At 74.2% G+C, this 56,314-nt stretch carries 53 protein-coding genes (2 of these 53 running past the window's edge); 25 read left to right on the top strand and 28 right to left on the bottom strand.

The window, feature by feature from the left end; all coding sequences use genetic code 11:
- A protein-coding gene (locus tag ACFY0X_RS25195) for an ATP-binding protein (RefSeq protein WP_387757727.1) crosses the window boundary here: on the bottom strand, positions 1-579 show its 5' end (the start). 1,506 nt of this gene lie to the left of the window's left edge; only the first 579 of its 2,085 coding nucleotides appear in the window; its start codon is at positions 577-579; the stop codon falls past the left edge of the window.
- Between the two features lie 198 nt (positions 580-777).
- Here ACFY0X_RS25195 and ACFY0X_RS25190 point away from each other — a divergent pair, with 198 nt between their 5' ends.
- On the top strand, positions 778-2,202 hold the full coding sequence (locus ACFY0X_RS25190; RefSeq protein ID WP_387757725.1) for a cation:dicarboxylate symporter family transporter: 1,425 nt from the start codon (positions 778-780) through the stop codon (positions 2,200-2,202).
- Between the two features lie 183 nt (positions 2,203-2,385).
- Here the strand turns inward: ACFY0X_RS25190 and ACFY0X_RS25185 are convergent, their stop codons facing one another.
- Both ACFY0X_RS25185 and ACFY0X_RS25180 read right to left on the bottom strand, forming a co-directional pair.
- Entirely contained in the window at positions 2,386-3,378 is a 993-nt protein-coding gene (locus ACFY0X_RS25185) for a hypothetical protein (protein WP_387757723.1), read from the bottom strand.
- Between the two features lie 45 nt (positions 3,379-3,423).
- On the bottom strand, positions 3,424-4,050 hold the full coding sequence (locus tag ACFY0X_RS25180; RefSeq protein WP_387757721.1) for an RNA polymerase sigma factor: 627 nt from the start codon (positions 4,048-4,050) through the stop codon (positions 3,424-3,426).
- A 330-nt stretch (positions 4,051-4,380) separates the two neighbouring features.
- On the opposite strand from ACFY0X_RS25180, the gene ACFY0X_RS25175 reads away from it, so the two are divergent.
- The gene (locus ACFY0X_RS25175; protein ID WP_387757720.1) at positions 4,381-4,752 is read left to right on the top strand and encodes a hypothetical protein; all 372 of its coding nucleotides are present in this window, start codon (positions 4,381-4,383) and stop codon (positions 4,750-4,752) included.
- Positions 4,753-4,912: 160 nt separating this feature from the next.
- On the opposite strand, the gene ACFY0X_RS25170 is transcribed toward ACFY0X_RS25175, so the two are convergent.
- The 7 genes from ACFY0X_RS25170 to ACFY0X_RS25140 all read right to left on the bottom strand — a co-directional run bounded on the left by ACFY0X_RS25170 (position 4,913) and on the right by ACFY0X_RS25140 (position 13,578).
- Complete coding sequence (locus tag ACFY0X_RS25170) at positions 4,913-5,485, bottom strand: ATP/GTP-binding protein (RefSeq protein ID WP_387757787.1); 573 nt, start codon at positions 5,483-5,485, stop codon at positions 4,913-4,915.
- Positions 5,486-5,627: 142 nt separating this feature from the next.
- The gene (locus tag ACFY0X_RS25165) at positions 5,628-6,023 is read right to left on the bottom strand and encodes a DUF742 domain-containing protein (protein ID WP_387757785.1); all 396 of its coding nucleotides are present in this window, start codon (positions 6,021-6,023) and stop codon (positions 5,628-5,630) included.
- 77 nt (positions 6,024-6,100) lie between these two features.
- Positions 6,101-6,511: a roadblock/LC7 domain-containing protein gene (locus ACFY0X_RS25160; protein WP_387757718.1), complete on the bottom strand. Its 411-nt coding sequence runs from the start codon at positions 6,509-6,511 to the stop codon at positions 6,101-6,103.
- The gene (locus ACFY0X_RS25155) at positions 6,508-9,549 is read right to left on the bottom strand and encodes a nitrate- and nitrite sensing domain-containing protein (protein WP_387757717.1); all 3,042 of its coding nucleotides are present in this window, start codon (positions 9,547-9,549) and stop codon (positions 6,508-6,510) included. Before ACFY0X_RS25155 ends, ACFY0X_RS25160 begins: the two co-directional genes overlap by 4 nt.
- Positions 9,550-9,697: 148 nt before the next feature.
- On the bottom strand, positions 9,698-10,561 hold the full coding sequence (locus ACFY0X_RS25150; RefSeq protein ID WP_387757716.1) for an MHYT domain-containing protein: 864 nt from the start codon (positions 10,559-10,561) through the stop codon (positions 9,698-9,700).
- A gap of 425 nt (positions 10,562-10,986) precedes the next feature.
- The gene (locus ACFY0X_RS25145; protein ID WP_387757714.1) at positions 10,987-12,390 is read right to left on the bottom strand and encodes a cytochrome P450; all 1,404 of its coding nucleotides are present in this window, start codon (positions 12,388-12,390) and stop codon (positions 10,987-10,989) included.
- Positions 12,391-12,510: 120 nt separating this feature from the next.
- Positions 12,511-13,578 (bottom strand): RNA ligase (ATP), encoded by a 1,068-nt coding sequence (locus ACFY0X_RS25140; RefSeq protein WP_387757712.1) that lies wholly within the window; start codon positions 13,576-13,578, stop codon positions 12,511-12,513.
- 334 nt (positions 13,579-13,912) lie between these two features.
- Here ACFY0X_RS25140 and modA point away from each other — a divergent pair, with 334 nt between their 5' ends.
- The 3 genes from modA to ACFY0X_RS25125 all read left to right on the top strand — a co-directional run bounded on the left by modA (position 13,913) and on the right by ACFY0X_RS25125 (position 16,921).
- On the top strand, positions 13,913-14,755 hold the full coding sequence (gene modA, locus ACFY0X_RS25135; protein WP_387757710.1) for a molybdate ABC transporter substrate-binding protein: 843 nt from the start codon (positions 13,913-13,915) through the stop codon (positions 14,753-14,755).
- A gap of 122 nt (positions 14,756-14,877) precedes the next feature.
- Positions 14,878-15,687, top strand: a complete 810-nt coding sequence (locus tag ACFY0X_RS25130) for an ABC transporter permease (RefSeq protein ID WP_387757784.1) — start codon at positions 14,878-14,880, stop codon at positions 15,685-15,687.
- 157 nt (positions 15,688-15,844) lie between these two features.
- Positions 15,845-16,921 carry an ABC transporter ATP-binding protein gene (locus tag ACFY0X_RS25125; RefSeq protein WP_387757708.1) on the top strand — a complete coding sequence of 359 codons (1,077 nt, stop codon included), beginning with the start codon at positions 15,845-15,847 and terminating at the stop codon, positions 16,919-16,921.
- A 132-nt stretch (positions 16,922-17,053) separates the two neighbouring features.
- Here the strand turns inward: ACFY0X_RS25125 and ACFY0X_RS25120 are convergent, their stop codons facing one another.
- Entirely contained in the window at positions 17,054-17,713 is a 660-nt protein-coding gene (locus tag ACFY0X_RS25120) for a response regulator (protein ID WP_387757707.1), read from the bottom strand.
- Between the two features lie 44 nt (positions 17,714-17,757).
- On the bottom strand, positions 17,758-19,173 hold the full coding sequence (locus ACFY0X_RS25115; RefSeq protein WP_387757705.1) for a histidine kinase: 1,416 nt from the start codon (positions 19,171-19,173) through the stop codon (positions 17,758-17,760).
- Positions 19,174-19,373: 200 nt separating this feature from the next.
- On the opposite strand from ACFY0X_RS25115, the gene ACFY0X_RS25110 reads away from it, so the two are divergent.
- From ACFY0X_RS25110 to ACFY0X_RS25100, 3 genes are all read left to right on the top strand, one after another.
- Complete coding sequence (locus ACFY0X_RS25110) at positions 19,374-20,291, top strand: ABC transporter ATP-binding protein (protein WP_387757704.1); 918 nt, start codon at positions 19,374-19,376, stop codon at positions 20,289-20,291.
- Positions 20,288-21,094, top strand: a complete 807-nt coding sequence (locus tag ACFY0X_RS25105; RefSeq protein ID WP_387757703.1) for a hypothetical protein — start codon at positions 20,288-20,290, stop codon at positions 21,092-21,094. Before ACFY0X_RS25110 ends, ACFY0X_RS25105 begins: the two co-directional genes overlap by 4 nt.
- A gap of 89 nt (positions 21,095-21,183) precedes the next feature.
- Positions 21,184-21,927 carry a hypothetical protein gene (locus tag ACFY0X_RS25100; RefSeq protein WP_387757701.1) on the top strand — a complete coding sequence of 248 codons (744 nt, stop codon included), beginning with the start codon at positions 21,184-21,186 and terminating at the stop codon, positions 21,925-21,927.
- 128 nt (positions 21,928-22,055) lie between these two features.
- Here ACFY0X_RS25100 and ACFY0X_RS25095 read toward each other — a convergent pair whose 3' ends face one another.
- On the bottom strand, positions 22,056-22,805 hold the full coding sequence (locus tag ACFY0X_RS25095) for a peptidyl-tRNA hydrolase (protein WP_387757699.1): 750 nt from the start codon (positions 22,803-22,805) through the stop codon (positions 22,056-22,058).
- Positions 22,806-22,906: 101 nt separating this feature from the next.
- Entirely contained in the window at positions 22,907-23,836 is a 930-nt protein-coding gene (locus ACFY0X_RS25090; protein WP_387757698.1) for a hypothetical protein, read from the bottom strand.
- A 125-nt stretch (positions 23,837-23,961) separates the two neighbouring features.
- On the opposite strand from ACFY0X_RS25090, the gene ACFY0X_RS25085 reads away from it, so the two are divergent.
- Positions 23,962-24,333: a YbjQ family protein gene (locus ACFY0X_RS25085; RefSeq protein ID WP_387757697.1), complete on the top strand. Its 372-nt coding sequence runs from the start codon at positions 23,962-23,964 to the stop codon at positions 24,331-24,333.
- Between the two features lie 146 nt (positions 24,334-24,479).
- On the top strand, positions 24,480-25,664 hold the full coding sequence (locus ACFY0X_RS25080) for an NAD(P)-binding domain-containing protein (protein ID WP_387757696.1): 1,185 nt from the start codon (positions 24,480-24,482) through the stop codon (positions 25,662-25,664).
- 3 nt (positions 25,665-25,667) lie between these two features.
- On the opposite strand, the gene paaE is transcribed toward ACFY0X_RS25080, so the two are convergent.
- From paaE to ACFY0X_RS25040, 8 genes are all read right to left on the bottom strand, one after another.
- A complete protein-coding gene (paaE, locus tag ACFY0X_RS25075) occupies positions 25,668-26,867 on the bottom strand; it encodes a 1,2-phenylacetyl-CoA epoxidase subunit PaaE (protein ID WP_387757695.1) in 1,200 nt (399 codons plus the stop codon).
- The gene (gene paaD, locus ACFY0X_RS25070; RefSeq protein ID WP_387757782.1) at positions 26,868-27,386 is read right to left on the bottom strand and encodes a 1,2-phenylacetyl-CoA epoxidase subunit PaaD; all 519 of its coding nucleotides are present in this window, start codon (positions 27,384-27,386) and stop codon (positions 26,868-26,870) included.
- Between the two features lie 107 nt (positions 27,387-27,493).
- A complete protein-coding gene (gene paaC / locus ACFY0X_RS25065; RefSeq protein ID WP_387757693.1) occupies positions 27,494-28,420 on the bottom strand; it encodes a 1,2-phenylacetyl-CoA epoxidase subunit PaaC in 927 nt (308 codons plus the stop codon).
- Positions 28,421-28,433: 13 nt separating this feature from the next.
- Complete coding sequence (gene paaB, locus ACFY0X_RS25060) at positions 28,434-28,751, bottom strand: 1,2-phenylacetyl-CoA epoxidase subunit PaaB (RefSeq protein WP_387757691.1); 318 nt, start codon at positions 28,749-28,751, stop codon at positions 28,434-28,436.
- Positions 28,748-29,878 (bottom strand): 1,2-phenylacetyl-CoA epoxidase subunit PaaA, encoded by a 1,131-nt coding sequence (gene paaA / locus ACFY0X_RS25055; RefSeq protein ID WP_387757689.1) that lies wholly within the window; start codon positions 29,876-29,878, stop codon positions 28,748-28,750. Before paaA ends, paaB begins: the two co-directional genes overlap by 4 nt.
- A 282-nt stretch (positions 29,879-30,160) precedes the next feature.
- Positions 30,161-31,585 carry a M20 family metallopeptidase gene (locus ACFY0X_RS25050; protein WP_387757688.1) on the bottom strand — a complete coding sequence of 475 codons (1,425 nt, stop codon included), beginning with the start codon at positions 31,583-31,585 and terminating at the stop codon, positions 30,161-30,163.
- 1,075 nt (positions 31,586-32,660) lie between these two features.
- A complete protein-coding gene (locus tag ACFY0X_RS25045) occupies positions 32,661-33,320 on the bottom strand; it encodes a response regulator (protein WP_387757687.1) in 660 nt (219 codons plus the stop codon).
- The gene (locus ACFY0X_RS25040) at positions 33,317-34,759 is read right to left on the bottom strand and encodes a histidine kinase (protein WP_387757685.1); all 1,443 of its coding nucleotides are present in this window, start codon (positions 34,757-34,759) and stop codon (positions 33,317-33,319) included. The genes ACFY0X_RS25045 and ACFY0X_RS25040 overlap by 4 nt, the downstream gene beginning before the upstream one ends.
- 197 nt (positions 34,760-34,956) lie before the next feature.
- Between ACFY0X_RS25040 and ACFY0X_RS25035 the strand changes: the two genes are divergently transcribed.
- From ACFY0X_RS25035 to ACFY0X_RS25020, 4 genes are all read left to right on the top strand, one after another.
- Positions 34,957-35,781: a class I SAM-dependent methyltransferase gene (locus ACFY0X_RS25035; RefSeq protein WP_387757683.1), complete on the top strand. Its 825-nt coding sequence runs from the start codon at positions 34,957-34,959 to the stop codon at positions 35,779-35,781.
- Positions 35,782-36,001: 220 nt separating this feature from the next.
- A complete protein-coding gene (locus ACFY0X_RS25030) occupies positions 36,002-36,937 on the top strand; it encodes an aldo/keto reductase (RefSeq protein ID WP_387757780.1) in 936 nt (311 codons plus the stop codon).
- Positions 36,938-36,998: 61 nt separating this feature from the next.
- A complete protein-coding gene (locus ACFY0X_RS25025; protein WP_387757681.1) occupies positions 36,999-37,586 on the top strand; it encodes a TetR family transcriptional regulator in 588 nt (195 codons plus the stop codon).
- 131 nt (positions 37,587-37,717) lie between these two features.
- Positions 37,718-38,578, top strand: a complete 861-nt coding sequence (locus ACFY0X_RS25020; protein WP_387757679.1) for an ADP-ribosylglycohydrolase family protein — start codon at positions 37,718-37,720, stop codon at positions 38,576-38,578.
- Positions 38,579-38,718: 140 nt separating this feature from the next.
- On the opposite strand, the gene ACFY0X_RS25015 is transcribed toward ACFY0X_RS25020, so the two are convergent.
- Together ACFY0X_RS25015 and ACFY0X_RS25010 are read right to left on the bottom strand one after the other, a co-directional pair.
- Positions 38,719-38,982: a GlsB/YeaQ/YmgE family stress response membrane protein gene (locus tag ACFY0X_RS25015; RefSeq protein ID WP_387757678.1), complete on the bottom strand. Its 264-nt coding sequence runs from the start codon at positions 38,980-38,982 to the stop codon at positions 38,719-38,721.
- Between the two features lie 184 nt (positions 38,983-39,166).
- Positions 39,167-39,433: a GlsB/YeaQ/YmgE family stress response membrane protein gene (locus ACFY0X_RS25010; protein ID WP_355254305.1), complete on the bottom strand. Its 267-nt coding sequence runs from the start codon at positions 39,431-39,433 to the stop codon at positions 39,167-39,169.
- A gap of 195 nt (positions 39,434-39,628) precedes the next feature.
- On the opposite strand from ACFY0X_RS25010, the gene ACFY0X_RS25005 reads away from it, so the two are divergent.
- Positions 39,629-40,876, top strand: coding sequence for a glycosyltransferase (locus ACFY0X_RS25005; RefSeq protein ID WP_387757677.1), 1,248 nt, complete (start codon positions 39,629-39,631; stop codon positions 40,874-40,876).
- A gap of 101 nt (positions 40,877-40,977) precedes the next feature.
- Here the strand turns inward: ACFY0X_RS25005 and ACFY0X_RS25000 are convergent, their stop codons facing one another.
- The 4 genes from ACFY0X_RS25000 to ACFY0X_RS24985 form a co-directional block, all read right to left on the bottom strand.
- Entirely contained in the window at positions 40,978-42,543 is a 1,566-nt protein-coding gene (locus ACFY0X_RS25000) for an NCS1 family nucleobase:cation symporter-1 (protein ID WP_387757675.1), read from the bottom strand.
- Positions 42,544-42,701: 158 nt separating this feature from the next.
- Complete coding sequence (locus ACFY0X_RS24995; RefSeq protein WP_387757674.1) at positions 42,702-43,715, bottom strand: TIGR03842 family LLM class F420-dependent oxidoreductase; 1,014 nt, start codon at positions 43,713-43,715, stop codon at positions 42,702-42,704.
- A gap of 151 nt (positions 43,716-43,866) precedes the next feature.
- Positions 43,867-45,297, bottom strand: coding sequence for a dihydropyrimidinase (gene hydA / locus ACFY0X_RS24990; RefSeq protein WP_387757672.1), 1,431 nt, complete (start codon positions 45,295-45,297; stop codon positions 43,867-43,869).
- 13 nt (positions 45,298-45,310) lie between these two features.
- Positions 45,311-46,153: a nitrilase-related carbon-nitrogen hydrolase gene (locus ACFY0X_RS24985; RefSeq protein ID WP_387757671.1), complete on the bottom strand. Its 843-nt coding sequence runs from the start codon at positions 46,151-46,153 to the stop codon at positions 45,311-45,313.
- Between the two features lie 432 nt (positions 46,154-46,585).
- Between ACFY0X_RS24985 and ACFY0X_RS24980 the strand changes: the two genes are divergently transcribed.
- The 10 genes from ACFY0X_RS24980 to ACFY0X_RS24935 all read left to right on the top strand — a co-directional run.
- Positions 46,586-49,753 (top strand): hypothetical protein, encoded by a 3,168-nt coding sequence (locus tag ACFY0X_RS24980; protein WP_387757669.1) that lies wholly within the window; start codon positions 46,586-46,588, stop codon positions 49,751-49,753.
- 101 nt (positions 49,754-49,854) lie between these two features.
- The gene (locus ACFY0X_RS24975; RefSeq protein ID WP_107086570.1) at positions 49,855-49,932 is read left to right on the top strand and encodes a putative leader peptide; all 78 of its coding nucleotides are present in this window, start codon (positions 49,855-49,857) and stop codon (positions 49,930-49,932) included.
- 194 nt (positions 49,933-50,126) lie between these two features.
- Positions 50,127-50,774, top strand: coding sequence for a cysteine dioxygenase (locus ACFY0X_RS24970; protein ID WP_387757667.1), 648 nt, complete (start codon positions 50,127-50,129; stop codon positions 50,772-50,774).
- Complete coding sequence (locus tag ACFY0X_RS24965; protein ID WP_363384225.1) at positions 50,768-51,154, top strand: rhodanese-like domain-containing protein; 387 nt, start codon at positions 50,768-50,770, stop codon at positions 51,152-51,154. Before ACFY0X_RS24970 ends, ACFY0X_RS24965 begins: the two co-directional genes overlap by 7 nt.
- Positions 51,155-51,367: 213 nt before the next feature.
- Positions 51,368-52,585, top strand: coding sequence for an ABC transporter ATP-binding protein (locus ACFY0X_RS24960; RefSeq protein ID WP_387757665.1), 1,218 nt, complete (start codon positions 51,368-51,370; stop codon positions 52,583-52,585).
- The gene (locus ACFY0X_RS24955) at positions 52,575-53,243 is read left to right on the top strand and encodes an ABC transporter permease (RefSeq protein WP_387757663.1); all 669 of its coding nucleotides are present in this window, start codon (positions 52,575-52,577) and stop codon (positions 53,241-53,243) included. The genes ACFY0X_RS24960 and ACFY0X_RS24955 overlap by 11 nt, the downstream gene beginning before the upstream one ends.
- Positions 53,240-53,917 carry an ABC transporter permease gene (locus ACFY0X_RS24950; protein ID WP_387757661.1) on the top strand — a complete coding sequence of 226 codons (678 nt, stop codon included), beginning with the start codon at positions 53,240-53,242 and terminating at the stop codon, positions 53,915-53,917. The genes ACFY0X_RS24955 and ACFY0X_RS24950 overlap by 4 nt, the downstream gene beginning before the upstream one ends.
- 44 nt (positions 53,918-53,961) lie before the next feature.
- On the top strand, positions 53,962-54,909 hold the full coding sequence (locus ACFY0X_RS24945) for an ABC transporter substrate-binding protein (protein ID WP_387757659.1): 948 nt from the start codon (positions 53,962-53,964) through the stop codon (positions 54,907-54,909).
- A 212-nt stretch (positions 54,910-55,121) separates the two neighbouring features.
- Positions 55,122-55,721 (top strand): hypothetical protein, encoded by a 600-nt coding sequence (locus ACFY0X_RS24940; RefSeq protein WP_387757657.1) that lies wholly within the window; start codon positions 55,122-55,124, stop codon positions 55,719-55,721.
- A gap of 561 nt (positions 55,722-56,282) precedes the next feature.
- A protein-coding gene (locus tag ACFY0X_RS24935; protein ID WP_387757655.1) for a glycosyl hydrolase family 18 protein crosses the window boundary here: on the top strand, positions 56,283-56,314 show its start. It continues 2,023 nt past the right edge of the window; 32 of the gene's 2,055 nt are visible here — the first part of the coding sequence; its start codon is at positions 56,283-56,285; its stop codon lies off the right edge, out of view.

The raw sequence follows: 56,314 nt of genomic DNA, 5'->3' as shown, positions 1-56,314 counted from the left end.
CGGGCCGAGCGTGCCGGTGTACGTCTCGCTGCGGATCTGCCCGGCGAGCGCCCAGTCGATGTGCCCGAGGTAGGTCCGGCCGATCTGTTCGGGCAGCGGGTGGGTCCAGCGCACACCGTCGGTGTCCATGACGGTGATGAAGGAGACGCCGGTGTCGGCCCGCACCTGCTCCACGTACGGCTGGAGCACCGCGGTCGGGTCCGGCCCGCCGACGGCGGCCCGGACGGACGGCGAGTCGGCGACGGCGTGCGCGACCGAGGTGACCTGGCGACGGGCGGCGTCCTCGGTGCGCTCGGCGGTGAAGAGGTACGCGAGCACCGCGCCCCCGGCGACCACGGCGGCGACGATCACCACCTGGACGACGAACAGCTGCCCGGCCAGGCTCCGGACCAGCCGCCGGGGCAGGCATCGGACCAGGCGCCGCGGAACGCGGCTGGACAGGCACCGGGCCAGGCACCAGGCCAGTGGCCCGGCCAGACGCCGGCAGAGGCCGAGGCGCTGAGGCAGCCGCCGCGGCCCGCGACCCGTCGGCCGGTGCGAGCGGCGGCGCGGGGCGGCGGAGGCGGGGCTCTCGGACATGCCTGCCAGTGTGCACCACGCCCGCCGACGGTCCCAGGGCCCGGCCGGTGCCCACCCGGGGCACTGACCGGGCATCCCGGCGCCCCGCACCATTCGTGAACTCTATGAACGCAAACGTGACCTCCGTCACTCCGGGGCCCCATAGTCGGATCGGCCCACCCCCCGGGGCTACCAGGACGCACGGCAAGGGAGCCGCAGATGTCGATCGATGAAGCCGCCGTGGCGGCGCGCCCCAGACGCAAGGACCGGACGCACTACCTCTACATCGCCGTGATCGCCGCGGTGGTCGCCGGTGTGGTGGTCGGTCTGGCCGCCCCCGGTGTCGCCGTGGAGCTGAAGCCGGTCGGCACGGGCTTCGTCAACCTGATCAAGATGATGATCAGCCCGGTGATCTTCTGCACCATCGTCCTGGGCATCGGCTCGGTGACCAAGGCCGCGAAGGTCGGCAAGGTCGGCGGCCTCGCCATCGGCTACTTCCTCACCATGTCGACCGTCGCCCTGGCCATCGGCATGGTCGTCGGCAACCTGCTGGAGCCCGGTGGCGGTCTGCACCTGACCGCCGCGCTCGCCAAGTCCGGTCACGCCCAGGCGGCCGCCGGCGGCGCCCAGTCGACCGCCGACTTCCTGCTCGGGATGATCCCCGAGACCCTGTTCTCCGCCCTCACCCAGGGCAAGGTGCTCCAGACCCTGCTGGTCGCCCTGCTCGCCGGCTTCGCGCTCCAGGCGATGGGCCCGGCCGGCGCGCCCGTGCTGCGCGGGATCGAGCACGTGCAGCGGCTGGTGTTCCGGATCATGTCGATGATCATGTGGGTCGCGCCGATCGGCGCCTTCGGGGCGATGGCCGCCGTGGTCGGGGCCACCGGCACCGCCGCGCTGAAGAGCCTGGCCGTCATCATGATCGGCTTCTACGTCACCTGCGTGCTGTTCGTGGTCGTGGTGCTGGGCGCGCTGCTGCGCCTGGTCGCCGGCGTCAACGTGTTCACGCTGCTGAAGTACCTCGGCCGCGAGTTCCTGCTGATCCTCTCCACCTCCTCCTCCGAGAGCGCGCTGCCCCGCCTGATCGCCAAGATGGAGCACCTGGGCGTCAGCCGCCCGGTCGTCGGCATCACCGTGCCGACCGGCTACAGCTTCAACCTCGACGGCACCGCCATCTACCTGACCATGGCCTCGATCTTCATCTCCGAGGCGATGGACAAGCCGATGTCGCTCGGCGAGCAGATCTCGCTGCTGGTCTTCATGGTGATCGCGAGCAAGGGCGCGGCCGGGGTCACCGGCGCCGGGCTGGCCACCCTCGCGGGCGGACTCCAGTCACACAAGCCCGCGCTGGTGGACGGCGTCGGCCTGATCGTCGGCATCGACCGCTTCATGTCGGAGGCCCGCGCGCTCACCAACTTCGCGGGCAACGCCGTCGCGACCGTGCTGATCGGGCACTGGACCGGTGAGCTCGACAGCGAGCGTGCCCGGCGGGTGCTGGCCGGCGAGCTGCCGTTCGACGAGCTGACGCTGGTCGACGCCCACGGTGCCCACGGTGCGCCCGCCGATCCCGCCACCGCGCCGGACGGCTCCCGGGCTGCCGCCCCCGAGGCCTCCCCCGCCCAGGGCACCGCCCCCGTCGGCGCCTGAGCCCGACAGCGGTCCCCGCACTCCCCCGGCCCGGCGCCTCCACCAACCCCGGAAACGGCGCCGGACCGGGGGTCTTCGCTGTCCGGCCGACCGGATCTCCCGGCTCCAGCCGTCTGCCCGCCCACTGCGCCAACGGACCTCCCGGCTTCCGCCCGACTGGCACGCCCGGCCCGGGCGGGCCCGTCACAGCTCCTGCGAGCCGCTGACCACCCAGGCCACCCCGCTGGCCGGGTCCTCCAGCGCGACGTGCAGATGGTGCAGTCCGGCCGACGGCTCCTGCCAGGTGAAGCAGCGCATCCGGGCCACCAGCGCGTTCACCTCGCCCCGGTCCACCCCTTCCGCCCCCTCCGGACCGTCCGCCCCGGCCATCGCGGCCAGTGCCCGCCACAGGCCCAGCCTCCCGTGCGCGCAGCCCTGTGCCCGGCCCACGGCGGCGGCCCGTACCAGCGCCGGGTAGGCCAGCGCGAACGGCAGGTACCCGCCGACCACCCACCGGTCACGGGCCACCAGGGCGGCGGCGGCCGGGGCTTGGCCGCGGACGCAGGCCGTCTCCGCCCACGGCGCGAGCGCCCCCAGCCCGGTCAGCGCCCGGGTAACCCGCGGCCCGCCCGGCCGACCGTCCGACCGCGCCGCCGGGGGCAGTTCCACCTCGCCCAGGCCTTCGCGACTGGCCGGCAGGGTCAGCAGCGCGCTGCGCGCACCCCCGCCCGGCAGGTACTCGCGCACCCGCACCCCCTCGTCCCAGCCCGCCGCCTCCCACGGCTCCAGGCGCAGCGGCACGCCCTCCGGATCGGGCTCGGCCCCGTACGAGAGGTCCTCACCGAGCAGCGCCCGGGTGTGCGCGACCAGCCGTCGCACGGAGGACGGGCCGAGCAGCGGGGCCAGCCGCAGCCAGGAGTGCCGGGTCGCCAGCACCTCCCAGAGCGGTCCGGCGTCGTGGTCGGCCACCCCGGCGGCCGTCCCCGCGCCGCCGTCGCCGTCGAACAGCCGCACGGCCAGCTCGGGCGGCGCCGCGTACGCGATCAGGTGACCGAGCGGCGCCGTCAGCGCCGCCGCGGCCTCCTCGCCCGCCTCCACCACGGCGGCCGCCCGGCCCTGCCGGTAGGCGGCGAGCAGTTCGGGCCAGCGGCCGTCCTCGGCCAGTGCGCGCAGGCGGCCGTCCTCGTGCGTGATCACGATTCGCAGGGTACGGGCCGGGGCGGTGCATCGGCTGACTTGCCGTCAGTTCGGTGCGTCGGGGCGGCGGCCGGGAACCCGAACCCGGCGCCCTCGGCTCCGCTCGCGCTCCCGCTCGCGCGCCCGACCCCGTCCGCATTCCCGTTCGCGCTCCCGTTCGCGTTCGCGCTCCTGTTCGCGTTCACGTTCCCCCTGGACGACGGCGCGCAGCCGCCCGTGGGCACGTCGGCGGGTGACGGCCAGCGTGCTGCGGTGCAGCCCGAGCAGTTCGGCGGCCTCGTCGATGCTGTAGCCGTCGAGGTCCACCAGCACCACCGCGCGGGCCTGCTTGTCGGTCAGGAAGCCCAGCAGTCGCAGCACCTCCCAGCGCGCCTGCAGCTCGGCCATCCCGCCGAGCCGGGGATCGGAAAACCCCGGATCCCGCTCGCCGGCGTCACCCGCCTCCGGCACCTCGGGCATCGACACCCGCCGGCGCTCCCGTCGCCACTGGTCGCGCAGGATGTTGACCATCGTGGTGAACGCGTAGGCGTACGGCTGCGGATGACCGAGGAAGCGTTCGGGCCTACGGGCAATCCGGAGGTACGCGTCGTGGACGACGTCCCCGGCACCGGCCGGACCGCCGGCGAGGGAGGCCGCCGCCTGCTGGAGTCTGGGCAGTAGGTCCGTGAACACCCGGTTGAATTCGGCCGATTGACCACCGCTCCCGCTCGGATCGAGGTCCGTCTCCCGCCCGCCGCCCGCCGTTCGACCAGTGCGATTCACCATGCCGCTCTCCCCGGAAATCGGCACCCCGAGCACCCGGCCCGCCCTGGCCGCGGGGGCCGTGGACCAACCGAATGACTTGTGACACAGGTCACATCATAGTTCGTCGTCTCACTGTGCGCAGTCATTCGTGTGCAACACGTCACCAGCCGCGCGAGGAGCGGGACTTCACGTCTCCGCGCGGACATTCCGGCGGTCGGGACACTCCGCCCGACGGGAACCCTGAGCAAGGAGAACGACATGCGAGGTCGCATCGCCAGGAAGATCGCCACGTTCGGGCTGGCCGCCACGGCCGCCCTCGGCGTGCTCGGGACCAGCACCCTGCCGGCCGCCGCGGCGACGGCCCCGAGCCGGACCGTCGACCCCGGGGCCGCCGAGGACTGGAACACCATCGCGGCCGACGCGTACCGCTGCGTCATCACCGCCAACTACGGCTGGCGCTGGGAGGGCCGCTGCAACGTCTACTCCGGGTGGCTGCGCACCATCACCTACTGCGCCGACGGTTCGCACAGCACCGGCCTGTGGATCGGCGCACGCCCGGAGGCCTGGGCGGTCTGGGGCAACTGCCCCGGATCGCGCTGGACCCGGGTCGTCTTCCAGTGGCACAGCTGAGCCGTTGACGGCTGGCGAATGACAGATGACAGCTGACAGATTTCGAAATCTGTCAGCTGTCATCTGTTAGCTGTCATCTGTTCGTCGCACGTTGTTCGCCCGCCGCCCCTCTGCCGCCGCTCCAGCCGTCCGGCTTCGGGCCACCGACTCACGCTCAGGTTCAGCCCACCGGCGAGGCGTCTTCGAGCAGCCGGGTGGCATGCACTCGGCCCGCATGTTCGACCAGGTGGATCAGCACCTCCTTGCCCGAGGCCCGGCGGCGCGCGTCGCACATCAGCACGGGCGTACCGGCATCCAGGTCCAGCGCGCGGGCGACCTCCTCCGGGCCGAACTCCCGCGTCCCGGCGAAACGGTTCACCGCGACCACGAACGGGATTCCCCGGTGCTCGAAGAAGTCGACGGCCGGGAAGCAGTCGGTCAGCCGACGGGTGTCGGCGAGCACCACCGCACCGAGCGCCCCCTGGGCGAGCTCGTCCCAGAGGAACCAGAACCGGTCCTGCCCGGGGGTGCCGAACAGGTAGACCGCCAGTCCCTCGCGGATGGTGATCCGGCCGAAGTCCATGGCCACCGTGGTGGTGCTCTTCCGCTCCACGCCGTCCAGGTCGTCCACGTCGCGCCCGGCCTCGGTCAGCCGCTCCTCGGTGCGCAGCGGGCGGATCTCGCTGACCGCGCCGACCAGCGTCGTCTTTCCGACCCCGAAGCCGCCCGCCACCAGGATCTTGAGCGCGAGCACGGTGCCGTCGGGGTCCTCGTCCTCGAACGGATCAGGCCCGCCGTAGGGATCGGACCGGCCGAAGGGACCGGACGGACCGGACAGCCCGGCCGGTTCGAGCGGTTCGGGCGAAACGGACGGTGCGGCCGGTGCGGACGGGTGGTCAGAGTGCACGGAGTCCACGGATGACCTCCTGGAGGATGCGCTCGTCGGGGAGCAGGGCGGGCGGGACGGGACGGCGGACCCGGATGAGGCCGGCCGCCAGCAGGTCACCGAGCAGCACCCGCACGACGCCCACCGGCAGGTCGAGGTCGGCGGCCAACTCGGCCACGGACAGCGGGGTGCCCCGGCACAGCGCGAGGATGCGCGCCTGTTCCGGGCCGACCGGCGGCTCGGGCGCGTCCGGCACGAGCGCCGGGTCGGGCAGCTCCGTGACCACCACGGCGATCAGGTCGAACTGCTGCTCCCCGGCCCCGGTGCGCCCCCGGGTCATCGCGTACGGGCGGACCAGCGGCCCCGCCTCGTCGTCGTACCAGCGGGCACGGTGGGCAGCGGCCAGCGGATTGCGGGGGCTCCCGTCGGGTTCGGTCCTCGGGTGCTCCGGATGTCGCCCCCGGTACGGGCGGGGCACCGGACTCACCGTCCGCCCACCGCCCTTGGCGCGGCGCCCAGGTGCTCCCCGACCCGGCGGACCAGCCTGGCCATCTCGTAGGCGATCAGGCCGAGGTCGGCCCGGGCGGTGGCGAACACGGCGAGGCAGGTGCCCTCCCCGGCCGCTGCGACCAGCAGGTAGCCGCCCTCCAGCTCGACCATGGTCTGGCGGACTTCACCCGCTCCGAAGTGGCGGCCGGCGCCCTTGGCCAGGCTGTGGAAGCCGGAGGCGACGGCCGCCAGATGCTCGCCGTCCTCGCGCGGCAGACCGGCCGAGGTGCCCATGGCCAGGCCGTCGGCGGAGAGCATCACGGCGAAGCGGAGCTCGGGGGCGCGCTGGACCAGCTCGTCGAGGAGCCAGTTCAGCTCCCCCGCGCGGTGGGTGGTGGCGATCACGGACGCTCTCCTTCGGATCGGGACGGGGGTTGGTGGTGGCGCGCCTGCGGCGGCTGCGGAAGGTCGGCGGGCTGCCCGTCCCGCCGGCCCTCGGGGTCCAGACCGCGCGCCCAGCCGTTCTGGAAGGCGGACATCGCGGCCCGCGCCTCCTCGGGGCTGCGGCCCGCGGCGCCGTAGCCGTCACCCGCGCCGGATTCGGCGAAGGCACCGGTGGAGGCCGGGGCGGAGGCAGCGGCGGAGAAGGCGGCAGCCGTACGACGGCCGTGCGCGGTCGGACGGGCCGGGGCCTCGCGCAGCTGCGGCACGAGGCTCGCCTGACGGGTCCGGCGCGGCAACTCCTCGGGGCCCGGATCGGCCCGGTGACCGGTCGCCCGGTCTGCCCGGTGACCGTCGCCCCGTTGACCGTCGCCCCGTTGACCGTCGCCCCGTTGACCGTCTGCTCGCCGGCCGTCCGAGCCGACCCCGGGCACCGGCTCCGGACCGCGTTCCGTACGGTACGGCTCCGCCCCGTACGGCTGCGGCGGCCCGGCCTGCGGACGGGCGGCCGCACCCGCGCCACCGTCCGCGGCCGGACCGGCCACCCGGGCGCCGGAGGCCCGGAAGGGAGTGCGGCGCACCGGCCCGGAGTCACTGCCCCGGGCGCCGAACGGCAGCAGCGCCCCACCCTCCGGCAGCGGCCCACCCACCGCCGGAAGCCCGTCGTTCACCCTGCCCCGCGGGTGCTCCCGATGCCTCGGGTCGCCGGCCAAATCACCGACCAGGTCGCCGGCCGCGCCGCCACTCGGATCCCTGCTGGGATCCCTGCTCGGATCACCGGCCGGTGCGCCGCCACCCGGACCGCCCGCCGGACCTTCCATGCGACGGTGCACCGGCTCGAACTCCCGCTCCGGCCCGACTGGTTGAGACAGCCCGGAGAACGGCGCGTCCGCCGCCGCGGGAGACAGCGGCGCCACCGGCCCGAAGCCGTACCGCACGTCCTCCGTCCCCGACGCGTCCGTCATATCCGCCGTCTCCGCCGCCACCGACTCGTCGGCCAGCAGCGTGGTCGGCAGCAGCACCACCGCCGTGGTGCCGCCGTACGCGGAGGTGACCAGCGAGACCTTGACGTCCTGCCGCCGGGCGAGCCGGCTCACCACGAACAGGCCGAGCCGGTCGCTGTCGAAGAGGTCTCCCTGCTCGGCGGCGGCGATCCGGCGGTTGGCCGAGGCCAGCACCTCCGGGCCCATGCCGAGGCCGCGGTCCTCGATCTCCAGCGCGAAGCCGTTGCCGACCCGTTCGCCCCGGATGTGCACCCGGGTGTGCGGCGGGGAGAACCCGGTGGCGTTCTCGACCAGTTCGGCCACCAGGTGGGTGAGGTCGGCGACGGCGTGACCGACCACCGCGGCGCGCGGCAGCGGGTGCACCTCGACCCGGGCGTACTCCTCGACCTCCGAGACGGCCGCGCGCACCACGTCCACCAGCGGGACGGGCCGGCGCCAGCCCCGGCCGGGGGCGGCGCCGGAGAGGATGATCAGGCCCTCGGCGTGGCGGCGCATCCGGGTGGTGAGGTGGTCCAGCCGGAACAGGTCGGCCAGCTCGGACGGGTCGTCGGTGCGGCGCTCCATCGCGTCCAGAAGGGTGAGTTGGCGGTGCACCAGGACCTGGCTGCGCCGCGCGAGGTTGACGAACACCCCGGAGACCCCGGAGAGCACCTCGGCCCGTTCGACCGCCGCCGTGACGGCCGCCCGCTGGACGGTGCCCAGCGCCCGGTGCACCTGGCCGATCTCGTCGCCCCGCTCCACCGGCCGGGGCGCCTCGGCCTCGACGTCCACCTCCTCCCCCGCCCGCAACTTCCGCATGGTGGCGGGCAGTTTGCGTTCGGCCAGCTCAAGTGCCGAGTTGCGCAGGCCGATCAGCTCGGTGACCAGCCCGCGCCCGATCTGCACCGAGATCACCAGCGAGGCCACCACACCGACCAGACCGAGCAGCACGGCCATCCCGGCCGGGGTGAACAGCCCCAGGGCGTACGGGTCCTGGCGCTCGGCCGCGAGCCGCCCCGCCTGGTCCTCGACCGTCCGCAGCCCCCCGGCCAGATTGCCCGCGACCATCGCCCAGCGGTCGGCCGGCACCGCCTCGACAGCGGCCCGTCCGTCGACGGCCGTCCGCACCCGGTCCTCGTACCCGGTCAGCTCGCGGTGGTCCTGACCGCCGGAGACGGCGAGCAGCGCCTCCCGGTCGGCGGGGCGCAGGTCGGCGGCGGCGACCCGCTCGAACTCGCGCCGGGCGAAGACCGCGCCGGTGAACTCCCGCAGCTGGTCGTCGCCGAGCCCGCCGGAGAGCTGGGCGGCACGCAGCAGCGCGTCCTCTCGGGCGAGCAGTTCCCGGGACCGGGCCAGCTCCAGCAGTACCCGCGCGTCCGCGGCCGGCTGACCGTCCTGGAGCGGCGTGACGGCTCCGGCGGCGGCGAGCGCCCGGTCCACCGCCTCGCCGTACGCGGCGTACGCCTCGGGCCAGCCGACGCTCCTGGCCAACACCCGGTCGCGCAGGGCGGGCAAGGCGGCGAGCGAGCTGCCGAGGGCGTCCAGCCGGGCGGCCGCGTCACCGCCCAGTCCCTGGGCGTCGGCGCGGTTGTAGCCCTGGTCGGGACGGCGGGCGTCCGGGAAGAGCGGGATGAGCGCCCGGTCGGTGGCCGCCACCGCCTGGCGCACGGCGCTTTCCCGGGCGGCGGTGGGGGCGCTCGCGGGGGCGGCCAGCAGCTGGCCGACGGCGGTCCGTTCGGCCTGCAGCCCGGCAACCGTCTCGGCAACGGGGGTGAGCAGCGTGCGCTGGGCGTCGCGCTGGCGCAGCAGGTCCCAGACGCCCTGGGCGGTGGTGACGGTGGCGAACCCCCACAGGGCGATGACGGAGACGACCGGGACCATCAGCAGGGCGATGATCCGGGCGCGGACGGTCCGGGGGCGCAGGCCGCGCAACCACGGGCCGGGGCGCGGCGGTCGGGCGGGCGGCCCGGCGTGGGCACCCCGACGGGCGCCGGGGGCGACACCGCGGTCTTCTCGCATGGGTGAGCGGCCTTTCGGGCGGGGAGAGCGGGAGGGTAGGACGGCGGGACAGCAGGCGGAGGCGGCGCTGGCTGAGGCGGCGCGGACGGCGCGGGGCGGACGGCGTGGAGGCGGCGCGGCTCAGGCGGCGCGGCTCAGGCGGCGCGGCTCAGGCGGCGCGGTCGTGCCGCCCGGTGTCGCGCTGCCCGGCCTCGGCCCGGGCGGGCTCGCGCCAGGCAGGCTCGGGGTGTTGGGCCGCGGCGGGTGGCTCCTCGGCGCCCAGCCCGCCCAACTGCCGGTAGCCGGCCCGCTCCTGGGCGGTCGGCGAGAGCGCCACGAAGGCGGAGGCGAGGAAGAGGAACGAGCCGAGGCCGACGGCGAGCGGAAAGACGAACTCCATCGGGCTGACCCCGCCGAGCCCGGTCCGGGTCGGCTCCAGCCGGACGTGGACGGCGGCCATGCCGATGTAGTGCATGCAGCTGACGGCCAGACCCATGGCCATCGCGGCGGCCGCCGCCGCGTACACGTTGCGGATGGTGACGGCGGCCCAGAGCGCGGCGGTGGCGGCGCCGACCGCGACCAGCACGGACAGTGCGACCGTCCCGGCGTCGTAGTGCAGGCCGCCGTGCATCCGGAGGGCGGCCATGCCCAGGTAGTGCATCGCGGCGACGCCGAGGCCGGTGGTGACGCCGCCGGACAGCAGGGCGAGGCCGCGGTGTCGGCCGTAGCAGACCACGGTCAGGCCGAGGCCGGTGACCAGCACCGCGACCACCAGGCTGAGGACGGTCAGCGGGACGTTGTCGCGCAGCTCGGTGCCGTCGACGGTGAAGCCGAACATGGCGACGAAGTGCATGGTCCAGATGCCGGAGCCGATCGCGGCGGCGGCCGTGATCAGCCAGTTCCGGCGGGCCGGGCCGCTCGCGGCCAGGCCGCGCAGTGTGCAGCGCAGCCCGAGGGCGGCGCCGGCGCAGGCCATCAGGTACGAGAGGACGGGAGTCAGCCAGCCGAGGCTGAGATGGTTGAGGGCGCCCATGGGACCTCCGGTCGACCGGTCGGGCCCGGGGCGGTACACGGTGCGCCCGGGCTCCCCGGGCCGGGCGGACTGCATACGAATGGCATATGCCACTCGCATGTGCGCTTCCGGTCTGGGGTGCGTGGGACGCTACCGAGGGGCCGGAATCGGTCAGACAAAGATCTGAAAAGCTGCCCGCGGAGCGAGGGCGGTGTGTTCGAATGGCCCGGTCGTGTGCCCAGCGGGCAGTGCGCCCCGCGGACCAGTCGGCTCACCGGCCGGACCGGTGACGGCCACCCCGGGAAGGGACAACTGACAGCCGACAGCCGACAAAAAACAACGGACAGGTGACAGAGTTTGAAATCTGTCATCTGTCCGCTGAACTCTGTCAGCTGTCACCCTGCCGATGTCACCCTGCCGACCGTCGTCCGCCCCCCGGCCGACCGTCAGTCCCCCGCCGTCACCCGGATCCGCATCGGGCTCGCCGCCCGCAGCGTGATTCCCTGGGCGAGCGCCACCCTCCGGTCCACCGCCTCCACGTCGAAGTCCCGCAGCAGCACCCCCAGCGCCAGCACCGCCTCCAGCATCGAGAAGTGCTGCCCGATGCAGGCCCGCGGCCCGCCGCCGAACGGGAACCAGGCGTAACGGTGCCGGGCCCGCTCCGCCTCGGGCAGGAAGCGGTCCGGGTCGAAGCGCTCCGGGTCCACCCAGTGGTCCGGGTGCCGGTGGGTGACCAGCGGCGCGACGACGACCTGCGCCCCCGCCGGGATCACGTACCCGTCGATCACGGTCTCCGCGACCGCCCGCCGCCCGCCCAGCGCCGCCGACGGGTAGAGCCGCATCGCCTCCTTCAGCACCCGGGTGATGTACGGCAGCGCGTCCAGGTCCGCCGCCGTCGGCGCCCGCCCGGCCAGGACGGTCCGCGCCTCCTCCCGGGCGAGCCGTCGCTGCTCCGGGTGGAGCGCCAGCAGGTGCAGTGCGAAGGCCAGCGCGGTGGCCGTGGTCTCGTGCCCGGCGAGCAGGAACACCAGGACCTGGTCGCGGAGTTCGGCCGGGTCCAGCCGCTCGCCGTCGTCGTCGCGGGCCCGTCCGAGCAGGGTGAGCAGGTCGTCCGCGTCCTCGTCGCCGCCGCGCGCGGCCCGTTCGGCGATGATCCGGTCGCAGACCCCGTACAGCGCCCGCTGGGCCCGCGCGCCGCGCCGGTTGGACGGGGTCGGCCAGGTGCGCGGGAGGCGGACCGGCGCGTAGCCGCGTTCCTTCACGTACTCGCCGAGCACCGGGAAGCTGTGGTGCACCACCGCCACCGCCTGCTCCACGTCGGCGCCGAACAGGATGCGCGCGACCGCCCGCAGCGCGAACCGGGACGTCTCCTCCGCCGCGTCCACCACCCCGCCGGGCACCGCCCGCCAGCGCTCGGCGAGCGACTGCGCCTCCTGCGCGAGCGCGTCCGCGTAGCCGTCCACCCGGCGCCGGGTGAACAGCGGCTGGACCATCCGGCGTTGGCGCTGGTAGACGGCGTCCTGGCTGGTCAGCAGCCCGTTGCCGACGCTGGTCCGGAGCTCGTCGTAGAAGGAGTTCTCCTTGCGGAAGTTGGCCGCCTCGCCGGCCAGCACCTGGCGGACGCCGTCGGGCGAGAACACTCCGTAGAAGTCGGCCCGCAGCCCGGGCGGCCCGGCCTGGAAGCGCACCACGTCGCCGTGGTCGCGGCGGGCCGCGAGGTAGCTGCGCAGCGGACGGCGGGTGAGGTCGAACAGCGATCCGACGAGGGGGTTCCCGGCCGGGACGGGTATCGCGGAGGTGGGGGCGGGCACGGGGCCGGGAACGGGAACGGGGATGACGTCGGTGGTCATCGGCACTCCTTCTGCACAGGGATGTGCCCGCCGGTCCCACCGACGGGCAGTCAGCACCGAAAGGAGCCGCGCCCGGACCCGCCGACGGGCCGACCTTGCCCGGCCGGATCCGGACCCGCCTCACTCGTATTCGGTGCCCCCCTTGCGGGTCAGGTAAGCGTCACCGACCACCTTGGCGATCGCCCGCCCGCCGAGCACCGGGCTCCACCGCTCGGCCACCGGCCGCACCACCACGCCCTCGCGAAGGTGCAGTTCACGCCCGGATACGGTCTCCTTGCCCCGGGCGAACCCCAGCACGGTCTCCGGGTCGAACGGTCCGCGCCACAGCTCGGGCACCAACGGCAGTTGACCGTCCAGCAGTTCGGCCGCCGACAGCCAGTTCAGCTGTCCGTCCACCAGCGCCGACACGTCGAAGGCCGCGTAGCCGGGCCGCTCGGTGCGCGCCGAGGCACCGTAGCCCAGGTCCTGCACGCCCTCGCCGAAGACCTCGCCGAAGATGCCGACCCGCTCGGCCCCGAGGCGCTCCGCCAGCCGGGCCGCCACCGCCGGGATGTCGTACGCGCGCACCGCCCGCCAGTACAGGTTGCGCGGGTCCTCGGCCAGCGCCAGCCCCTGCGCGCCGATGCCCTTGGACGACACCCGCACCTCACCGGTGGCGGCGACGTACGTGACCAGGCAGCAACTGCCGTGCAGCTTCTCGGTCAGCACCACCGGCTCGCCCGGCTCGAAGGCGTCGGGGTAGCGCTTGAGGTTCTCGATGTCCACCCAGGGCAGCAGGTCCGGCGCGCTGACCACGTCGCCGCTCATCGAGGTCGGCACCGGCGGCTGCCACTTGACGACCCCGAGCAGCTCGGCGAAGTCCTCACCCTGCTCGGCCGCGGCGGCCAGGTCGGTGCCGGCGAGCGCCGCAGGCTTGCAGACGATGCCCTGGGACAGTTCGCCGCGCAGCCGTACCGCCTTCACCCGGTTCGCCCCGGCACCCGCCAGCTTGCCGGTCAGCCCCAGCTCCTCTATCAACCCATCGGGGAGGACTGACTGTTCGGGAATGTAGACGGCGTGGTCGCCGGTCCGGTACACGCCCTTGGCGACCACCGCCCGGTAGAGGCCGACCTGGGCGAGCTCCAGGGCATCGGCGTTCGGGTGCTCCAGGATGATCAGCTTCTCGGCGGTGACGCGCAGCGTGGACATGGACGGACTCCTCCCCTTGGTTCGGCCGCGGCGGTGGCTCGGCCGACCCGGCCGCGTGTACGGACGGCGACCACTCTCGCCGTTCGACCACCGACGGCGCGACGCAATTTCCGCGCGCCCCTCACCACCACCGTCGCCCGTTCCTTCCCGCCTCGCTCTCCACGGGCCCGCTCGCGCCATCCCACAGCCGCCGAGGGGTTCGCACCGCCCCCGCCTGTGCGAACCCACATGGGCTTCATCGCTCGCATGTGCGGCACTATGATCGCCGTCATGGCCGCAGCTGCGGCCGGTCCCTCGCGCCCCATCCGGCGCGCGCCCTGGAGGGGAAGCACCGATGAGCACTCGTACGCCCACCAGCCGCAGGCTCGCCGTCGCCGTCGCCGCGGCCCTCGTTCTCGGCCTCGGCGCCACCGCCTGCGGCAGCGACGGCGGCACGTCCTCCGGCTCCTCGGCCTCCTCGAACTCCTCCCCGGGCGGTGCCGGCAGCGGTGCCCCCAAGGCCTCCGGCACCGTCACCGTCTTCGCCGCCGCGTCGCTCAAGGAGACCTTCACCGACCTCGGCGGGAAGTTCGAGGCCGCCAACCCGGGCACCAAGGTCACCTTCAACTTCGGCGGCAGCTCCAGCCTCGCCACCAGCATCAACTCCGGCGCCCCGGCCGACGTGTTCGCCGCCGCCAGCCCCGTCACCATGAAGACCGTGACGGACGCGGGCGGTGCCGCCGGACAGCCGGCGACCTTCGTCCGGAACACGCTCACCATCGCCGTGCCCAAGGGCAACCCCAAGCACATCGCGGGCCTCAAGGACCTCACCGCCTCCGGCGTGAAGGTCGCCCTGTGCGCGAAGGAGGTGCCGTGCGGCGCCGCCGCCCAGAGCGCGCTCAAGGCCGCCGGCGTCAGCCTCACGCCGGTCACCCTGGAGCAGGACGTCAAGGGCGCGCTCACCAAGGTCGAACTCGGCGAGGTCGACGCCTCGCTGGTGTACCGGACCGACGTGCACGCCGATGCTGCGAAGATCGACGGCGTGGACTTCCCCGAGGCCGAGAAGGCCGTGAACGACTACCCGATCGCCGCGCTCGCCAAGGCGCCGAACAAGGGCGGCGCCGCCGCGTTCGTCGCGTACGTCCAGTCGCCCGAGGCCAGGCAGGTGCTGACCGCGGCGGGCTTCCAGACGCCGTGAACGACCGCACCACCGGCTCCGGGGCGAACCACTCGGACCGGGACCACCAGGCCCGCACCACCGCCGACGGCCCGGCGGGAGCGGCGCCGGCAGGACCCGCCCAGGCAGGGCGGGCGCCGGCCCTGCCGCGCCGCCGCCCACGAAGCCGCCGCCCGCACCGCGTCCCCGTCACCCTGCTGCTCCCGGCGCTGCTCGGGCTCGTCTTCCTGATCCTGCCGCTGGTCGGTCTGCTGATCCGGGCGCCCTGGAGCGGTCTGTCCGAGCAGCTCACCAGCACCGCCGTCTGGGAGGCGCTGCGCCTGTCGTTGATCAGCGCGACCGCCGCCACCGCGGTGTCGCTGGTCCTCGGCGTCCCGCTGGCCTGGCTGCTCGCCCGCACCGAGCTGCCGGGCCGACGGGTGATCCGGGCGCTGGTCACCCTGCCGCTGGTGCTGCCACCGGTGGTCGGCGGTGTGGCGCTGCTGCTGGTGCTGGGGCGGCGCGGCATCGTCGGCTCCTGGCTGGACTCGGCCTTCGGCATCACGCTGCCGTTCACCACCACGGGGGTCGTGATCGCCGAGGCGTTCGTGGCGATGCCGTTCCTGGTGATCAGCGTCGAGGGCGCGCTGCGGGCCGCCGACCCCCGCTACGAGGAGGCCGCCGCGACCCTGGGAGCCTCCCGGCTGACCGCGTTCCGGCGGGTCACCCTGCCGCTGATCGCCCCGGGGATCGCCGCCGGGGCCGTCCTGGCCTGGGCCCGGGCGCTCGGCGAGTTCGGCGCGACGATCACCTTCGCCGGCAACTTCCCGGGCCGCACCCAGACCATGCCGCTGGCCGTCTACCTGGCCATGGAGTCGGACCCCCAGGCGGCGATCGCCCTGTCGCTGGTACTGCTGGTGGTCTCCGTGGCCGTCCTGGTCGGCCTGCGCGACCGCTGGCTGTCGACGCCGTGACCCCGCCCGCACCCGCTCCCCCGTTCACCGGCCGCACCGGACACGTCGGACGCACCCGACGCGCCGAGCACGCTGGACACACCAGATGCGCCGAGCACGCTGGACCCCCCGGATGCACCGGATGCACGGGAAACCTGGACACCTGGACGTCGCCCCGATGAGCACCGACCGTCTCCCCGGCCCCGCGCTGGACGCCCGCCTGCGGGTCGAGCGCCCCGCCTTCGCCCTCGACCTCTCCCTCACCGCCGCCCCCGGCGAGGTGGTGGCGCTGCTCGGCCCCAACGGCGCCGGCAAGTCCACCGCCCTGCGCGCCCTCGCCGGGCTGCTCCCGCTCACCGGCGGCCACCTGCGCCTGGACGGCCGCCTCCTGGAGGACCCGGGGCATCGCGTGCACACCCCGGCCGAGGAGCGGCCGGTCGGTGTGGTGTTCCAGGACTACCTGTTGTTCCCGCACCTCAGCGCGCTCGACAACGTCGCCTTCGGCCCGCGCTGTCAGGGCCGTCCCAAGCGCGAGGCGCGGGCGGAGGCGGCCGGCTGGCTGGAGCGGATGGGCCTGGCCGACCACGCCTCGGCCCGCCCCGGCCGGCTCTCCGGCGGCCAGGCCCAGCGGGTGGCGCTCGCCCGCGCGCTCGCCGTACGCCCCCGGCTGCTCCTGCTGGACGAGCCGCTGGCCGCCCTGGACGCCCGCACCCGGCTCGACGTACGGGCCCAACTGCGGCGCCACCTGGCCGAGTTCGAGGCGGTTGCGGTGCTGGTGACGCACGACCCGCTGGACGCCATGGTGCTGGCCGACCGGCTGGTGGTGATCGAGGAGGGGCAGGAGGTGCAGTCCGGTAGCCCCGCGGAGGTCGCCCGGCGTCCGCGCACCGACTACATCGCCCGGCTGGTCGGGTTGAACCTGTACCAGGGCCGGGCCGACGGCACCCGGGTCACGCTCCCCGACGGCACCGTCCTGGCCACCACCGAGGAGCTGGACGGTCCGGCCTTCGTCGCCTTCCCGCCGTCCGCCGTGACGCTCTACCGGGAGCGCCCGCGGACCAGCGCGCGCAACCTGTGGAGGGCCGAGGTCACCGGGCTGGACCTGCACGGCGACCAGGTCCGCGCCGAGCTGGCCGGCGACCTGCCGATGGCCGCCGACCTCACCCCCGCCGCCGTCGCGGAGCTGGAGTTGGCGCCCGGCGTCGCGGTGTGGGCCTCGGTCAAGGCCACCCAGACCCACGCCTATCCGGCCTGACGGGCCGCCGACGGCGTCACCTCCGCGGATCCACCCCGACGGGACCGTTCCGGCGGGGTCTCCGGGTTCCGGCAGGGTCGCTGCGCGGTTCCGACGGCTTCCGACGGCATTCCGACGTGATTCCCGGCGGGATCACTCCGACGGTTCGACGAACCCCGACTCGTACGCCGCGATCACCGCCTGGGTGCGGTCCCGTGCCCCCAGCTTCGCCAGCACGCTGCTGACGTGCGTCTTCACCGTCTGCACGCCGAGGAACAGCTGCTCGGCGATCTCCCCGTTGCTGAGGCCGCGCGCGACCAGCCGCAGCACCTCCGCCTCGCGCTCGGTCAGCGCCGCCCGCTCCATGGCCGCCCGGGCGGCCGGGTTGCCGTGCCCGGCCGCGAGGCGGCGGATCGCGGCCGGGAACAGCAGTGACTCGCCCGCCGCCACCAGCCGTACCGCCTGGGCGATCTCGGCCGGGCGGGTGCGCTTGAGCAGGAAGCCGTCGGCCCCCGCACGCAGCGCCTGGTAGACGTAGTCGTCGTTCTCGAAGGTGGTCACGACCAGGATCCGCGGCGGGCGCTCTCCCGGGGCACCGGGGCGCAGCAGTTCGCGGGTGGCCGCCAGGCCGTCCAGGACGGGCATCCGGACGTCCATCAGCACCACGTGCGGTCGCAGCGCGCGGGCCAGGGAGACCGCTTCGGCGCCGTCGGCCGCCTCGCCGACCACCCGCAGGTCCCCCTGCGCCTCCAGGACCGCCCGCAGGCCGGCCCGGACCAGCTCCTCGTCGTCGGCGAGCAGGATGTCGGTCATCCCGGCGGTCCCCCCGGCCGGACCTCGCGCCCCAAGATCGTTCGTCACGAGCCCAAGCGTAGGGGCAACCGGACGCTCAGCACCCACTCCCCGCTCCCTTCCCCCGTCGACCCCGGAGTCGGCCCCATGGCCGACCCCATCGCCGACCCCATCGCCGGCCCCACCGCCGATCCCGTCACCCGCCCTGCCGTCGACTCCCCGCCGAGCAGGGTGGCGCGCTCGCGGATGCCGCGCAGTCCCTTGCCTCCCTTGCGTGTTGCGCCCCGGCCCGCCGTACCCGCCGGGTGCCGCGCCGAATCGGCCGGTGAACGCCCGGTGCCGGGCAGCCGGTTGGCACAGCGCAGCTCCAACCGGCCGTCCCGTACGGCGATCCGGACGTCGAGCGGTTCGCCGGGCGCGTACTTGAGCGCGTTGGTGACGCCCTCCTGGACGATCCGGTACGACTCGCGGGAGAGCACCCCGGGCAGGGTGCCGGCCGGCACCTCGATCCGCGCCTCCACCGGACTGCCGGCCGCCCGGGCGGTGTCGAACAGCGCGGGCAGCTGCTCGATCCCGGGCTGTTCGGTGGCCACGCCGTCCGCTCCGGCCGGGGTCTCACGCAGCAGCACCAGGGTGCGTTCGAGGTCCTCCATTGCCCGGCGGCCGGTCTCCTCGATCACTTCGAGCGCTTTGGCGGCGAAGACCGGATCTCCGACCTCGCGTGCCGCCCCCGCCTGCAGGACCGTCACCGTCAGGGCGTGGCCGATCGAGTCGTGCAACTCCCTGGCCAACCGGTTGCGCTCCAGCAGCCGTTCGGCCCGCAGCTCCGCCTCGGCCAGCCGCTCCGCCGGTGATGGGCCCAGCAGCCTTACTGCCATGGCGAGTTGGAGACGGCCCGCGTGAACCAGGAACCAGCCGAAGGCGATCGCCACCACCGGGGCGAGCGGGAGGTACCACAGCGCCCGCGGACCGGTCAGCCGCTCGTAGCAGGTGGCGAGGACGAGGATCAGCGCGAAGCCGACCACCGAACCGAGCGCGACCCGGCCGATCAGCCAGCCGGCCGTGCGCCACCGGTCGGCCCGGGTGCGGGAGGGCTCGGTGGCGATGTCCTCCTCACGGTCGGGCACCAGCAGCAGCCGGGCCTGCACGCCTTCGGCCCGCCGGGCAGCCGGAACGAGCGCGGACAGGGCCAACAGCACGGCGTCCAACGCGATGCTCTTCATCACGATCTCGTCGAGCGGCTTGTCCTCCGTTCCCGGATAGACCATCAGGACGATGCCCGCGAAGACCCACCCGACCAGCAGGTGCAGCAGTCGCGCGTACGTGGCACCGGCCACCAGGGGTGCGACGAGCCTGGGCACCGCGTGCCCCGGCGCCACGCGTCCCAGCGCCGCACGCCCCGGCGCCACGCGTCCTGGCAGCACGGTTGCGGACACCGCGCTCTTCAGCGCTACGAACTTGGACGCTGCGATCTTGGACATTGGCTCATCCTGCCAGGTCGGCCCCGGTCACCGGCTCCCGCTCCGGTCGCCTGCGGCCTCCCTCCCGGGAGGGAGGCGGCTCCCCGCCACGGCGGGATCCGCCGCACCGGCCCGTTCCGGTCGAATGGGGCCACCGCCCGGGGCCGACCACAGCAGGTTCCGGCGGGGACCGCCAGGACGACGAGACAAGGGAGCGGGCCGTGATCGAGATCCAGGGCCTCACCAAGGAGTACGACGGCCGACGTGTCGTCGACGACCTGACCTTCGAGGTCCGGCCCGGCGTGGTGACCGGCTTCCTCGGCCCGAACGGCGCCGGCAAGAGCACCACCATGCGCCTGGTCCTCGGCCTCGACCGGCCGACCGCCGGGCGGGCCCTGGTCGCCGGGCGCCCCTACGTCGAACTCCGCGACCCGCTGCGGACGGTCGGCGCGCTGCTGGACGCCCAGGCGCTGCACGGCGGCCGGACCGCGCACGGCCACCTGCGCTGGCTCGCCGCGAGCAACGGACTGCCGGCCCGGCGGGTCGACGAGGTGCTCGGCCAGGTCGGCCTGGCGGAGGCCGCCGGACGGCGGATCCGGGGCTTCTCGCTCGGCATGCGCCAGCGCCTCGGCGTGGCCGCCGCGCTGCTCGGCGACCCGCCGGTCCTGCTGCTGGACGAGCCCGTGAACGGCCTGGACCCGGAAGGCATCCGCTGGATCCGCACCCTGCTGCGCGACCTGGCCGCCGAGGGCCGGTCGGTACTGGTCTCCTCCCACCTGATGACCGAAATGGCGCTCACCGCAGACCACTTGGTGGTGATCGGGCGCGGCCGGCTGCTCGCCGACGCCGCCACCGCCGAGTTCATCGACCGCCACGGCCGGACCCGGATCAGGGTCCGCGCCGTCGACCCCACCAAGCTCGCCGCCCTGCTCCACGACCCCGGTCACGGCTTCGACGCCACCGAGGTCGACGGCGGAGCCTGGGAGGTGAGCGGCGCCGAACCCGAGCGGATCGCCGCGCTCGCCGCCGCCCACGGCGTGGTGCTGTACGAGATCGCCGTACGACAGGACAACCTGGAGGACGCGTTCATGCGGATGACCGCCGACAGCGTCGAGTACCGCGCGGAGGCCACCGCATGAGCGCGCCGACCCTCGCCGCAACGCCGGCCGCAACTCCGTCCGCGACTCCTGCCGTGACCTCCGCCGGGGCACCTGCCGTCAACGCCCTGCGCGCCGAGCGGATCAAGCTCACGACCCTCCGCTCGCTCTGGATCACGCCCCTGCTCGCTCCGGTGCTCACCGCCGGCGTCACCACTGCCGTCGGCGCGGCCCTCGGCGGCAAGGACGACAGCCTCACCGACGACCCCGGTGTCGGCGTCTTCTACGGCCTCAACTTCGGTCAGGCCGCACTGATCTGCTTCGGCATCCTGCTGATCGGCCAGGAGTTCAACACCCGCATGATCGGTGTGTCGCTCACCGCCGTCCCGCGACGCGGCCGGCTGTACGGTGCCAAGTTGGCGCTCGGAACGCTGGTCGGACTGGCGGTCGGCGCCGTCGCCACGGCGGGCGCCTTCGCCGGGTACGCGGCCACCGTCCCGGCCGACTGGGACGGGGATGCCTTCGTCCGCGCCGCCGTCGCCGGGGTGCTCTACCAGACGATGCTGGTGGTGTTCTGCCTCGGCACGACCGCCCTGTTGGGAAACCTCACCGCCGCCATGGGCCTGCTGATCCCGTCCCTGTTCCTGGTCTCACCGCTGCTCGGCAGCGCGCCCGGAGTGCGCCGGGTGGTCCAGTTCCTGCCCGACCGGGCCGGCCGGTACGCCCTGCGGTACGCCGACGACCCGCAGGTCGTCTACGGCCACTGGACCGGGCTGCTGATCATGGCGCTCTGGACCGCCCTGGCGGCGTACGGCGGCCTACGGGCGATGCGGCGCGCCAAGTGAGCCCGGGGGGATGGGAGTTCGGGCGGAAGAGAAGGCCGGGAAGCGCGCCGCTGGAGACGGGACACGGGAGATGGGAGAGGGGAGCGACGATGAGCACGATGGCCGACGCGCTGCGCGCAGAACGGGTCAAGTTCACCACCCTGCCCTCGCAGTGGGCGGCCCCACTGGTCGCCCTGGTGCTGACCGTCGGCGTCACGGCGGCCGTCAACGCCGCCTACGGGGCGAAGGACCACACGGTCGGCGAGGACCCGGCCGGCGGGATCTTCTACGGGCTGCTCTTCGGGCACGTCGCGGTCGCCTGCCTCGGCATCCTGCTGATCGGGCAGGAGTTCAACACCCGCATGATCGGCACCTCGCTCACCGCCGTCCCCCGACGCGGCCGGCTGTACGGTGCCAAGCTCGGACTCGGCGCCGGGCTGGGCCTGCTGCTCGGGCTGGCCTCGACGGCGGGCTCCTTCCTGGCCGTCGGCGCCACCGTCGGCCTGGACCTCTCCACTCCGGGCCTGACCCGCAGCTTCCTGGCCGGCGTGCTGTACCACCCGATGATGGTGCTGCTCTGCCTCGGACTGACCGCCGCGCTGGGCAACTTCAGCGCCGCGCTCGGCCTGCTGACGCCGATGGTGTTCCTGGGCACCACCTGGCTGGCCGCCATCCCCGGCGTCCGCGAACTCGGCCAGTTCCTGCCCGACCGGGCCGGCCTGTACGCGACGCGCACCCAACCGGAGGCGGGCATCCACTACGGCCACTGGACCGGGCTGCTGATCATGGCGCTCTGGACCGCCCTGGCGGTCTACGGCGGCCTACGGGCGATGCGGCGGTACGAGCAGAGCTGAGGGGCGGCGAGGAACAGCCACAGATGACAGCGAACAGATGACAGATTTCGAAGTCTGTCATCTGTTCGCTGTCATCTGTTCGCTGTCGGCCGTCAGCTGTCATCCGTTCGCTGCCGGCCGCCACCCCGTCACCGCAGCGCCGGGTGCTCCGCGATCACCGTGCAGCTGCCCGGCGCGATCTCGGTGAAGCCCGCGTCCTGGACCACCGGCAGCCCGCTGCGGACGAGCTCCTCCCACGCGTCCGGCGAGGCCGTCCGGACCGCGAGCGCGAAGCCGGCCTCGGCCCACTCCTTGCGCTGCGCCTCGTCCAGCCGCCACCACGCGAGCTGGGCGGCGTGCCCGGTCTGCGCCATCGTCTTGCCCGCACTCATCTCCAGTTCGGGGTTGAGCCACAGCACCGGCAGCCCCGGCTCGGGTGCCCCGACCTCCGCCGTCTCCTCCAGGTCCGTCCCGGACACCTGGAGCTTGGCGAGCTCCTTGGGCCAGCCGTCCAGCGGGACCGGCGGGAACACCCGCACCTCGGCCTCCCGCCCGTGCACCGTGATGCCCGGCAGCTCGCCCGCCCGACGCCACTCCCCGCCCCGGGCCCGCCGGACCACCTTGCGGATCCGGGCGTCCTCCCAGGCGGCGACCCGCTCCGTCCACTCGCCGTCCGCCCCGGTCACCCGCGGGTCGGCCAGCAGCGTGAGCACCGCCCGCGCCGAGGTCTCCAGCGCGTCCGTCCGGCCCGGCGGAGTGGCCCGCTCCAGCCGGACGACCAGCGGCAGTACGTACTGCGGCCGCTCGTCACGGTCCTCGCGCCCTGCGGCGTCGACCGGGTCGGCGGCGACTGCGGGACCGGCGGCGTCGGCAGGGTCGGCCGCAGGCGCAGGAGTCACGGAGGCCGGGGCCGGAGAAGCGGAAGTCGGCGCGTCGGAATCGGTAGGAGAAGTCACCCGTCCAGGATGCCAGCCCCGTCCCGCCCGGTTCGGCCCGCCCCTCAGCGCCGGAACCCGCGCTGCGGGTCCCGTTCCTCCGCGTCCTCGTACATCAGGAACCAGCCCTCCGGGTGGGTGGCCGCCAGCAGCGCCTCCGTGCGCTGCTCCGCCCCCAGCTCCGCGTCGCCGTCGTCCGGCCCGTAGACCCCGAACAGCTCGTCGTGGCAACCGTCCCAGTCGTAGTCGTACAGGTCGGCGGGGAGGTCGCCCATCATGTCCGCCACCGACTCGGGCTGCGCGCCGAGCAGCGACCGGGCGTCCACCAGCGCCATCCGGAGGGCAAGCTCCTCCGCCAGGCAGCGCGGCAGCGGCCACTCGCCGAGCGCGAGGTCGTCGGCGAGGTCGTCGAAGGCCCGGGCCATCGCACGGCGCCAGCCCCGGTGCATCCGCCAGGTGCGCTCGGGAAGCCGGGCGAAGACCGTCCAGTCCACGTCCTCGCCGTCGGCGACGGGCTCGTCCCCGTGCTCGTCGAGGTCGTCGTACGCGGCGTCGGCCAGGCCGATCAGCTGGGCGTGGAGCAGGCAGGCGGTGCGCGGGGTGAGCGTCCAGTCCGCGCCCGCGCCGCCGTCCTCCTCGTCGCCCTCCAGCGGGAACAGGTCGGCGAAGTCGGGTGTGAAGTCCTCGGTGACGCTGATCTCCAGCGTTCCGCCGACCGCCTCGACCCCGGGGATGGCGGCCACCAGCCGGTCCGGATGGAGCAGCGCGCCGAGCGCCGCGTTGGCGTCCTCGGCGACCTCGCGCAGCAGTTCGCGGCGCTGGCCGGCCGGGTCGATGCCCTCGAACTCCAGTTCCTCGACGGCCCTGATCGCGGCCGCGCGCAGGGCCGGCCAGTCGGTGATCCGCAGGCCCAGCACCACCGTCGCCTCGATCTCCTGCGCGCCGGAGTCCTCCGCCGCGCCCGGCCCCTGTGGATGATCGCTTCGCTCGCCCATGGGGCTAACGGTACGGCCTTTCGGTCCCCCCATCACCGGTCGGGACCAGCTTCCGGACGCCTTCTCGGCCACCGTCCGGCCCTGCCTGGGTCACTCGGACGCAGGAACTTGGCAGGATGAGTCCCATGGCTGACATCAACGAGTACGGCGGCGGGCAGGGCCCGAACGCCGACGTCCTGGTCGTGACCACCAACGACATCCCCGGCTTCCGGGTCGACCACGTGATCGGCGAGGTCTTCGGGCTGACCGTGCGCAGCCGCCACATCGGCAGCCAGATCGGTGCCGGTCTGAAGTCGCTGATCGGCGGCGAGCTGCGCGGTCTGACGAAGACCCTGGTCGAGAGCCGCAACGAGGCGATGCAGCGGCTGATCGAGCAGACCAAGGCGCGCGGCGGCAACGCCGTCCTGATGATGCGCTTCGACGTCACGGAGGCGGCCGACGTCGGCACGGAGGTCTGCGCCTACGGCACCGCCGCGGTCATCTCCCCGGTCTCCTGACGTTCTCATCCGTGCGTCCCCGTTCGGTGGGTCCACTCCCGGGTGTCCGTTCGCGCCCCCGCTGACGGGGCCGGGAACAGCCACCGCTCCGGCGATGTTTCACGGGCGTGACTGTTTACGGTGCAACGAACAGCGTTCAGCGACGCGTGGACGTGCTGGTGGTAGGCGGCGGGCAGGCAGGCCTGTCCGCCGCCTACCACCTGCGCCGCCGCGGCTTCGCCCCCTACCGGGCGGGCGCCGACGGCGGCTTCGTCGTGCTCGACGCCGACGCCGGTCCCGGCGGCGCCTGGGCGCACCGCTCGCCGTCCCTGCGGATGGCCACCGTGCACGGCTTCCACGACCTCCCGGACGCCGAACTCCCGCCGCCGGACCCCGAGGCCCCCGCGCGCGAGGTGGTGCCGGGGTACTTCGCGGCGTACGAGGCCCGGCACGCGCTCCCGGTCGTACGCCCGGTCACGGTGCGCGCCGTACGCGCCGAGTCCGCGAGCCCCGACTCCCGGCTGCTGGTCGAGACCGATCGCGGCACCTGGTCCACCCGCGCGCTGATCAACGCCACCGGCACCTGGACCCGCCCCTTCCTCCCGCACTACCCGGGCCGCTTCGCGGGCCGGCAGCTGCACTACGCGGAGTACCGCGGCCCCGAGGAGTTCGCGGGCAGGCGCGTGCTGGTGGTGGGCGGCGGCGCCTCGGCGATCCAGGTGCTGTCCGAGGTGGCCGCGGTCGGCGAGACGGTCTGGGTCACCCGCTCCGAACCCGTCTACCACGACGGACCGTTCACCCCCGAGTACGGGCGCGCGGTGGTCGCCAAGGTCGAGGAGCGGGTCCGGCAGGGCCTGCCGGTGCGCAGCGTGGTGAGCGTGACCGGGCTCGGCCCGTCCGTCGCCTACCGGCGCGCCGAGGAGCTGGGCGCGCTGCACCGCCGGCCGATGTTCGACCGCCTCACCGAGCACGGGGTCGCCTGGGGCGACGAGGAACTGGCGGTGGACGCGATCGTCTGGGCGACCGGATTCCGGCCCGAGGTCGGGCACCTCGCCCCGCTCGGGCTGCGCTCCCCCGGCGGCGGCATCGCGCTCACCGGCACCCGAGCCACCGCCGATCCCCGCGTCCACCTGGTCGGCTACGGCCCGTCCGCCAGCACGGTCGGCGCCAACCGGGCCGGCCGCGCGGCGGTCAACGACCTGGTCGAGCTGCTCGGGAATCCGGCGGCCGGAGGTTCGACGCTCGGAAAGCCGGTGCCGCAGCGATCGACACTCGGGCTCCAGGCTCCCGGGAGTCCGACTCCCGGGAGCCCGGCACCCGGGGCGCCGGTCGTGGAGCCCGCCGTGGTCTGAGGCTCAGCGGTCGTAGTCGACGGTCACCCGCTCGGTGACCGGGCGGGCCTGGCAGGTGAGGACGTAGCCGGCGGCCAGCTCCTTCTCCTCCAGCGCGAAGTTGCGGCGCATCTCCACCTCGCCCTCGGTGACCAGCGCGCGGCAGGTGCCGCACACCCCGCCCTTGCAGGCGAACGGCAGGTCGGGGCGGGAGCGCTGGGCGCCGTCCAGGATCGAGCGGTCGCGCGGGAGGCAGAGCGTGCTGCCGCGGCCGTCGAGGACGACGGTGACCTCGCTCTGCGGGCCCGACGCACCGTCGGTCGAGGCGTCGCCGCGGTCCCAGTCCTCGTCGCGCTCCGGGAGCGGCTCGTCCTCGGCGTGGAAGAGCTCCTGGTGCACCCGCTCGCCCGGCACGTCCAGCTCGGCGAGCAGGTCCTTCACCCCGACGACCATGCCGAACGGGCCGCACAGCCACCAGTGCCCGACGCTCCCGACGTCCACCAGCGCGGCCAGCAGGGCCCGTACCCGCTCCGGGTCCAGCCGGCCGCTGAGCAGCTCGGCGTCCCTGGTCTCCCGGGAGAGCACGTGGACCAGCTGGAAGCGGCCGAGGTAGCGGTCCTTCAGGTCGGCCAGCTCGTCCGCGAACATCACGGTGTCGCTGCGCCGGTTGCCGTAGAGCAGGGTGACGGTGGAGCGGCGGTCGGCGGCCAGCACGGAGGCGGCGATCGACAGCATCGGGGTGACGCCGGAGCCGGCCGCGAGCAGCACGTGGTCGGCCGCGACGCCGAGTTCGGGGGTGAACAGGCCGGACGGCGTCAGCACCTCCACCTCCTCGCCCGGCTTCGCCTCGCGCACCAGCCAGCGCGAGAACAGCCCGCCGGGCACCTCCCGGACGGCGATCCGCAGCGGCCCGCCCACCGGGGCGCAGATCGAGTACGAGCGGCGCTCGTCGGCGCCGTCGACCAGCTTGCGCAGGGTCAGGGTCTGCCCCGGCCGGAAGGCGTACTCCTGCGCCAGCCCGTCCGGCACCGCGAAGGTCACCGCCACGGCGTCCTCGCAGAGCCGCTCCACCCGGTCGATCCGCAACCGGTGGAAGGTCGGACGGCGGGCGGGGCGGATGCCGGGAGCCGGGGTGCCGGGAGACTGGGCGTCGGGCGCCGGGACAGCAGGCGCCTGGGCGTCGGACGCCTGGGTGTCGGCGGCGGGCGAGACGGCGGCGGACATTCAGATCTCCTTGACGCGTTCGAAGGGCTCCCGGCAGGCGCGGCAGCGCCAGAGCGCCTTGCAGGCGGTGGAGCCGAAGCGGGACAGCTCCTCCGTCTCCGTACCGCCGCAGAGCGGGCAGGGCACCCGGCTCTCGGCGGTTCCGGTGCGGGTCGGGCCGAGGGTGAGCGCCACCGGTCCGGCCGCGGCGGCCACGGCCAGGGCGGCGGTCGGGCGCGGCGGGGCGATGCCCGCCTCGGCGAGCTTGCGGCGGCCCTCGGCGGTGATCAGGTCGGTGGACCACGGCGGGTCCAGCCGCAGCCGCACCCGGACGTCCGGGTACCCGGCCGCACGCAGCCGGCAGTCCACGTCGGCGGCCATCTCGGCCACGGCGGGGCAGCCCGAATAGGTCGGGGTCAGCCAGGCGGTCACGGTGCCGCTGCCGCCGTCCACCTCGACCTCGGCCAGGACGCCCAGGTCGGCCAGGGTGAGCATGGGCAGCTCCGGGTCCGGGACGGCCGCGGCGACCGCCCAGGCCAGGTCGCGGGTCGTCGGGCCCTCCGGTGCCGCGGGGGCGGCCGTACCCGCGGCACTCGCTGTACCCGCCGTACCCGTCGCGGGCGCCGGTCTCCTCGCCACGTCGTCCGTCACCATGTCGCCCCCGGGTGGGCGCGGGCCACCACCTGGAGTTCGGCGAGCAGCGGACCGAGCGCCTCGGTGTGCACGCCGTCCCGGCCGCCCCGGCCGAGGACGGTGGCCAGCGGCGGTACGTCCGGCACGGTCAGTCCGGCCTCGGCCAGGACCGCGGCGATCGAGCCCAGCACCGGTTCGCGCAGGGTTGCCGGGTCGACGCCCGCCCGCAGCTCCACCGGGTGCGCCGTGAACAGCTCCTCCAACAGCGGCCAGACGGCGTCCAACCCGGCCTGCATCCGCTCGGCGGAGTACGGCGTGCCGTCGCCGAGGCGCAGCGTCCAGGCGGTGGCGTACTCCCGGTGGTACGCCAGCTCCTTGACCCCCCGGGCGGCGACCGCGGCCAGCACCGGATCGGGGTGCGCGCTCAGCGCCTCGTACAGGGCGCCGCGCGCGGTGGCGAACAGCAGCAGCCGGGCGATCGAGTATGCGAAGTCGCCGTTCGGCGTCTCCACCAGGCGTACGTTGCGGAACTCGTGCTCCTCCCGCCAGTACGCCAGGTCGTCCTCGGTGCGGCCGGTGCCGTCCGCCTGGCCGGCCCGGGTGAGCAGCAGCCGGGCCTGGCCGAGCAGGTCGAGGCCCAGGTTGGCGAGCGCGACCTCCTCCTCCAGCTCGGGCGCCCGGGTGCACCACTCGATCAGCCGCTGCGCGAGGATCAGGGCGTCGTCGCCCAGCATCTGGCAGTAGGCGGCGAGGTCGGCACCGTCCAGTCCGGCGGGCAGCGCGGTGTCCACGCCGAGCAGCGGGTCGGCGAAGCCCGTCCCGTACGCCCAGCGGCCCTCGCCCTCGGGGCCGGGGGCGGCGTCGACGAGGCTGAGGTAGACGTGGTCGTCCTGGTCGGCGCCCGCGCCGGTGCCGGTGGTGGAGGTGGTGTGGTCGTGCACGGTGGCTCCCCCGTCAGATGTGCGGGACATCCTCGGGGATGTCGTAGAAGGTCGGGTGGCGGTAGACCTTGTCGCCGCTGGGCTCGAAGAACGGGTCCCGCTCGTCCGGCGTGGAGGCGGTGATCGCGTCCGAACGGACCACCCAGAGGCTGACGCCCTCGTTGCGGCGGGTGTAGAGGTCGCGGGCGGCGAGCAGGGCCATCCGGTCGTCGGAGGCGTGCAGCGAGCCGACGTGGACGTGGTTCAGCCCGCGCCGGGGGCGCACGAACACCTCGTACAGCGGCCAGCCGGCCTTGGACCCGGCCGGGGAGCCAACCTGGGGGTCGGTCACTTTCCGTTCTCCTGTTCGGTGGGTCCGACGGCTTCGGTCGGTTCGACGGCTTCGGTGGGTTCGGCAGGTTCGGCGGCGTCGACGGGCTGGGCGGCTCCGGCGGCGCGCTTGGCCGCGTAGGCGACGGCCGCCTCGCGGACCCAGGCACCCTCCTCGTGCGCGGTGCGGCGGCGGTCGATCCGCTGGGTGTTGCAGGGGCCCTGGCCGTGGATGACCCTGGTCAGCTCGGACCAGTCCGGCTCGCCGAAGTCCCAGCCGCCGCGCTCCTCGTTCCAGCGCAGCTCGGGGTCCGGGAGGGTCACGCCCAGGTGCTCGGCCTGCGGGACGGTCATGTCGACGAAGCGCCGGCGCAGCTCGTCGTTGCTGTGCCGCTTGATCCGCCAGGCCATCGAGCGGGCGGAGTTCGGCGAGTCGGCGTCCGAGGGGCCGAACATCATCAGCGACGGCCACCACCAGCGGTCCACCGCGTCCTGCACCATCCGGCGCTGGCCCTCGGTGCCGCGCATCAGCGTCATCAGGAGCTCGTAGCCCTGGCGCTGGTGGAAGGACTCCTCCTTGCAGATCCGCACCATCGCGCGGGCGTACGGCCCGTAGCTGCAGCGGCAGAGCGGGACCTGGTTGCAGATCGCGGCGCCGTCCACCAGCCAGCCGATCACGCCGACGTCGGCGAAGGTGAGGGTCGGGTAGTTGAAGATCGAGGAGTACTTCTGGCGGCCGGAGATCAGTTTCTCGGTGAGCTCGGCACGGTCGACGCCGAGGGTCTCGGCGGCGGCGTAGAGGTAGAGGCCGTGGCCGGCCTCGTCCTGGGCCTTGGCGAGCAGGATGGCCTTGCGGCGCAGGGACGGCGCCCGCGTCAGCCAGTTGCCCTCGGGCTGCATGCCGATGATCTCGGAGTGGGCGTGCTGGGCGATCTGGCGGATCAAGGTGGCCCGGTAGGCGTCGGGCATCCAGTCCCTGGGCTCGATCCGCTGCTCGGCGGCGACGACCGCCTCGAACCGGTCCTCCGGCGTCTGCGCGGGGACCGCCTCGGCCACCTCTGCTGTCACCACGGTCCCCTCTCGTGTCCTGCCCGGTCGGGTTGCCGGAGCACCGGCCGACCAACCGACTGACCGTTCGGTCGGTACCATTCTGCGCGGCGGGGCGGAGGGATGGCAAGGTGCGGAACAGATAACAGCCGACAGATTTCAGAATCTGTCAGCTGTCATCCGTCGGCTGCTCTCTGTTCGGTGTTAGTTGTTCGGGGTTCGAAGCTCGGGGTTCGGGGTTCGAAGCTCGGGGTTCGGGGTTCGGGGTTCGGGGTTCGAAGCTCGGGGTTCGGGGTTCGGGGTTCGCTGATGCCGGTCAGCTGACCGCTGCTTGAGGTCTACCGTCAGCCGTCGGTCGTCTGCCGTCAGCAGCTCCCCATCGGCTCATCCCTCCGCGCGGTCCCGCAGTCGCGGCAGGGGCACGGCGAGCAGCGCCGCCAGCAGCGTGAGCCGGGGGGCGATCTGGTCGAGCCGGATGTGCTCGTGCCGGGCGTGGGCTCCGGCGCCCACCGCGCCGAAGCCGTCCAGGGTCGGGAGCCCGCGCGAGCCCGGCAGGTTGGTGTCCCCCGCCCCGCCCGCCGGGGCACCGTCCAGCTGCTGCCCGAGCACGGCGGCGAGCGAGCGCACGTGCCGCAGCAGCGGGTTCCCGGTCCGCTCGGGCCAGGCCGGACGGCTGGACAGCACCTCCGTACGGACCCGGGCCCCCGGTCGCAGCGCGGTGAGCCGGGCGAGGTCGTCCAGCGTGCGGCGCTGCGCCTCGACGGTGGCGAACCGCAGGCCCAACTCGGCCTCGGCCCGCCCGGCGACCACGTTGGCGCGCGAACCACCGCTGATCCGACCGGCGTTGAGCTCGGTACCGGGCTGCCCGGCGAGGCCACGCACCAGCACGAGCTGGTCCACCAGCTCGTCGACCGCGGACACCCCGTCCCGGGCGTCGTTGCCCGCGTGCGCCTCCCGGCCGGTCACGGTGAGCCGCACCCGGGTGCTGCCGCGCCGGGCAGTCTTCAAACGACCGTCCGGGTGCGGGGGTTCGAGTCCGAGGACCGCGGCGGCGCCGCGTAGCTGGCGCTCGACCAGGCGCCGCCCGTCCGGGCTGCCCACCTCCTCGTCGGAGACCACGACCAGGCGGACGGTCCGGTGCGGGCGCTCGCCCAGGTCCGCGAGGAGCCCCAACGCACCCTCCAGGATGGCGAGTCCACCCTTCATGTCGACCACACCGGGGCCGGTGAGCCGACCGTCCTGCTCGGTCACCGGCCAGTCCGCGAGGGTGCCGACCGGCCAGACGGTGTCGTGGTGGCCGACGATCAGCAGGTGCGGCAGGGACTCGTCCCGTCCCTCCCACTCCAGTACGAGGTGGTCCCCGGCCGGCCCGGGTTCACGCCGGGCGGTCGCACCGGTGGCACGGAAGCCCGCGGCCAACTCCTCGGCGAGGGCGTCGAGTCTGGGGGCGTCCCCACTCGGTGACTCGATCCGCGCCAGATCGACGCAGCGGCGCCGGACGGCGCCGGCGAGGGTGCGGGCACGGGTGCTGAGCGCCTGCGGCAGGCCGGGCAGCGCCGCGGTGACGGCGGCAACGGTCCCGGAGGCGGTGGCCGCGGCGGCGGCGACGGTGGCGGTCGCGGTCGCGGTGGCGGTCGCGGTCGCCGTCGCGGTCGCGGCTGACCCTGTCACGGCCTTCGCGACAGCGGCCGGCGCGGCTGAGGTCTGGGGGTCCGCGTTCTTCGGCACCGCGCTCTTGGCGACGACGGGTCTGGTGGCGGAGGACTTCACGAGGGCGGACTTGGCGGCCGTGGATTTGGCTGCGGCCACCTGGGCCACGGCGGCCTTCGCGGCGGTGGCCTGAACCGAGACGGCCGGAATCATAGTGGCCGCAGCGTGAGCGGCAGTTGCCGCGCCGCCGACGTCAGCCGTCGCGGTGGCCGCGGCCGCCGCGGGGAGGGGCTCGCCGTCGGCGGCGGCCGGGTCGGTGGCCGAGGTCGGATCGGGTTGCGCGGCGGCGCCCGGCACGGCGGGCGACCCCATGGTCCGGGGACTCAACGCTCGCCTCCGCGGCCGCCGCCGGTATTCAGCGGCCGTACCGGCCGACCGCTCCCACCCGCGTACCAGGCCCGGCCTGACCGCACCGGTCGGCCGGATTGATGGGCGGCCCACCGGATCGGCCCGTCTGGCCCAAGTACGGTGGAACGGTTGGGCGGCGTGCTTGGCATGGTGCGTCCTCCTCGCTCGATCCGGTGGCCCCGGTCCGCCCGGAGCCCCGTGGACGGCGGCTTCCTGGTGACGGGCGCAGTGGCCGGACCGCCGCAGGGAAGCCGAGATGTGAGCCTAGAAGAACCGTTCGGTTTCCTGCGAGGTGGCCCTGCTCCCAGCGTGCCGGTACCGGGCCCCGCTTCGGAGGCCGCCCGGCCGCGATCGGCGCGGGCGCTCGGCGCGCGGGCCTGGATCGGCGCGCGGGCGCGGTCGCCGATCGCGCCCATCTCCACCATGGACCCGCCGCCCGAGATCGGCAGCGCAAACGGCCAAGGCACGGCATTTCCACGCCGGATGGGTGACAGCGGCTCAGCCCGCGGTACGAACCGGGAGCACGCGACGGCTCAGGGAAGCCCGCCTCGTCGCTCGCCCTGACTCCGCGGGAACATCCGGGGAACACCCGCGTGAACACCGGCCGATGCCGTGCCCCGGTGTGCCCCGCCGAGCGCCGACGTGCCTCGGCTGCCGTCCGGGGCGCGCGACATGGCGATATCGGGGACCGGCGGGCGATCGCCCGGGCACGGCGGTGGAGCACCTCAGACACGAACGTGCACGTACGGGCACGCACGTACACGACCGACCGACCGGAACCCTGGTGCCCGGCCCCGAGCGCGCAGCCGCTCCCGACCGTCCGCCCTCAGCCCCCGTCGCCCACCAGCCCTGCGTCGCGGGCGAGGAGCGCCGCCTGGACCCGGTTGCCGACTCCGAGCCCGGTCAGGATCCGGCTGACGTGCGCCTTGACGGTGCTCTCGCGCATCCCGAGCACGCCCGCGATCTCCGCATTGGAGAGCCCGTCGGCGAGTTCGCGCAGTACGTCGGTCTCCCGCGGGGTGAGCCCGGCGACCCGGCTACGGGCGGCCACGGACCGGGGCGCCCCGACCCGGTGGTAGCGGTCGATCAGCCGCCGTGCGGCCGCCGGGTGCAGCATTCCCTGGCCGCCCGCGACGACATGGACGGCACGGGCGATCTCCGCGGGCGGGGTGTCCTTCAGCAGGAAGCCGTCCGCCCCCGCCGCGAGCGCCTGGTACACGTACTCGTCCAGGTCGAAGGTGGTGAGGGCGATGACCCGCGGCCCGTCCGGGAGTTCGCGCAACTGCCGGGTGGCGGCGATCCCGTCGAGCCGGGGCATGCGGATGTCCATCAGTGCGACGTCGATCCGCCGATTGCCGGCGAGTTCGACGGCCTGCAGCCCGTCGGCGGCCTCTGCGACCACGGTGAGCGCCGGGTCCTGGGTCAGGAGGTCGACCAGGCCGAGGCGCACCAGCGCGTCGTCGTCGACCACCATGGTTCGGATCATGCGGCGCCCTTCGGCTGCGTTCCCGGTTGCTGCTCCGGTTCCTTCGGTTCCTTCAGCTGCTTCGGCTCCTTCGCTTGCGTCGGTTGCGTTGCTGGCTCTGGCTGTCGCACCCCTCGCACCCCTTGCACCCCTTCCGGCGACTGCCGTGCCCGTCGTATCCCGTGCCCCGGCCGCGGCGACGCCCGCCCCGGCTGGGGCGCCGGACCGTCGCCACGGGCTGGAGCCCGGTCGGGCACCCCCGGCGGCGGGCGGTCCGGCGCGGGCAACCGGGCGGAGAGCCGGAAGCCTCCGCTGCCGTCCGGACCGGCGGCGAGGTGGCCGCCGAGGGCTCCGACCCGTTCGGCCAGCCCCACCAGCCCGTACCCGCTGCCGGTGCCCGTCCCGTCCGGCGGCACCCCGCCAGGACCGTTGCGGACCTCGACCGTCGTCGCCGGCGCCCCGTAGCCGACCCGGACGGTGACGGGCGCGGCGTACGCGTACCTGCGGGCGTTGGTCAGCGCCTCCTGGACCAGCCGGTGCACGGCCAGCCGGTGGGTGGTCGGGACGGTCTCCGGGTCTCCGGAGAGGGCGAGTTCGACCTGTTGCCCGGCCTGGGTCGCCTCGCCGACGAGTTCGGTGAGGTCGCGCAGGGCTGGTGCCGGGACCCGCCCGGCCTCGGCGGGCGCGGACGGCTCGCTCCCCGGGGCAGGCGGGGCCGGCGGGTCGGCCCGCAGCGCGCCCAGGACGTCGCGCAGGTCGTCGAGTGAACGGGCGGCGGTGGTGCGCAGCAGTTCGAGGCGGTGGGTGAGCCGGTCGAGGTCGGCGGCGACGGTGCCGGCGCCGGCCTGGTCGCGCAACACCCCGGCGTGCAGCACCAGGAGGCTGAGCCGGTGGGCCAGCACGTCGTGCATCTCCCTGGCGATCCGGGCGCGTTCGGCGGCCCGGGCCTGTTCGGCGCGCAGCTCACGCTCGCGACGCAGCGCGTCCACCTGCTCGTGCAGGGTGCGGATCAGCACCCGTCTGCCGTGCAGCCACAGACCGACGGCCAGGACGGCGGCCTGGACGAGGAGTTGGGACCCGGCGCCGCCGAACCAGCCGACCAGCGAATCCGCGGCCGTCGCGCTGGTCACGGCGATGACCGCGCCGCCCGCCGTCGCGGCGCCCGTCCGGCCGAGGGAGGCGAGGTGGAAGACGCTGAACAGGCCGGGGAAGGCCCGGTTGAACAGCCCACCGGTGAACACCGGCAGCACGGCCGCGGCCACCGGGTAGCGGCGGGCGAAGAGGAGCGAGAGCGCGGCGAGCGCGGCCACCACCGTACGCGGCAGGCGCAGCGGCCCGTCGGACCGCGTCCACTGGACCAGCGCCTCCTCGACGGCCAGGGCGAGCAGGCCGATCAGCAACAACGTGTCCGTACCGGCCCGGTGGCCCGGCCCGTACCAGCCCAGCACACTCCTGCGCATGGCGCTCCTCCTTTCCCCTCTCCCCACTCCGAGAGCCTTCCGCACGGCCGCCGTCCGGCACTTCGGGCTCGATGCTAGGGGCGCTCGGCCGCGGACCGCCTCTGTCTTCCGGCTAACCTCACCCTCGACTTTCGTCGGGGGTCGGCGCCGCTGACCGGCCGATTCGCGGCGGATCGGCTCTGCCTAGCGTCGACGGCATGACCGACGAACGGCTCCACCACCGACCCGACTCCCCTTCCGCCCGGTACAGTTCGCCCTCCGGCGGGGACCACCTGCTGTTCCTCGCCGAGGCGCTGCGCACCTTCCACGACACCGGCGCACTGGCCCCGAGCGGCCCGGAGCTGGTGAACGCGCTGGTGGTACCGGCCACCAGCCGCCCGAACCGTCCGATCTCGGTGCTGGAGGTCGGCGCCGGCACGGGCGCGGTGACCCGTCGGCTGGCCCAGGTGCTGCGCCCGGGCGACCGGTTGCACGTCGTCGAGGCCAACCCGCGGTTCGCCGACCGGCTGCGGGAGGACCCGGTCCTGGCCGCGCGCCACCCGGGGGTGGGGCTGCGGCTGTCGGCCTGCCGGATCGAGGAACTGCCGGAGTACCGCCCGCCGCTGCCGGACGGGGCCGGGCCGGAGGACGGCTCGCAGCGGTACGACGTGATCGTGTCCGGGCTGCCGTTCACCAACTTCGAGCCCGCGCAGGTGCGCGACATCCTCGACCTCTACCTGCGGCTGCTGGCGCCCGGCGGTGAGCTGACGTACTTCGGGTACCTCGGCACGACGACGGCCCGCACCCTCGCCTCGGGCCCCCGCCGGGGCGCCCGTCACCGGGCGGTGGTGCGGCTGCTGCGACGGTTCGAGGCGACGTACGGCCTGGGCGAGCGCACGGTGTGGCGCAATGTGCCGCCCGCCCGCGCCTACCTCCTGCGGTCACCGGGCGGGCGCGAGACCTGGGTCCCGGCCGAAGAGGGCCCCGCCGCCGACACGACGGACGGGACGGGGGCGGGACGGACGTCGGTCAGGAACAGATGACAAAAGACAGATGACAGATTTCAACTTTCAGATGACAGACGACAGCGAACAGATTTTGAAATCTGTTCGCTGTCGTGCCATAGTGACACCCGGGTCACCCTGCCCCCGCCTCCCGGCACCGCACTGTCCCCTTGGAGCACCCGTGTCCTCGCACACCCGCCCCGCCCAGCGCACCCTCGGCACCACCGGCCCGGTCACCTCGGCCCTCGGCCTCGGCTGCATGGGCATGTCCGACCTCTACGGCCCGGCCGACAAGGCCGAGAGCATCGCCACCATCCACGCCGCCCTCGACGCCGGGATCACCCTCCTCGACACCGGCGACTTCTACGGCATGGGCCACAACGAGCTGCTGATCCACGAGGCGCTGCGCGGCCGCGACCGCGAGAGCGTGCAGATCAGCGTGAAGTACGGCGCCCAGCGCGGCCCCGACGGCCAGTGGCTCGGCTACGACACGAGCCCCGCCGCCACCAAGACCGCGCTCTCCTACACCCTGCGCCGCCTGCGCACCGACCACGTCGACGTCTACCGCCCGGCCCGCCTGGACCCGAACGTCCCGATCGAGGAGACCGTCGGCGCCATCGCCGATCTGGTGAAGGCCGGCTACGTCCGCCACATCGGGCTCTCCGAGGTCGGCGCCGACACCCTGCGCCGGGCCGCCGCCGTCCACCCGATCAGCGACCTCCAGATCGAGTACTCACTGCTCTCCCGCTCGATCGAGACCGCCGTCCTGCCCACCGCCCGCGAACTCGGCATCGGTGTCACCGCCTACGGCGTGCTCTCCCGCGGCCTGCTCAGCGGCCACTGGGGTTCGGACCGCGCCCTCGCCGGCACCGACTTCCGCAGCCACAGCCCCCGCTTCCAGGGCGAGAACCTGACCCACAACCTGGCCCTGGTCGACGCCCTGCGCGAGATCGCAGCCGCGCGGGGTGCGACCGTCGCCCAGGTCGCCATCGCCTGGGTGGCCTCGCGCGGGCAGGACATCGTCCCGCTGGTCGGCGCCCGTCGCCGGGACCGTCTGACCGAGGCCCTCGGCGCACTCGACGTCACGCTGACCGAGGCCGACCTCGCCGCCGTCGAGGCCGCCGTACCCGCCGGCTCGGCCGCCGGTGACAGGTACGCTGCCGCACAGATGGCCCACCTGGACAGCGAGCACTGACCGCCCCACCGGCGCCATCGGCGCACGCCCCGACCGCACGACCCTAAGGACGGACCTCCCCGTGACCACGGACACCACACTCACCGCCGAGCAGATCCTGATCGCGGCGGAGGACGTCCTCCGGCGGTTCGGCCCGGCCAAGGCCACCGTCGTGGACGTCGCCCGCATCCTCGGCGTCAGCCACAGCAGCGTCTACCGGCACTTCCCCAGCAAGGCCGCGCTGCGCGAGGCGGTCACCCAGCGCTGGCTCGACCAGGCGCACCACGACCTGGCGGCCGTCTCCAACGAGGGCGGCCCCGCCGCCGACCGGCTGCACCGCTGGCTGACCACGCTGTTCGCGGCCAAGCGGAAGAAGGCGCTGGACGACCCGGAGCTGTTCGCCACCTACATGGTGCTGGTGGAGGAGAACAGCGGCCTGGTGGACTCCCACATCGACACCCTGGTCGACCAGATCGCGCAGATCGTCGCGGACGGGATGGACAGCAAGGAGTTCAAGCTCGCCCACATCCGCGACACCGCCCGCGCCGTCTTCGACGCCACCGGCCCCTTCCACGACCCGGTCTACGCCTCCACCTGGTCCGCCCCCGGGGCGGACGACCGGTTCGAGGGCGTCTGGAAGCTCGTCCTCGGCGGCCTGAAGGCGAAGTGACCGGCCATCGGTGAGGCCGCCGGCCATGAAGCGCGAGTGACCGGGGCGCCGGCCGGCGGAGAAAACCGCTGGTCGGCGCCTCGCCCGACCGGCAGACTGCCCCGCACGGTTGATCTCACCTGGAGGATGACATGCGTGCGGCCGGCTCGGTCCTGGACAGCCTGGAGGGACTCGCCCTCGGCGACGCCTTCGGCGACCGCTGGTTCTCGGTCCCGCTGGACGAGGCGCCCGCCGCCCTGGCCGCCCGGCTGGTCCGGCCCGCGCCCTGGCACTGGACGGACGACACCGCCATAGCGCTCGTCCTGGTCCGCCACCTGCTCGACACGGGCGAGGTCCGCCCGGACGCCCTCGCCCAGGAGTTCGCCGCCGAGTACGCCCGCGAGTACGGGCGCAAGTACGGCCCGTCGATGCACCGGGTGCTGCGCGGGATCGGCGCCGGCGGGGACTGGCGCGCCATCACCGCGGGCCAGTTCGAGGGCCAGGGCTCGCACGGGAACGGTGCCGCGATGCGGGTCGCCCCGCTGGGGGCCTGGTTCGCCGACGACCTCGACGCGGTGGCCCGGCAGGCCGAACTCCAGGCGCTCACCACCCACTTCCACCCGGAGGCGGTCGCCGGCGCGGTGGCGGTCGCGCTAGCGGCGGCGCTGGCGGTCCGGAGCCGGGGCGCGGACGCACCCGGCCGGGCCGAGTTGCTGACCGAGGTCGCCGGACGGCTGCCGGAGAGCGACGTCCGCTCCGGCCTGCGGATCGCCGCCCGGCTGCCCGGGCACACCAGCGTCCGGCACGCCGCCAACGTGCTCGGCTCGGGAACGCTGATCTCCGCCCCGGACACCGTGCCGTTCGCGCTCTGGTCCGCGGCCGGGCACTTGGACTCGCTGCCCGAGGCCGTCTGGCACACCCTGGAGGGCTGGGGAGACAAGGACACCACCTGCGCCATCGCGGCCGGCGTGGTCGCCGCCCGGACGGGGCTCGCGGACGTGCCGCCCGGCTAGCTCGCCGCGCGCGAGCGGCTCCCGGGCTGGGTAGCCGAGGCGTCCCGCGCCGCCGCTCGGTGACCGGGGACGCAGGATCGCCGCCCGGTGCCGGTGTCGGACGGGCGGCGCCCGGTGCCGGGCGGGCTGCCGCCCAGTGGTCAGCGCCGGGTGACGAAGCGGAACACCCGGTAGGCGAGCAGCAGGACCATCGCTCCGCCGATCGCCGACACCCAGGTCGTGACGTCGAGGAGGCTCGGCTTCACCGCCCCGTGCATCCAGTGCGTGACGATCCAGGCGCCGATGTAGGAGCCGGTGATGCCGATCAGGGTGCTGCCGATCAGACCGCGCTCCCCCCTGGACATCGCCATCCTGGCCAGGGTCCCCGACACCAGGCCCAGCACGATCCACGCCATCCAGCTCATCCGCCGCCCCTTGCGTCATCGGTGTGACGACCCCGCCGAGCCCCCCGGGTCCGACCGGAAGGACGTTCGGGGGCCTCGCGCCGTTCCAGCAGGCCGGCGGGACCGGTTCGAACCGGCCAACCGGAGCCTGCCGCGCCGGGCAGCGGCGGTCCTCACGGCACCGAGACCACAGCGAACGCTCCCGTCAGCGGCGCGAGTTGCCGAACAGCAGCCGGTAGACGATCAGCAGTACCAGGGCGCCGCCGATCGCCGACACCCAGGTCGCCGCGTCGAAGAAGTGCGCCGTGACCGAGCGGTGCAGGAAGTGCGACGCGATCCAGCCGCCGACGAAGGACCCGGCGATACCGATCAGGGTGGTCACGATCAGGCCGCCCGGGTCCTTCCCCGGCAGCAGCAGCTTGGCCAGCGCGCCCGCCAGCAGGCCCAGCACGATCCACGCGACGATGCTCATCCGTCATCCCCTCCCGTCCGAGGCGTGACGGGCCCCGTCCCGTCCGCTCTGCCCGCAAGGACGCCGCCGGCCGTCGCACGGTTCCGCCGACCGCCCCCACCACCTGCGGAACGGCGCTCGAAACCCGCCGGAGGGCCGGACCGCCCGCGCGTGGCGCCCTTCCCGTGAGCCCGTCCGCGCCGAAATACTGCGGCCATGCGCATCCTGATCGCCACCGCCGGCTCCCGGGGGGACGTGGCCCCGTTCACCGGGCTCGGCACCCGCCTGCGGGCGGCCGGACATCAGGTGGCCGTCGCCACCCACGACACCTTCGCCGAGTCGGTGCGGGCCGCCGGACTGGAGTACCGCCCGCTGCCGGTCGACCCGCGCGCCGAACTCGCCTCAGCCCAAGGCCGCCGCCTGCTGCGGGCCGGCGGAAGACCGGACGCGGTCCTGCAACTCCTTCGGCTCGGCCGGAAGTTCATGCCCGCGCTCGGCGACGGCATCGCCGACGCCACGGCACTCGGCACCGACCTGCTGCTGACCACCAGCACCACCAGCGCGCTCGGCCAGGTCGTCGCCGAGGTGGCCGGCATCCCCACCATCGGACTGTATCTCCAACCGCTCGCGCCCACACGGGAGTTCGCACCGGTCGTCGCCGGCGCCCGGTCGCTCGGGCGGCCCGGAAACCTGCTGGCGGGGCACGCCGTCCAGGCCATGACCGACCAGCTGTTCGTCCCCGCCGTCCGCGGGCTGCGCCGACGGCTCGGCCTGCCGCCGATCGGGATCGCCCGGGCCCGCCGCAACCACCCCGTCCTGCACGGCTTCTCGCCCCTGGTGGTGCCCCGACCCGCCGACTGGCACCCCCGACTGGACGTGGCGGGCTACTGGTGGCCGGCCGACCGACCCGACTGGCAGCCGCCGGCCCGGCTGCTCGACTTCCTCGCCGCCGGTCCGCCACCGGTCTTCGTCGGCTTCGGCAGCCTGGTCGTCCCCGACGCCGAGCGGCTCACCGCGACCGTCCTCGCCGCCGCCCGCACCGCGCGGGTGCGCCTGCTGCTCCAGTCGGGCTGGAGCGAACTGACCGCCGAGGACTCGGACTCCGTCCTGACCATCGGCGACACCCCGCACGACTGGCTCTTCCCCCGCACCGCCGCCGTGGTCCACCACGCGGGCGCCGGCACCACGGCGGCCGCCCTCCGCTCCGGGACCCCCACCGTCCCGGTGCCCGCCCAACTCGACGCGCCGTTCTGGGCCGCCCGGCTCGCCCGGCTGGGCGTCTCCCCCGGCCCCGTCCCGCTGCGCGCCCTTACGGCCGACCGCCTCGCCACCGCCCTTCGCCTGACCCTCGACGACGCCCGCTACCGCACCCGCGCCCAGGCCGTCGCCGCCGCCCTGGCCGGCGAGGACGGCGCGGAGAAGGTCCTCACCGCCGTCCAACGAGCGGCGGCAGCGGCCGGGTGACGAGCGACAGGCGACAGGCGACAGGCGAACAACGGACGGCGAACAGCGAACAGCTGACAACCGACAGCTGACAGATTTCAACATCTGTCAGCTGTTCGCTGTCATCCGTCAGCCCCGCCCCTCCTCCTCCGCCGCCCGCTTCCGAACGCCCCGCTCAGCCCCAGGTACACCACGGCCGCCGCCGTCAGTCCGACCGCCCAGCCGTAGTCGGCGAGCGGCTTGAGGACGGGTATCAGGCCGTCAGCCGGGAACGGGCCCTGCTTCGACCCGTCGGCGCCGAGGGTGGAGTACGAGCCGCCGACGGCCAGCACGCCGCCCACCAGCAGCGCCGTGACGGCCCGCCAGTTCCACCCGGCCGCGTACCAGTACGCCCCACCTGGCCGGTACAGCTCGGCGAGCCGCAGGCGGGTCCGCCGCAGCGCCCAGTAGTCCGCGATCAGCACCCCCGCCACCGTGCCGAGCAGCCCGCCGACCACGCCCAGCCAGGTGAAGATGTAGACGTGCGGGTCGGAGATCAGCCGCCACGGGAAGATGACGATCCCGACGACGCCCGTGATCAGCGCGCCGGTACGGAAGCCGACCAGCCGGGGCAGCAGGTTGGCGAGGTCGTAGGCCGGCGAGACCACGTTGGCGGCGATGTTCACCGACAGCGTCGCGACCAGCACGGTCAGCAGCGCGAACAGGATGCCGACCGGGTTCTCCATCTTCGCCGCCAGCTGGATCGGGTCCCACACCGGCACCCCGTAGACCGCCTCGGAGCCCGAGGTGACCAGCACGGACAGGAATGCGAAGAGCGTCATCGTGGTCGGCAGGCCGAGAGCCTGTCCGCGGATCTGGGCCCGCTGGCTGCCGCCGAAGCGGGTGAAGTCGGGGATGTTCAGCGAGAGCGTGGACCAGAACCCGATCATGCCCATCAGCGCCGGGAAGAAGACCTTCCAGAAGCCTCCGCCCCAGCCCAGCCTGGACGGCTGGTCGAGCAGCGGCCCGAGCCCGCCCGCCTTGACGGTGATCCACACCAGCAGTGCGAGCGCGCCGACGATGACGAACGGCGCGGCCCAGTTCTCGAACCGCCGCAGTGCCTCCATCCCGCGCGCGATGATGGCCATCTCGATCAGCCAGAACAGCAGGAAGGAGAGCCACTGCGTCCACGGGTAGCCGCCCAAATCGCCGGCCGTGCGCCAGGATTCGCCCAACAGCTTGCCCGCCAGCAGGAAGATGCCCTCGCCGCCGATCCAGGTCTGGATGCCGAACCAGGCGCAGGCCACCGCCGCCCGCAGCAGGGCGGGCAGGTTGGCGCCGCGCAGCCCGAAGGAGGCGCGGGCGAAGACCGGGAACGGGATGCCGTACTTGGTGCCGGCGTGCCCGGTGAGCAGCATCGGAACGAGTACGACGAGGTTGGCGAGCGCGATGGTCAGAACGGCCTGTTTCCAGTCCATGCCGAGCGTGACCAGGCCCGAAGCCAGGGTCCAGGACGGGATGTTGTGGGCCATGCCGACCCAGAGCGCGAGGAAGTTGTAGGTGGTCCAGGTGCGCCGCGCGACCGGGACCGGCCTCAGGTCGTCGCTGGTGAAGCCGTTGGGCGGCAGTTCCCCGACGGCCGGGTCGAGTTCGACCCGGCCGTCGGGGTGACGCCGCTGTCTGCCGCCGCTGGTCTCGGTTTCGGGCATGGACAACTCCCGTCCGCCGCGGGCGGATCCGCGGCTGAGCTCAGGTGGGGGTCACAGGCGGGTCCGAGGACACGTTCGAGGACAGGTCCACGGGCAGGTCCACGGGCTGGTTCACGGGCAGGTCCACGGGCTGGTTCACGATCGCTGCGGGCGGGAGGTCACAGGTGCGGGATGACGTCCGTCCCGTACGCGTCGATGGTGGTCTCGATCGCGTCGTGCATGGCGTAGACGGCGAACTGGTCGACGCCGAGCGAGCGGAGCTCCGCCAGCCGGGCCCGCTGTGCCTCGGCCGGGCCGATCAGGCAGAAGCGGTCCACGATCTCGTCCGGGACGAAGGCCGTGTCCGGGTTCCCGGCCCGGCCGTGGTGGCTGTAGTCGTAGCCCTGGCGGCCCTTGATGTAGTCGGTGAGCGCCTCCGGCACCAGGTCGGAGTGCTCGCCGTAGTGGCCGACCAGGTCGGCCACGTGGTTGCCGACCATCCCGCCGAACCAGCGGCACTGCTCCCGGGCGTGGGCGAGCGCCTCCGGCGAGTCGTCGGCGGTGACGTAGGCCGGGGCGGCGACGCAGACGGTGACCGAGTCCGGGTCCCGTCCGGCCTCGACGGCGGCGGCCCGGACCGCCTTGACCATGAACTCGGTGAGATAGGGGTCGGCCAACTGGAGGATGAAGCCGTCCGCCTGACGTCCGGTCAGGCTCAGCGCCTTCGGCCCGTACGCCCCCATCCAGACGGGCAGCGACGCGTTGGCGCCGACCCACGGCAGGTGCATCTCGGTGCCGTCCACCTCGGCGGTGCGTCCCTCGGCCAACTCCTTGATGGCGTGCATGGCTTCGGAGAGCCGGGCGAGGGTGGCGGGGCGTCGCCCGGCGACCCGCATGGCGGAGTCGCCGCGGCCGATGCCGCAGACGGTCCGGTTGCCGTACATGTCGTTGAGCGTGGCGAACATGGAGGCGGTCACCTCCCACGTACGGGTGGAGGGGTTGGTGACCATCGGGCCGACGGTCATCCGCTCCGTCTCGGCGAGGATCCGGCTGTAGATGACGAAGGGCTCCTGCCAGAGCACGCAGGAGTCGAAGGTCCAGCCGTGGGTGAAACCGGCCCGCTCGGCGCGGATCATCCGGTCGATGAGCAACCGGGCGGGCGGGTCGGTCTGGAGGACGAGGCCGATGTCCATGAGGGGCTCCAGGTAAGGGGTGTTCGACCGCCGCCGCCCGGTCGCCCCGCCGAGACGGCGCGGCGGACAGCAGGCGGGCGGCGAGCGGCGGCGGGTGGACGACGAAGAGTGGGAGAGGCGGAGGGCGGAGAGGAGAACCGCGGGAGGGGTGTCAGACCAGGTACTGGCAGGTGTCCCGGCGCAGGAAGGTGCCGTGGCCGGCCCGGCCGAGCCAGTCGCCGCCGTCCAGCACGACGGTGCCGCGCGACATCACCGTCCGCGCCCGGCCGGTGAGTCGGCGGCCCTCGTAGGCCGAGTAGTCCACGTTCATGTGGTGGGTCGCGGCGGAGACGGTCTGCACCGCGGTGGGGTCGTAGACCACCAGGTCGGCGTCGGCGCCCGGGGCGATGGTGCCCTTGCGCGGGTGCAGGCCGAACATCCGGGCCGGGGTGGTGCAGGCGATCTCGACCCAGCGGCGGCGGCTGATGTGCCCGTCCACCACGGCCTGGTGGAGCAGGTCCATCCGGTTCTCGACGCCCGGCAGGCCGTTGGGGATCTTCGAGAAGTCGCCCCGGCCCAGCTCCTTCTGGCCGGCGAAGCAGAACGGGCAGTGGTCGGTGGAGACCACCTGGAGGTCGTTGGTCCGCAGCCCGCGCCAGAGCGCCTCCTGGTGCTCGCGCGGCCTGAGCGGCGTGCTGCACACGTACTTGGCGCCCTCGAAGCCGTCGGCGCCCTCCTCGGCGAGGTTGTCGGTGGAGAGGAAGAGGTACTGCGGGCAGGTCTCGCCGAAGACGTTGAGGCCGGCGTCCCTGGCCCGGGAGAGTTCGGCGAGCGCGGCGGCGGCGGAGACGTGCACCACGTAGAGCGGGCTGCCGGCCACCTGGGCGAGCTTGATCGCCCGGTGGGTGGCCTCGGCCTCCAGCAGTTCGCGGCGGACCTCTCCGTGGTAGCGGGGGGCGGTCTTCCCGGCGGCGAGCGCCTGTTCGACCAGGACGTCGATGGCGATGCCGTTCTCCGCGTGCATCATGATCAGCCCGCCGTTGGCGGCGGCGCGCTGCATGGCGCGCAGGATGCGGCCGTCGTCGCTGTAGAAGACGCCGGGGTAGGCCATGAAGAGCTTGAAGGAGGTGGACTCGCCGGAGTCCACGAGGGCGTCCATCTCCTTCAGCACGGCGTCGTTGACGTCGGAGACGATGGTGTGGAAGGCGTAGTCGATCGCGCAGTTGCCCTCGGCCTTGGCGTGCCAGCCGTCCAGGCCCTCGCGCAGCGAGCCGCCGACCGGCTGGACGGCGAAGTCCACGATGGTGGTGGTGCCGCCCCAGGCGGCGGCCCGGGTGCCGGTCTCGAAGGTGTCGGAGGCCGCGGAGCCGCCGAACGGCATTTCCATGTGGGTGTGGGCGTCGACGCCGCCCGGGATGACGTAGTGGCCGGTGGCGTCGATGACGGTGTCGGCGGTCCAGGCCTCGGCGGCGGAGCTGCCGGTGGTGGCGAGGGCGGCGATCCGCTCGCCCTCGATCAGGACGTCGGCGTGGACTTCCTCGGTGGCGGTGATGACGAGGCCGCCTCGGACGACGGTGCGCTGGTGCGGGTGTCGGGTGGTCATCGCGCGCTGCTCCTCACGCCTCGGCGAGCGGCCCGTAGGCGTCGGGGCGGCGGTCGCGGTAGAACGCCCATTGCTGGCGGACCTGTTCGATCAGGCCGAGGTCGAGGTCGCGGACGACGAGTTCCTCCTCCTTGTCGGAGGCGACGTCGCCGACGAACTGGCCCCGCGGGTCCACGAAGTAGGAGGTGCCGTAGAAGTCGTTGTCGCCGTACTCCTCGGTGCCGACGCGGTTGATCGCGGCGACGAAGTACTCGTTGGCGACGGCGGCGGCGGGCTGTTCGAGCTGCCAGAGGTAGCCGGACAGGCCGCGACTGGTGGCGGAGGGGTTGTAGACGATCTGCGCGCCGGCCAGGCCCAGCGCGCGCCAGCCCTCGGGAAAGTGGCGGTCGTAGCAGATGTACACGCCGACCTTGCCGACGGCGGTGTCGAACACCGGCCAGCCGAGGTTGCCGGGCTTGAAGTAGTACTTCTCCCAGAAGCCCTTGACCTGCGGGATGTGGTGCTTGCGGTACTTGCCGAGGTAGCTGCCGTCGGCGTCGATGACGGCGGCGGTGTTGTAGTAGACGCCGGTCTGGTCCTCCTCGTAGACCGGGACGACCATCACCAGCCCGAGTTCGCGGGCGAGGTCCCGCATCCGGCGCACGGTCGGGCCGTCGGGGACGGCCTCGGCCCAGCGGTAGTGCTCGGCCTCCTGGACCTGGCAGAAGTACGGGGAGTTGAAGACCTCCTGGAAGCCGATGATCTTCGCGCCCTGGGCGGCGGCCTCGCGGGCGTACCGCTCGTGGAGCGCGATCATGCTCTCCTGGTCGCCGGTCCAGCGGGTCTGGACGAGCGCGGCACGGACGATCTGCGACATGGGTACCTCCGCAACTCCGCGGCCCGGCCGTGCGGTCGGGCCAGCGGTCTGAGGGTTGACGGGGTGGGTCTCACCCGCGGTTCCGCTCGGGGAACCACGGGGTCTACGTGCGTAGAAAGCGATCTGTAGACGGTAGGCCCGGCCTCGGTGGCCTGACAATACGTTGGCGGAAACGCGTCTGGGGTGATCCTGTTGCGCGGACACGCGGACGGGCCCGGGTGTGATGAAAAGCTGATCTACCCCGGGAGTTGCCCTCTTACTCGTTCGAGTGAAACCAGCCATCCCGGGTGCGCGAACTGCGAGGGTGGGGTACAACCCGCGTGGACATCACCGTGGACGACCCCTCGACGTCAGTCCCCCGTGGTTTCATGCGAGTTCAGCGGCTCGGTCACGGGGGATCGGGGCGACCGAGCGGGGGTGACGACGATGGCGGTGACGAATTCCGCAGGTGCGGCGGCGGAGGTGGCGGCCACCACGGGCACTGCGGGCACCGCGGGCACGGCGGCGGACGGGGGCCCGGCGCCACGGCCGCCCGCAGTGCCCGCCTGGGCCGGCCTGCTGCTCGCCCTCGGCGCGCTCCTGCCGGCCGTCCTCGGCGGGCTGCTGTTCCACCGCCTGGCGCCTCGCGTACCGGACGTCGCCCTCCAACTGGCCGGTTCCCGTGCGGCCGCCGAGGCGGTGGTCGGCGGGCGCGCGACGGACCACCTGGCCGCGCTGCGCGCCGACGTCTGGCTGGTCGGCGGCTACGGGCTGACGCTGGTCGCCGCCGCACTGCTCGGCGGGTACGTGCTCGGGCCGGTGCGCCGACGGCTGCCGGCGCTCGCGGTCGGCGCCGCCGGGCTGCTCGCGGCCTGCTGCGACCTCGGGGAGGACGCGCTGCTGCGCGCGGGCCTCGACGGCCTCCGCCCGGGCGCCGGCGGCTCCGACACGCCCTTCGCCGCCGCCACCGCGCTCGCCACCGTCAAGTGGCTGCTGCTCCTGCCCGCGGGGGCGGCCGCGGCGGGGATCCTGCTGGTGACCGCCACCCGCGCCGTGCGCGGGCTCCGGCGGTCGCGGGCGGACGAGAAGGCCCACGGCGCCGACTCCCCCGACCGCCCGGCGCTGGTCCCGCCGTGGCCCACGGCCACCCGGCACGACGCCTCGCCGACCGCCGCCACGGCTCCGCACGCCCATGACCGCCCGGGCGCCCCGGACACACCCGACCAGGCCCCGGACGCACCCGTCCGGCACGCCCGCTGGCGCGACGCCGCCCGGGTGCCGCCCGGCCGTGAGCCCGCCGAACTCGGCTTCTGCGCCTCCGGCGGCGGCATCCGCTCGGCCTGCGTCACCCTCGGCGCGCTCCAGTCGCTGCGGCCCTGGCTGAAACGGGCCCGCTACCTGGTCTCCGTCTCGGGCGGCGGCTACACCGTCGGCGCGCTCCAGCTCGCGCTCAGCGACTCGGCGCCCGGCAGCCCGGTGCACGCCGTCTCGGGCCTGACGGCCGACACCGTACTGGAGCCCGGCTCCCCCGAGGAGGACCACCTCCGCCGGCACGGCAGGTACGTCGCGGAGGGCGTCGGCGGGTGGCTGGTCGCCCTCGGGACGCTGCTGCGCGGAGTGCTGTCCGCCCTCACCCTGCTGCTGGCCGCCGTCCTGACGATCGGCCTCGGGCTCAGCCGCTGCTACCGCGCCGTGCCGCTCACCGACCTGGGACACCTGGCGGCCGCCGGGCTGCGCCACACCGCCGCCGTGCCGGGGCCGTTGGAGTTCCGGGCACCGGCGCTGGCCGCCCTCGGCGTCCTGCTCGCCACGGCCGCCGGGTGCTGGCTGCTCTGGCTGCTGCTCTTCCCGTCGCTCGGCTGGCAGTCGCTGCTGCCACGCGTGCTGCGCCGGGCCAATCTCGGCCTGCTCGGGCTGGCCGCCCTGCTGGCCGTCGGGGTGCTGGCGGTGCCGGGGCTGGCCTGGGCCGCGGTACGGCTCCAGCAGGCGGTGGCGGCGGGGCCGCAGCTGACCGGTGCGGGGCTCGGCCTGGCCGTGGCGCTCAGCTACCTGGCGCTGCTGCTCGGCATACTCCGGCGCGACCGCCGGACGCCCGGCCGGGGTGCCGCCGCGGCCCGCGCGACGGGTCGGCCCAGCGGCGGCCGCGCCGCCGGCCTCCCCGAGGTCCTCGTGGTGTGGGCCGCGCTCCTGGTCCTGACGGCCGGTGCGCTGCTGGCCCTCGGCTGGGCGGTCGCCACCGGGTACGCCTGGCCGACGGCCGTCCAGGTGCTGCTGCCGCTGGTGCTCGGCGCGGTCGGGCTGAACCTCGACCAGACCTGGGTCAGCCTGCACCCGTTCTACCGGCTGCGGTTGGCCTCGGCGTTCGCGGTCCGGCGGGTCACCGAGGGCGGCCGGTCGATGGCCCGCCCGTACCACTTCTTCCGGGAGCAGACCTGGCTGAGCCACTACGGCGCCCGGCACCCCGACTTCCCTCAGGTGATCTTCTCCGCGGCGGCCAACCTGTCGGGCAACTCCCGTACGCCACCGGGCCGTCCGGCGGTCTCCTTCTCGCTCTCGTACGACTACGTGGGCGGTCCGGACGTCGGGTACGCGCGCACCGACCTGCTGGAGCGGCGCACCCGTCCGCACATCGCCCGGGACCTCACCGTGCAGTCGGCGATGGCCGTCTCCGGCGCGGCCTTCTCCTCCGCGATGGGACGGGAATCCCGGGTCTACCAGCGGCTGTTCGCGGTGACCAACGCCCGCCTCGGGACATGGCTGCCCAACCCTGCGGTGCTCGGCCCGGACTGGTCCGGGCCGCCGGACTGGCGCCGCCCCGCGCAGCCCGCCGTCCGCCGCCTCCCGTACCAACTGCGGGAACTGGTCGGGCGGTTCCCGGCCGACGACCGCTTCCTGCTCACCACCGACGGCGGCCACTACGAGAACCTCGGACTGGTCGAGCTGCTGCGGCACCGGGTACGGACGGCGGTCTGCGTCGACGCCAGCGGCGACGCCGGCTACGCCGCCAAGCTGGCCGCCGCGATCGCCCTGGCCCGTGAGGAGCTGGGCATCGTCATCACCCTGCACGAGCCGGAACTGCTGGTCCCGGGCAGTGCCGCCGAGCAGCCCACCGCGCACGGTGCCGCGGACGACGGTGGGAACGGCGGCACGGACGACGGCGGGAACGGCGACGGGTACGACGGCAGGCAAGGCCACCCGGGCCGCCGGCCACCGCTGCGCGGGCTCGCGGCGCAGCTGTCCGCCCGGCTGTCGGCCCGGGGCGTGATCACCGGAGACATCCGCTACCCGGACCTCGGCGAGGGGCCCGGGGCCGTCCGGCACGGCCGGCTGATCCTCCTCCAGTCGGTGCTGACCCCCGACATGCCGTACGAGCTGCACGCCTACGCCATGGAGAACCGGGCCTTCCCGAACGACCGCACCAGCGACCAGTGGTTCGACCACCAGCAGTTCGACGCCTACCAGACGCTCGGCCGCCATTTGGGCGAGCAGGCCGCACCACTGGTCGAGCAGGCACTGGCCGGCCCGGCGCCGGTCGCCGAGGCCACGACCGCCGCGGTCGCGTCCGCCGAGGCTCCGGCCGCCACGGCTCCACCGACGCCGCGCCGCCCCGCCGAGGAGTAGCGGACGGGTGTCCGACGGGCCCGCCGGCGCCGGTACCGGACGGCGGCGGGCCCGTCGGCCCGGCTTGACTTCGTCCGGTTCGCTCGGGAAGGATCCGGCGCATGGACTCCGGCGCCACTCTGGTATGCCGCCTGCACGTCGATCTGCGACGCCAGGCGAGTTCCATCTGTGCCTGTTGACCTTGCTCTCCCCCGCCGGTCCCGCCCTGTGACGTCTGCCAGGGCCCGCGCCGCGCACCCGCACCCGCAGTCCTGACTCCCGCCCCGCCCCGGCGCACCCGTACGTGCCGGGCCGCTCCGCCGGCCCGCGTCCGTCCACCGCCGTCGGACACCGGGCGCTTCCCGCCGACGTTCCCGCACCCGAGGACGCCCTGATGAGCCTGAGCCCGAGCCCGAGCATCAGCCCCGACGCCCGCCCGATCACCGACACCGACACCGACACCGACACCGACACCGGAACCGGCCCCGCCTCCGTCAGCGGCACCGACCCGGGCACCGGCACCGGCACCACGAGCCCGGCGACCACCCCCGGGCCGCCACCGCCGCCGTGCGCCGGGGAGACCCGAGCGCCGCTCACCCCCGGCACCCTGCGGGCCCTCGTCCGCGACCTGGCCGAGCGCCCCGAGGAGTGGATCCACCACGTCCGCCTCTCCACCGAGGAGCGCTGGTACCGGCGTCTGGCCGCCGACGAGGACCACGAGGTCTGGCTGATCAGCTGGCTGCCCGGCCAGTCCACCGGCTTCCACGACCACGGCGGCTCCCGCGGCGCCTTCACCGTCGCCCTCGGCGAGTTGGAGGAGCTGTCCCTCGGCGGCCCGGACCAGGGCCTGCTGATCCGCCGGGTCCCGGCCGGCACCGCCCGCGCCTTCGGCCCCGAGTACGTGCACGACGTGCGCAACACCGCCGTCGGGCCCGCCGTCACCCTGCACGCCTACTCCCCGCCGCTGAGCTCGATGGCGCACTACGACCTGCGGGCCGGCGGGCTCGTCCGCACCTCCGAGGAAGGACCTGAACAATGGTGACCACGATCGACGACCTGGTGGAGCGCGCCCGGGAGGGCGTCCACCGACCGCGGGCCCGCGAGGCGTACCAGGCCCAGCTGGACGGCGCACTGCTGGTGGACATCCGTCCGGCGGCGCAGCGGGCGGCCGAGGGGGAGATCCCCGGCTCGCTGGTCATCGAACGCAACGTGCTGGAGTGGCGGCTCGATCCGACGGGTAGTCACCGGATCCCCGAGGCCTCGGGCTACGACGTCGAGGTGATCGTGGTCTGCTCCGAGGGCTACGCCTCCAGCCTGGCGGCCGCCTCCCTGCGCGAGCTGGGGCTGCACCGGGCGACCGACCTGGACGGCGGTTTCGTCGGCTGGGCGGCCGCCGGTCTGCCGACCCGTCAGGGCGGCTGAGTTCACGGTCGCGCCGCGTGCCGGACGGTAAATCAGAGACAGGAGATGATGCAGGTCATAGTCTGATCAGAGTTTCCGCCGGTCCAAAGCTGGGCAGCCACGCGGGCGGAAGTACGCCCGGGCGCTTGAACCCGCCGCCACCGAACGACCCGACCGAACGACCGAACGACCCAGGCGCCGCCTCCCCGGGGCGCCCTGACGAGGAAACTCCACGTGATCAGATTCGAGGGCGCCGGAAAGCGCCACCCCGACGGCACCGTCGCGGTCGAGGGCCTGGACCTGGAGGTCCCGACCGGTCGGATAACCGTCCTGGTCGGACCGTCCGGCTGCGGGAAGACCACCCTGCTGCGCATGGTCAACCGGATGGTCGAGCCCACCTCGGGCCGGGTCCTGCTGGACGACACGGACGTCGCCGAGCTGGAACCCGCCAAGCTGCGCCGCGGCATCGGGTACGTGATCCAGCAGGCCGGGCTCTTCCCGCACCGCAAGGTCATCGACAACATCGCCACCGTCCCCTACCTGCTCGGCTGGGACCGCAGGAAGGCCCGCGCCCGCGCCGCCGAACTGCTCGAACTGGTCGGGCTCGCGCCGGAGACCGCCAAGCGGTACCCGTTCCAGCTGTCCGGCGGCCAGCAGCAGCGGGTCGGCGTGGCGCGCGCGCTGGCCGCCGACCCGCCGGTGCTGCTGATGGACGAGCCGTTCAGCGCGGTCGACCCGGTGGTGCGGGCCGGGCTGCAGGAGGAGCTGCTGCGGCTGCAGTCCGAGCTGCACAAGACGGTGCTGTTCGTCACCCATGACATCGAGGAGGCCGTCCGGCTCGGCGACCAGGTGGTGGTGCTCCGCGAGCACGGCCGGATCGCCCAGCTGGCCGACCCGCACACCCTGCTCACCACCCCCGCCGACGAGGGCGTGGCCGCCTTCCTCGGACGCGACCGGGGCCTGCGCGGTCTCGGCCTGCGCCCCGCGAGCGCCGTCGAGCTCCGCCCGGTGGGCGACGGACTCCGCTACGGGGGGTGGGAGTTGGTCCTGGACGACGAGCATCGCCCGATCGGCTGGATCGACCGCGACGCCGTCACCGCCGAACTGCACCCGACGGCCGGCTTCCGCCCGGACGCCGACACCCTGCGCACCGCGCTGGACGCCGCCGTCCTCTCCCCGGCCGGGGTCGCCGTCGCGCTGGACGCCGACGGCCGGGCCACCGGCACCGCGAGCCGCGAGGCCGTCCTCACCGCGCTGCGGCCCGACGCCTCCGGCCCAGGCACCCCGGACGGCTCAAGTGCCCCGGTCGGCCCAGGCTCCCCGGACGGCTCAGGCGCCCCGGCCGGCCCCGACGGAAGCGCCCCCGACGGAACGGGCGGAACACGCGCCTCCGACGCAGCGGGCGGCGGAACCGCGACGGGCGGCACGGACGGAGCCGACGGTGGACGATGAACCGATCGTCCGCTGGTACTGGATCGGCGACCACCTCGGCTACCTCGGCAACCTGCTCGCCGACCACGCCGTGATCGCCCTCGTCCCCGTGCTCATCGGTCTGCTGCTCGCCGTCCCGCTCGGTCTGGCCTGCGCCCGCTACCCCCGGCTGTACCAGCCGCTCTCCGCCGTGTTCAACATCGTCTACGCGCTGCCCTCGCTGGCCGTGTTCGTGGTGCTGATCCCGTACACCGGCCTCGCCACCCAGGCGACCGTGATGATCCCGCTCACCTTCTACGCCCTCGCCGTGCTGCTGCCGACCACCGTGGACGGGCTGCGCGCCGTCCCGGACGCCGTCCGGCAGGCCGCCACCGCGATGGGGTACGGACCGTGGCACCGGCTGACCTCGGTCGAGCTGCCCGCCGCCGTGCCCTACCTGATCGCCGGGCTGCGGGTCGCGGCGGTGTCCAGCATCTCGCTGGCCAGCGTCGGCGCGCTGGTCGGCCGCGGCGGGCTCGGCTACCTGTTCGTCGACGGCTTCCAGCGCACCTTCCCGACCCCGATCCTGGCCGGCATCGTGCTGATCGCCGTCCTGGCCCTGGCCGTCGACCTGCTGCTGGTGGCCGCCCGGCGGCTGCTCGCGCCCTGGGCCGTCCGGGAGAAGGGGGCGGGCTCGTGAACTGGCTGACCTGGCTGAGCGACTTCTTCACCGACCCGGACCACCTCAGCGGTCCGGACTCGATCGTGCACCGGGTCTCCGAGCACCTGCTGCTCTCCGGTGAGGCCCTGCTGTACGCGGCGGTGCTCGCCGTCCCGCTCGGGCTGCTGATCGGCTACACCGGCCGCGGCGTCACCGTGGTGACCGCGCTCGCGGGCGCCGCCCGCGCCCTGCCCACCCTCGGCCTGGTGACCCTGGCGGTGCTGCTCGCCGGGGTCGGCGACACCGCCGTCCTGTTCCCGCTGGTCGCGCTCGCCGCGCCGCCGCTGCTGGTGGCGGCCGTCGAGGGGGTGCGCGGCACCGATCCGGACGTCCGGGACGCCGCGCGCGGCATCGGGCTGACCCACCCCCAGGTGCTGCGGCAGGTCTGCCTGCCCTCGGCCGCGCCGACCCTGCTGGCGGGCTTCCGCACCGCGACCGTGCAGGTGATCGCGACCGCCACGGTGGCCGCCTACGTCGGTCTGGGCGGCCTCGGCCGCTACGTCATCGACGGGCTGGCGACCCGCAAGTACGCCGTGACCGTGGGCGGTGCGCTGCTGGTGGTGCTGCTCGCGGTCGCCGCCCAGCTGTTCTTCGCCCTGCTCGCCCGCTTCGCGCTCCCGCCCGGGGTCCGCGCCCAGCGGCAGCCCCGCTGACTCCCCATCGCCTCCCCTCCCGTTCCGGAAGGACATCTGTCACCATGTCGACAATCAACCGAAGCCGCCGCGCCGCCGTCCTCGGCGCCCTCGCCGCGCTCGCCCTCGGCGCCACCGCCTGCGGCTCCTCCGGCGGCGACCCGCTCGGCGGGGGTTCGAGCGCCTCGGCCCCCGCGGGCGGCTCCGGCGGTGCGGGCGGTTCCGGGTCGACCGTCGTGGTCGGTTCGGCCAACTTCCCGGAGAACGTCCTGCTCGGGTCGATCTACTCGCAGGCGCTCAAGGCCAAGGGTGTCAAGGTCGAGGAGAAGTTCAACATCGGCAGCCGCGAGGTGCTCTACGGGCAGTTGCAGAGCGGCAACCTGACCGTCCTGCCGGAGTACAACGGTTCGCTGCTCGCCTACCTGGACGCCAAGTCCACCGCCGTCACCACCCAGGACGTGAACGCGGCGCTCACCAAGACGCTGCCCGCCTCGCTGGGCATCCTCGACTCCTCCCCCGCCGAGGACAAGGACTCGCTCAGCGTCACCCAGGAGACGGCCGACAAGAACGGCCTCAAGAGCATCGCCGATCTCGCCGCCAAGGCCGGCGAGTTCACCATCGGCGGGCCGCCGGAGTTCAAGACCCGCCGGGAGCAGCAGCTGAAGGACGTCTACGGGCTGACCTTCAAGGAGTGGAAGCCCACCGCCGACACCACCGCGAACGCGCTCAAGGACGGCAGCATCCAGGTCGGCAACGTGTTCACCACCGACCCGAAGATCGCCCAGTACAAGCTCGTCCCGCTGGCCGACCCGAAGAACATCTTCGGCGCCCAGAACATCACCCCGCTGGTCAACAAGGCGGGCGTGGACGCGACCGCGACGGCGGCGCTCAACGCGGTGTCGGCCAAGCTGGACACGGCCGGGCTGATGGCGCTGATGAAGCGCGTGTCGGTGGACAAGGAGGACCCGTCCGCGGTCGCCAAGGACTGGCTGAAGTCCAACGGTCTCGGCTGACGGCCGGCCGATCGGCCGGACAGCCGCCCGACCGCGCTGACGGTCGCCCGCTCGCACCGGGTCGACCGGCCGTTCGCGCCCGTCGACCGACCCACCTGACGGCGGCCCGGAGGAGCTCCCTCCGGGCCGCCGTCCGCCGTTCCGGAGATGCCCTTCCGGCCGCCGCGGAGGGACCTTCCCTTCCGCGCCGCGAACATGACAGTCTGGGCGCCATGCGCACTCGTCTCCTCGCCGCCACCCTCACGGCACTCGCCGCGGTGAGCCTCGCTGCCTGCTCCAGTTCCAGTTCCGGCTCCGGATCGAGCTCGGGCTCGGGCTCGGGCTCGGGCTCGGGCAAGCCCACCGCCGCGGCCGGCTCCCCCACCGCCACCGCCGCCTCGACCGCCGCGCCCTCCGACGCCGCCGCCACGCCCCCGGTTCCCGCGCCCGGCTCGGCCGCCCCCACGGCCGACGGCGCCACCGGCGCGCCCGCGCCCGACGCCGGCGCCTCGGGAGCCCCCGCACCGGCCAAGCCCGCCCCGCCCGCCGACGCCGGACTGCCCGCCAAGCCGGGCGACGACCTGACGGCCAAACTGGTCTCCGCGCTGGACGCGATCGACCCGGCGATCGTCGGCGGCAAGCCGGACCAGGCCGTGGACCGGGCGCGCAACCAGTGCCAGTCGATGTACCAGTTCCCCAAGGACAAGCAGAAGCTGGTCGAGCTGGCCGATCAGCGCTTCACCTCCGCCGACCACCCGCAGGGCTTCGGTCCCGACACCGCCGCGAAGATCAACGAGGCGCTGCTCGCCACGCTCTGCCCGCCGTCCCGCTGATCCGCGTTCCGCCGATCCGCCGATCCGCCGATCCGGCCCGCAGATCCTCGGGCCACCGGGCAGGCCGATCCGCGACACCATGAACCGCCCGGTGTCCTGAGCGCCGGGCCGCCGTGGCCGCGCCCCTTCCCGGGGGCGCGGCCACGGTCTTCTCGTTCCCGGCCCCTCACGCAGCCGACGCCGGTACCCCTCCCGACCCCGGGCGCCCACCGCCCCCTTCCACCGGACGGGCCGTGTGGTGACGAACTGTTAGGTCTCTTGACAGACCAGTGGTCTAGTCCAAACATAAGCATGTCGATCCGACCGGGATGCACTGTGGGGGTGTGACCACCGGCGGCTGAGGCACTGCCCTGCCCTGCTCCGCCCCACCCCCGCTCCGTACGGCGCGCGCATCCGCACGCCGCCCGCGTCCACGCGAGTCGGTAGGCCTTCGCACGCCCGAACGCCCGCACTCCCGATATCCGACCCGGTCCGGGACCCTTCGGCCGACCCCACACGGCCGTCCGGCCGGACCATCCGCACCTCCCAACGTCCTGCCCCACCAAGTCTGTTGGAGAATCCATGCGCCTTCGCCGAACAGTCCAGGCCGTGTT

Source organism: Kitasatospora sp. NPDC001547, assembly GCF_042894165.1.
Lineage (GTDB): Bacteria > Actinomycetota > Actinomycetes > Streptomycetales > Streptomycetaceae > Kitasatospora.
Note: the sequence above shows the minus strand (reverse complement) of the source record. Positions and strands in the feature narration are given on the sequence as shown.

Coding starts and splice junctions, on each gene's coding strand:
- ACFY0X_RS25190 (WP_387757725.1), top strand. CDS start 778: ATGTCGATCGATGAAGCCGCCGTGGCGGCGCGCCCCAGACGCAAGGAC.
- ACFY0X_RS25175 (WP_387757720.1), top strand. CDS start 4,381: ATGCGAGGTCGCATCGCCAGGAAGATCGCCACGTTCGGGCTGGCCGCC.
- ACFY0X_RS25155 (WP_387757717.1), bottom strand. CDS start 9,549: ATGCGAGAAGACCGCGGTGTCGCCCCCGGCGCCCGTCGGGGTGCCCAC.
- ACFY0X_RS25150 (WP_387757716.1), bottom strand. CDS start 10,561: ATGGGCGCCCTCAACCATCTCAGCCTCGGCTGGCTGACTCCCGTCCTC.
- ACFY0X_RS25145 (WP_387757714.1), bottom strand. CDS start 12,390: ATGACCACCGACGTCATCCCCGTTCCCGTTCCCGGCCCCGTGCCCGCC.
- ACFY0X_RS25140 (WP_387757712.1), bottom strand. CDS start 13,578: ATGTCCACGCTGCGCGTCACCGCCGAGAAGCTGATCATCCTGGAGCAC.
- modA (WP_387757710.1), top strand. CDS start 13,913: ATGAGCACTCGTACGCCCACCAGCCGCAGGCTCGCCGTCGCCGTCGCC.
- ACFY0X_RS25125 (WP_387757708.1), top strand. CDS start 15,845: ATGAGCACCGACCGTCTCCCCGGCCCCGCGCTGGACGCCCGCCTGCGG.
- ACFY0X_RS25120 (WP_387757707.1), bottom strand. CDS start 17,713: ATGACCGACATCCTGCTCGCCGACGACGAGGAGCTGGTCCGGGCCGGC.
- ACFY0X_RS25115 (WP_387757705.1), bottom strand. CDS start 19,173: ATGTCCAAGATCGCAGCGTCCAAGTTCGTAGCGCTGAAGAGCGCGGTG.
- ACFY0X_RS25105 (WP_387757703.1), top strand. CDS start 20,288: ATGAGCGCGCCGACCCTCGCCGCAACGCCGGCCGCAACTCCGTCCGCG.
- ACFY0X_RS25100 (WP_387757701.1), top strand. CDS start 21,184: ATGAGCACGATGGCCGACGCGCTGCGCGCAGAACGGGTCAAGTTCACC.
- ACFY0X_RS25090 (WP_387757698.1), bottom strand. CDS start 23,836: ATGGGCGAGCGAAGCGATCATCCACAGGGGCCGGGCGCGGCGGAGGAC.
- ACFY0X_RS25085 (WP_387757697.1), top strand. CDS start 23,962: ATGGCTGACATCAACGAGTACGGCGGCGGGCAGGGCCCGAACGCCGAC.
- paaE (WP_387757695.1), bottom strand. CDS start 26,867: ATGTCCGCCGCCGTCTCGCCCGCCGCCGACACCCAGGCGTCCGACGCC.
- paaA (WP_387757689.1), bottom strand. CDS start 29,878: ATGGTACCGACCGAACGGTCAGTCGGTTGGTCGGCCGGTGCTCCGGCA.
- ACFY0X_RS25045 (WP_387757687.1), bottom strand. CDS start 33,320: ATGATCCGAACCATGGTGGTCGACGACGACGCGCTGGTGCGCCTCGGC.
- ACFY0X_RS25040 (WP_387757685.1), bottom strand. CDS start 34,759: ATGCGCAGGAGTGTGCTGGGCTGGTACGGGCCGGGCCACCGGGCCGGT.
- ACFY0X_RS25035 (WP_387757683.1), top strand. CDS start 34,957: ATGACCGACGAACGGCTCCACCACCGACCCGACTCCCCTTCCGCCCGG.
- ACFY0X_RS25030 (WP_387757780.1), top strand. CDS start 36,002: ATGGGCATGTCCGACCTCTACGGCCCGGCCGACAAGGCCGAGAGCATC.
- ACFY0X_RS25020 (WP_387757679.1), top strand. CDS start 37,718: ATGCGTGCGGCCGGCTCGGTCCTGGACAGCCTGGAGGGACTCGCCCTC.
- ACFY0X_RS25015 (WP_387757678.1), bottom strand. CDS start 38,982: ATGAGCTGGATGGCGTGGATCGTGCTGGGCCTGGTGTCGGGGACCCTG.
- ACFY0X_RS25010 (WP_355254305.1), bottom strand. CDS start 39,433: ATGAGCATCGTCGCGTGGATCGTGCTGGGCCTGCTGGCGGGCGCGCTG.
- ACFY0X_RS25005 (WP_387757677.1), top strand. CDS start 39,629: ATGCGCATCCTGATCGCCACCGCCGGCTCCCGGGGGGACGTGGCCCCG.
- ACFY0X_RS25000 (WP_387757675.1), bottom strand. CDS start 42,543: ATGCCCGAAACCGAGACCAGCGGCGGCAGACAGCGGCGTCACCCCGAC.
- ACFY0X_RS24995 (WP_387757674.1), bottom strand. CDS start 43,715: ATGGACATCGGCCTCGTCCTCCAGACCGACCCGCCCGCCCGGTTGCTC.
- hydA (WP_387757672.1), bottom strand. CDS start 45,297: ATGACCACCCGACACCCGCACCAGCGCACCGTCGTCCGAGGCGGCCTC.
- ACFY0X_RS24985 (WP_387757671.1), bottom strand. CDS start 46,153: ATGTCGCAGATCGTCCGTGCCGCGCTCGTCCAGACCCGCTGGACCGGC.
- ACFY0X_RS24975 (WP_107086570.1), top strand. CDS start 49,855: ATGGACTCCGGCGCCACTCTGGTATGCCGCCTGCACGTCGATCTGCGA.
- ACFY0X_RS24970 (WP_387757667.1), top strand. CDS start 50,127: ATGAGCCTGAGCCCGAGCCCGAGCATCAGCCCCGACGCCCGCCCGATC.
- ACFY0X_RS24965 (WP_363384225.1), top strand. CDS start 50,768: ATGGTGACCACGATCGACGACCTGGTGGAGCGCGCCCGGGAGGGCGTC.
- ACFY0X_RS24945 (WP_387757659.1), top strand. CDS start 53,962: ATGTCGACAATCAACCGAAGCCGCCGCGCCGCCGTCCTCGGCGCCCTC.
- ACFY0X_RS24940 (WP_387757657.1), top strand. CDS start 55,122: ATGCGCACTCGTCTCCTCGCCGCCACCCTCACGGCACTCGCCGCGGTG.